Raw genomic sequence first — 57671 nt, 5'->3', positions numbered from 1 at the left:
CCATTTCCAATTCAAAATCCACTCTCGCTGAAGGTTCAAAAACTGGCAAAGTTTCATTTGGTTTTAAAACTTGTCCTTTTGGTCTATGAATATTTTTTCCGCTCACCATAATCGACGAAGCTCTACCGTGATAACCAACAGGAATGTGTTTCCAGTTTGGTAACAAAGCATTTTCAGGGTCTCTAAACATCATTCCAACATTTGTAGCGTGCTCAATGCTCGAATAAAAATCGGTATAATCACCAACTTTAACCGGCAAATGCATTTCAGCTTCATTTTGAAGAATAAAAGCTTCTTTTGAAGATTTTAAAATAGAGTTTTCATTACACAATTCTTGCTGAATTATAGTTCTAACCCTATTAGTTGTCAATTTCCCTAATGAAATAAAATCATTTAAAAAGTCCGACTCAAAAACAGCTTTTGAAAAGTTTAACTCTAAAAATAAGCCCAAATCATAAGCAACAGATAAATCTAAAATAGACTCGCCAATTGCAATTCCAACTCTCTTTTTTGAAGTTGGAGTTGAAAAAATTCCAAATGGAATATTATATATTGTAAAATCTGAATTATCAGATATTTTAAACCACGTTTTCATTGTATTTTTTCTTTTTAAGACAGTAGTTTTAAACCATCTTCAATTAATTTCTTGTTTTTGTCTTCTTGCTTTAGTTCTTCTAATTGTTTTAAAACAACTTCTGAAAAACTGCCTTCATTTTTATGAGTTAGTTCGTACATTTCTAAAAACAACAACCATTCATTATTAAAATTATTTACAACTTCATTAAAAATAGTTTCAATTCTAGCTAAATCTAATTCTTCGGTTTCTCTCATTTTTCTTATTTCAGCATAAAAAGAATGAAGCTTTAATTCATTTTTTGAATAGTTTATCTTATGAGTTTTTTCTGAAGGAACTTCGTAAATATCTTCAAAAGATTCACTTGAAGCAGGTCCAGAAAATGCGGAAACAACATCTTTACCTACCGCCATATCATAAATTCCCCATTCTGGCTTGAAAAGAACTTCATCGCCATAAGTAACCGTACAATTTTTAAAAGAAATCAGCATAATTTTTCCTTGTAAATCTCTAACTCCTGTAATTATTTGTCCGCTAACCTTAACTCCACCTTCAAAAAATAATTCAGTATTTAAACCTTCGTAAATTCCATACACCTCCAAATCTTTTGGCGACATATCTTCAATTGCCAAGTTAATTCCTTCCAACTTTCCAATAGGGCTTCCAAAACCTTCTTTATGGTAGATTACTCCGTGACCGATTAACTCTTTATCTCTAGAAGCTAATGCTGTTTCTCCAGTTGTTTGAATATAAATTGGTTTATTTTCATTACTAATTACATTGGTAAAAACTCCTGAAATTTGTAACCCAGTACTTAACTCAATAGTTCCAATATTTTTTGAAACAATCAACTTCTGAATCCCTTTTAAACCACCTTTTCTAACCGCCATTGTATTTGCAAACTTCTCCAAAACATAACTTAAATGAGCAAAATTTGGAGTTACAAATAATTGAGGTTGTGGTTTAGTAATATCAAAATTTTGTTGAGCAGCTTTAATAGAATACGGAATCTTTTTAACCTCTTCTTTTAAACAAGTTTTACTCTCTCCAATTGAAGAAAGCAAACCAGCTCCGTATATTTTTGGATTTTCGAGTTCTCCAATTAATCCATACTCAACTGTCCACCAATGCAAATTTCTAATTTGAGCCATTTCAGACAATTCACCCATATTATTTTGAAGATTATTAACCACTTCAGTAGCTTTTTCAATTTCATTTTCTGAAGTATTTGGATCTTCTTTTACAATTGATAAATGCCTAACGGCCTCGTACATTTCATAATCTTTATCAGACGAAATTGCTTTGCTTCCAATCTCACCAAAACGTCTTAAATATTCAGCATATTCAGGGTTTGCAATTATAGGTGCGTGTCCAGCCGCTTCGTGAATAATGTCTGGTGCCGGCGTATATTCAATATGTTCCAACGTTCTAATATCTGATGCAATTACCAACACATTATAAGCCTGAAATTCCATAAAAGCATTTGGAGGAATAAATCCATCAACAGCAACTGCTGCCCAGCCAATTTCTTTCAAAATTCTGTTCATTCCTTCCATTTTAGGAATGCTATCTACGGAAATTCCTGTTTTTTCTATGCCATCTAAATAATAACTGTGTGCTGTATTTTTTAGGTAATCAATATTCAATCGCATAACATAGCGCCACACAGCTTGGTTTTGAGCTGTATATTCCTCATAAGGTTGCTTTACAATGAATTTAAGCAAATGCTTTGGCAACCTTTTTGTTACGCTATTTAATTCTATTTTATTTTTAGAATTCACTACTATTTTTTTAAAGTGTTCCTCTGTTTTCTTGTTCCCTTTCAATAGCTTCAAACAATGCTTTAAAGTTTCCTTTTCCAAAAGATTCTGCGCCTTTTCTTTGAATAATTTCAAAAAACATTGTTGGTCTGTCTACCACAGGTTTTGTAAACAATTGCAGTAAATAACCTTCATCGTCTCGGTCTATTAAGATACCGTGTTTTTTTAAAACCTCAATATCCTCATCAATTTCTCCAACACGCTCTAATAAATCATCGTAATAATTTTCAGGCACATATAAAAACTCAACACCTCTATCTCTCATTGCTGAAACTGTTGAAACAATATCATTTGTAGCAACAGCAATATGCTGAACTCCTGGTCCATTGTAAAAATCTATATACTCTTCAATTTGAGATTTCTTTTTCCCTTCCGCAGGTTCATTAATTGGGAATTTAATTCGCCCATTTCCGTTAGACATTACTTTACTCATTAAAGCCGTAAAATCTGTTGAAATATCTTTATCATCAAATGAAATTATTTGCGCAAACCCCATTACTTTTGCATAAAACTCACACCATTTATTCATTTCATCCCAGCCAACATTACCAACCATATGGTCAATAAATTTTAAACCTACTGGTTCTGGATTGTAATGAGAATCCCATTTTTTATAGTTTGGTAAAAACACACCTTTGTAGTTTTTTCTTTCCACAAAAACGTGAACGGTGTCACCGTATGAATGAATTCCAGAACGAACTACATAGCCATTTTCACCATCATCTTCTCGTGTAGGCTCCATATACGATTTTGCTCCTCTTTTTGTGGTTTCTTCCCAAGCTTTTGTTGCGTCTTCAACCCAAAGAGCAACAACTTTTACACCATCTCCGTGCTTATTTATATGCTCGTTTATTTCGCCACCTTCTTCTAAAGAAGTTGTTAAAACCAAACGAATTTTATCTTGCTTTAACACATACGAAACTCGGTCTTTCATTCCAGTTTCTAACCCTGCGTAAGCTTCAGATTGAAAACCAAAAGCGGTTTTATAATAATTTGCCGATTGCTTGGCATTACCTACGTATAATTCTACATAATCTGTTCCTAATAATGGAAGAAAATCTTCCGCATCATCAAACAATTTCTTTAATGAATACTCGGTGTTTTGTAAATCTTTTAAATTTTTAATTTCTGCTGACATTTTTAATTTTTTTAGTTTGTTTTCCAAGATTTATAATAATCTTCAACTTGTAATTTTAAAGCTTTTTCAGTAATAGATAATGGTCTAAAAGGATCAATCATTACAGCTAATTCTTCTGTAGATTTCTTTCCTACACTTCTTTCAATAGCTCCCGGATGTGGTCCGTGTGGAATTCCTCCTGGATGCAATGTTAACTGACCTATTTCAATATTGTTTCTACTCATAAAATCGCCATCTACGTAGTACAACAATTCATCCGAATCTATATTTGAGTGATGGTACGGAGCTGGAATTGATTTTGGGTGATAATCGTACATTCTAGGTACAAAACTACACACCACAAAACCTGCCGACTCCCAAGTTTGATGAACTGGTGGCGGTTGATGAATTCTTCCTGTTATTGGTTCAAAATCGTGAATTGAAAATGCAAACGGATAATGAAATCCGTCCCAGCCAACCACATCAAAAGGATGATTTCCATAGGTGTATTCCCACATATTTCCTTGCTTTTTTACCTTCACCTTAAAATCACCTTTTTCATCAAATGTTTTTAAGTTTTCAGGCAATCTAAAATCGCGCTCACAAAATGGTGAATGTTCTAATAATTGCCCGAAATTATTTCGATATCTTTTTGGTGTAAAAATTGGCTCAAAAGATTCTACATATAAAATTCTATTATCTTCTGAATCAAATTCAATCTGATAAATAATTCCCTTGGGAATAATTACATAATCTCCATATTTAAAAGAAATAGAACCGTAACAAGTATTTAATTTTCCTGAACCTTTATGAATAAATAACATTTCATCGGCATCGGCATTTTTATAAAAATACGTTTTTGAAAAACCTTTGGGAGCAGCCAAACCAATGTGTAAATCGTTATTTACAAACAATGTTTTTCTGCTCTCCAAAAAGTCTTCTTCTGATTGAATTGAAAAACCTTTAAAGCTCAATGCTTTCATATTTTTTTCTATCCCAATTTTTGGTGCAACCGAACCTAAATCTTTAACTTCATTTACAACTGTTGGCGGATAAATATGGTATAAAAGCGATGATATTCCTGAAAAACCAGCAGTACCAAAAAGTTCTTCTTGGTACAAACCTCCTTCAGTTTTTTCAAAGGTAGTATGACGCTTTCTAGGGATACTCCCTAAAGTGTGATAACGTGCCATTATGTGATTTTTTTAGTTTAGTATTTTATATAAGCAATTAATTAAGTGAAATTAATTTCAACTTATTTAATGCTTTAATCAAAGCTATATTTGCTTCTCGTGTTCCAATTGTAATTCTAACTTTCCCTGTCGCTCCAAAATTATCAACAGGTCTTACTGCTATTCCTTCTTCAACCAAAAACTGCACAAACTCATTTGATGGAATTGGTGGTGTTATTAAATAAAAGTTAGCTTGCGTTGGGTAAAATTGAATTCCTAATTTTTCAAATTCTACTTCTAAAAATATTTTTTCAGAATGAATTGTTTCAACTGTTTTTTGAATAAAAACAGCATCTTTTAACGAAGCTATTGCACCTTCCAAAGACAATTTTGTAATTAAAAAAGGTTTACAAATTTGACGTAAATACGCTGCTACATCAACATTCATATAGGCATATCCAACTCTTAACGAAGCCAAACCATAAGTTTTTGAAAAGCTATTAATGGCAATTAAATTAGGATATTTAGCTATATATGATTTTGCTATTGTATAATCTTCTGCATTTGCAAAATGCCAATAAACCTCATCAAAAACAACTACAATATCTTGAGGTAATTCGCTCAACAAATATTTCAATTCTTGTTTTGAAATATAAGATCCTGTTGGATTATTAGGACTTGTTAAAAATACAATTCTTGTTTTTTCTGTTACAGATTTTAAAATTCCCTCTACATTTAAACTATAACCGTTTTCAAATAATGGAACATCAATAACGTTTGCTCCAGACCAACGTGAAAACATTTTATAAGGCACAAAACAAGGTGTTGAAACAATAACCTCATCACCTTCTTTTACAAAAGCCCTAATTGTTAAATCTATTATTTCGGAACCACTTGCTGCACAAATAAATTGATCTTTAGTTAATTCTCTATTGTAATAAACTTCCAAAGCCTCTCGCAAACGAATATCAGTTGTATCTGGGTATAAATGCAAATCTTTTATAGCTTCTTTAATTGCGTTTATTGCTAAAGGAGATGTTCCTATAGGATTTTCATTAGAAGATAATTTATATGTTTTTTGACCTTCTTTTTTTTGAGACACTCCCTTACCTCCTTTATAACCATTTTTTACGGTTAAATAAGGTTTAAAAAGTGATTTTATAGTTTTAGTAGTAATATTCATTATATATTTTTTTAGAAAATAATAAGAGCTTAGACTTCTATCAAATTTAACAACAAACAAACGTTAATGTTATTTTTAACTACTATAATTACTATATTTAGAATATTTATCTATTTATTACATTTTTTATGTATTTTTATTCTTTTATGACATTTATCATATTAATTAAACCAAATAATATTCTGAAATGAAATCTAGACTTGATAAAACAGACTTAAAAATTCTTGAAATACTTCAAAAAGATTGCAGGATTACCACAAAAAAATTAGCCGAAAAATTGAATCTTTCGCCAACTCCTGTTTTCGAAAGAATTAAAAAGCTAGAAAAAGAGGGTTTTATAGATAAATATGTGGCAATTTTAAATGAACGAAAAATTGGTTTAAAACAAACTATTTTTATTGGAGTTAAATTAAAAGGACATACCAGAAGTTATTTACAAAATTTTCAAAATCAAGTAAACAGTTTTAATGAAGTTACTGAATGCTATCAAGTATCGGGAAATTTTGATTTTTTATTAAAAATAGTTTTAGCCGATATTGATGCTTATGAAACCTTTGTTCAAACTAAATTATCTCTCATATCTGAACTTGGAAATGTTCATAGCTATATCGCAATAAAAAATAGTAAAAACACTACTAGTTTAGATTTAACATTTTTAAAAGATTCCATTTAAACATAAAAAAGAGCCTGTATCAAAATACTTTGACACAGACTCTTTTTTGAATATTTAAAATGTGTTATTGATTGATATATTCCAATCGTCTTAATACTTGACTTTCCTCCAGTACTTCTTTATTTATTTTATCTTCTTTAATATTAAAAACATATTTTCTTGCTCCATCTTTCATTAAAACTACAGAATTTAGAATCAATAATGCCTCGGCTCCATCTTTTGAGTCATAAAGTGCATTGGTCATAACTTCAACAGGATTTTGAACTCCTATTAAACCTAAAAACTCAGCGGCCCTAACTCTATTAACTAATTCAGAATCTGATTTTGCAATTTCTTTTGCAATAGCAACAAAATCATTTGCTTTTTCTCCAAAGCTACTGCAAGCAATTAATGCCCAATAACGTTTCCATGCATCTTCTGATTTTAAATTTTCTTGAATTTTAGATTTTGCATCTTCAAAACTTAAATACGTTAAATTTGCAACATCTATATACGCTTCAATATCTTGCTTGTGTTGTTGACCAAACTCTACTGGATTATTAAAACCTTGTTGCTTTAAATAAAACTCTGGATAAAATGCTAAATCTGGCATAGATTTTATACGACTGTTTAAATTTGCTCTTAGATCTTTTAATACTGTTGCAAACTCAGCCTTGTCAGCTAAATTATTTGTTTCAAATGGATCCGTTTCAACATCATATAAAGCTTCTGGTTGCTTTGTTTCGAAAAATTGAGATTGAACTTCGTTAAGTTTACCTTCAGCATACAATTTTGCCCATTCTTGATATGCTAATTGTTTATAACGATAATTATTCATTAAACCATCAAAATTAAATGGTTGGTAATTTCTAATATATTTATACTTTCCTTTTCTTACCGCACGAACCATATCGTATTTTTCATCAAAACGATCTGCATAACTAAATGTTTCATCTCTACTTTCCAAGTCTGCCGAAGTTACACCTTTACCTAAAAATGGATTTCCATCAATTCCTTTAGGCAGTTCAACACCTGCAAGATTTAAAACTGTTGCTCCAAAATCTACAAAACTTACAAATCCATCAGTTTTTGAACCTGGAGTAGCATCCACTAAATGTTGGTATTTAGATGGAATATGCACAACTAATGGAACGTGTACCCCCATTTCATTTATATAACCTTTACTTCCTGGTAATACACCACCGTGATCACCATAATAGAAAATAAATGTACTATCATACAAACCATCTTCTTTTAATTTTACAATTACCTCACCAACTTGTTTATCCATTTGCTGAATTTTATCGTGGTAAAAAGCATTTGTAAATTTAAACAACTCTGTTTGTGGATGATTTGGTTGTACGAAAACAGAATTTGGATCTGTTATTGTTCCTTTTTTCATATCCTCTCGAGAAAAATGTAAACGACCTTCATGTGTTGTTTCAATATTAAACACATGATAAAATGGTTGTCCTGGTTTACGATCTCTCCAAGTTGCTTTTTTTGAAGACATATCCCAAACATTATCGTTTTTAATAATGTTGTAATCTTCTTTAGCATTATTTGTTGTATGATAGCCAGCTTTTTTTAAATAAGCTGGAAACATTTCCACTCCATTTGGCATTGGAACCTGCTGTAACTTCCTATGAAAATGTGTGGCTAAACGCGGCCCATAAGAAGATGAAATTAATGTAGAACGCGCTGCACTACATACAGCTGCATTTGAAAAAGCATGTGTAAATGTTAATCCGTGTTCAGCTAAACTTTCAATATTTGGTGTTTCAGCTCCATGTTCATCAAACATTTTTAAATAATGTTTTGAATTGTCTTCTGAAACTATCCAAACAATATTTGGATGTTCAACCGGTTTTTCTTTCTGGCTACAAGCTGTAAACACTTGTAAAACAACTAAACATACTGCTAACGATAATCTAAATTTCATTTTATTAATTTTATATATAAACTTTATTAGTCTACATGCGTCTCAACAGCTCCTCCGATATTATTTTCTGTATACCCTTCTAATGTAATTTTATACGCGTGTGCATATTGCGAAGGTACAGATTTTGGAGCTTTTATCACTAACCCTCGGCTGTCTCTTTCCCAAGAAATTTTCTCATCACTACCTAACAACTCAATATTTACAATGTTTGAATTCAAAACACCAATATCTGTACTTAAAGTTTTTAAAATAGTTTCACCTTCTGGCTTATCCATTACAATTGCATAAAATTCTTTATCAGATTTCTTTGTATATCGAATGTCTGAATTTTTATACTCAATTTTTAATTTTTCAATTTTGTGCCCTCCTTCTGGTAGACGCGTTGGCCCTTCACCAAATACCGTCCAAGGTCTTGTTTTAAAAATAGCTTCACCATTTATTTTTAACCAACCTCCCATTTCTCTTAATAAGTAGGCCATTTCTTCTGGAATTGACCCATCTGGGTTTGGTGGTACATTTAATAACATTGATCCATTTTTAGCCACAATATCAACTAAAATATCAACCAATTCATTAGGTGTTTTAAATTTTGCTCCAGGACGGTAAAACCATTGTCCTGGTGAAGTATCTGTTAACCAAACTTGTTCTTTTGGTTGATTTGGACGTCCTCTTTCGTAATCTTTAATAGCTGTTTCTTCAGGAAATGTAGTTTCTTTGTAACAAACAACTACATCTTTATTCCATTCAATTCCTTTATTATAGTAATAAGCAAGAAATTTTTGACGACATTCTTCTGTCATATTTTCCAACCACCAATCGAACCAAATTACATCTGGTTGATAAACATCAATAAATTCTTTTAATTTAGCCCACCATTGCTCATAAAAATCGGCATCTGGAGTATCAGACTCTAAACTATGTGGATTTGTGTATAAATCGTAATCCTTTGGGTTAACACCTCCATATTTGTGCGCAGGAGCAAAATATTTCCAAGTAAATGCGTGGTGAAATGACCCCATAAATTTCATTCCCTTAGCTTCAATTTCTTTTTTCAAAGCTGCTGAAGGATCAATTCCTCCGTAGTTCATGGAATTCCAACGTGTAGATTTCGCATCCCACATTGCAAAGTTATCGTGATGCATTGCAACTGGACCAGCAAATTTAGCTCCAGATTCAGCAAATAAATCTGCCCATTCTTTAGCGTTAAAACCCGTAGGTTTAAATTCTTCTATAATTTCAGTATAACCATGTCTTTTTGGATCTCCATATTTCTTTTTATGATGCACAAAATTAGTTGTGGCCTTTCCATTTTTTGTTGGAACTTTTTTACCATCTTCATACATTTTCATACCGTGCCATCCAGCATAATGTGTTTTTGCATCTGCTCCTACAAAGGCATTTGAAACCGGGCCCCAGTGTGCATAAATTCCAAATTTAGCATCTCTAAACCATTCTGGTTGCTCATCAACTTTGCTTAATGATTCCCAATTTTCTTCAAATTTTTCTTGAGCCTTTGTGGTTGTAACTCCTACGACGCTAACCACTGCTACTAATAAAACAAGTTTCCTTAAAAAACTAAATTGCATACTTCTTATTTTTGAATTATTATTTTTTTTCTTTTGTTACAGATTTAACTGATTACTATTTTAGGTTACGAAATAATGAAATATTTACTTGACTAATAACAACTATTGTTGCAAAACAAGTAACAAATGGTTTTTTAACTACTTTTTTGTGATATATAAGTAAAAAGAAGCTAAATCCTCATTGTTATCATTCGTAAAATACGCTTGCATTTGTTGCCTTCCTTTAGATAGAAAAGCATTAAATTTCACTGAATTCTTAGACATATCAACCTCTTGCTCTTGTAAAATCCCTTCAATTTTTAGAGTTGCTTTTTTAAAATTAAGTTGAATTCCCGCAGGACGAATTTCAGTCCATTTTGTTCTAACTCCTTGTTGTGGAACGGTTGCATTCATTGCTAAATTGGCTTCTTTTGGCCATCTTCTCAATTCAATTTCATATTCACCTCGTTGTTGAACATCAATCATCCAATAACCTTGTGGCATTGCGGGTTTTTTCTTATAAAAAGGATCTCGAATATATGATTGATTCCAAGCAAGTGGAGATTCAGAATGTAAATCATGATTAGTAAGAGTCGTTTCTTTTATATGAGAAACTCCAATTTTATAGGCTTCATAGCGTCCAAAATCTTGTGAAACATATTTCCACCATTTTTCATAAGCTGCTTTCATTTCTTCGAACTTCTTAGGAAACTTTTTTGCTACATTTATTTTTTGCCCAACATCACTTTTAATATTATACAATTCTTTACCATCAATCAACCTCCAATTATCATCCATAACAGCAGATTTGTACCATTTTTTGGGGTGTTGTTTTTTATTGCTATCGGTAAATGTATATCTATGCGGCCAAGAATCAACTTCTCTTGTTAGTAACGGCTTTAAGCTTATTCCATCAAATGCTGGCCCATCAATTTTAGACAACGAACATAGGTCAATAAGTGTTGGTAAAATATCATAGTTCATTGCTATGTTATTTATATCAAATCCGCCATTTACATTTCCACCATTCCAACGAATAAAAAATGGTACACGATGCCCTCCATCATATTGAGATGCCTTATGACCACGCATACCGGCATTAAAACCATAAGTTTCTCCTTTTATAACTGTATGCCCAGTTGCTGTACCATTATCGGTCATAAAAATTAAAATAGTATCATCTTGAATACCTAATTGCTTTAATTTTTTTTCTAAAATTCCAATATTATCATCAATATTGGTAATCATTCCATAAAATGCTTTTTGAGCATCGGTAATAGATTTTTCATTTTTATATAAATCGTAATAATCTTTAGGAAGATTCAATGGTCCGTGTGGTGCATTTGTAGATATATAAGCAAAAAATGGCTGATCCTTTTTCTTTTCAATAAATTTAATTGCTTCTTCAAAAAACACATCCGTACAATACCCTTTAAATTTTTCGGGTGTTCCATTTCTAAAATAAGTATCTTCAAAATAATCATTTAACCAATAATCTGGCGTTTGTCCAATCCCTCCAGCTCCATGATACACTGTTTCATCAAAACCTCTGTCTTCCGGTAAATAAGGATATGCATCTCCTAAGTGCCATTTCCCAAACATACCAGTTGCATACCCATTTTCTTTAAAAACCTGTGGCATTGCAACAAACTTTTCACGTAAAATACTACAACCACCTATAGTGTGCCATACACCTGCTCTGTTTCCATAAGCACCACTCATTAAACCAGAACGACTTGGAGCGCAAGTTGGACCTGTATGGTAATTAATTAAACGAACTGCCTGATTATGAAGATTGTCTAAATTTGGTGTTTTTATTACTTTATTGCCATGTGCAGCTATATCTCCGTAACCTTGATCGTCAGTAAGAATAAAAATTACATTGGGCTGTTTTGGTTGATGCTGAGCGTTAATTCTACAGCAATTTATGGCTGCTAATATTAACACTGAATAAAAAATTTTATTTCTCATAATTTGCTACTTCTTCTTTTGAGCTTTTCTTTTTTCAGCTTGATTAATTGCCTGTTGCCTTAAAACCTCTTGATAATCACCTGTTAAATATTGTTTTTTATCTGCAGCCTTTGCATTACGATCAAAAAGAATTCCATATTTTTTATAGTCGTTATAATTTAAAGCTTCACTTTCTATATGTTTTAATTGTTCATCATATAGCTTTCTCATCTTTTTCAGCTGCATATTATATGCTGAATTATTGGCAACATTATTCATTTCTAAACGATCTTTACCAATATTAAAAAGCTCTTCAATAGGTTGCATTTCATCATTTGCAAATTGCCAATAAATATATTTCCAATCTTTTGAAACTACCGACATTGCTTGAATTTCATCATTACCCCACATATTTGTTAAAGCAACTGTTTCACGATTAATTCCATTTTGCTTATTCACTAAAGGAATTAAGTTTTCACCATCCATATTTTTTGGAATTTCAACACCTGCGTAGGTTAAAATTGTTGGAGCCATATCTATATTTGCGGTAACAACTTCTCGTTTAACACCTCTTGAACTCTTTGGGGATCGAGGATCGTAAATAATTAAAGGTGATTTCGAAGCTTCTTCATAAGGCAATACTTTTCCTCCAAAATTATGTGCTCCACAGCTATAACCATTGTCACTTGTAAAAATTATAATAGTATTATCATCAACTCCTTGTTCTTTTAACGATTTACGAATCATTCCTAACGCATAATCTACACCGTGAATTAACTGATTGTATTTGGTAATTGCTTCCTGGTAGTTTTCTTCAGAATCTCTCCAAAAATTATAACTATTGTATTGTCGACCTGATTTTGCTTGAGGAGCTAGGTGTTTTGCATTTTCGGCACCATAGTTTGCAGGTTTTTTGTATTTTTTGTTTTCATACACATAATCGAAATACTTATCTGGTGTAAACGGTAAGTGTGGTGCCTTAAAACTTATGGACATACAAAACGGCTTGCCAGATTTTTTTGCTTCGGAAATAAAATCGTTTGCCCAAGCACCATATGCTCTTGTACTATGCGGATATTGTTTTGCATACTTAGCTATACTTGGATTATTAGCTGTTTTATATTGTGTTTGTCCTGGACCACCACCCCACATATCAAATTCTTCAGATGGAATGACCTTCATATTTTTATCGTCCCAACCATCTTCATTAGAAACTGGAAACCCAAATTTACCTGCAAAACCTGTAAAATAACCTGCTTGTTTTAAAATTACCGGATATGATTTTTGAAATTTCTCCGTACGCAAAGATCCATGCATAAAATTACAACCTGTTTTGTACTCGTACATACCTGTCATAATACTTGCTCTACTTGCCATACAAATTGAAGTTGTATTGTAATGGTTTGCAAATAGGACACCTTCTGCGGCTAAATTATCCATATTAGGAGTAACTACTTGATCGTTTCCGTAGCAACCAGTAGCTATACTAGTTTGATCATCAGATAATAAAAAAATGATATTTGGACGCTCATCTTGTTTTTCTAATTTCTCTTTTTGAGCACAAGAAACTAGCAAGTAAAATGCAAGAATTACAAAACTAAATAACTTAATATTTTTCATATGTTTATTTCAAAAATTAATATAACCAAAGTTAACCAATAGCTAAAGATTATAAATAAACATATGATCTTGATTATAACATAAATGTTCTTTATTAGGACTATTCAATAACAAAGGCAGTATACATTATATATACTGCCTTTTATTTTTAACTAAATTTTAGAGAATACTATTCGAATTCAACCTTAAAAACAGTTGCAATATCATTCATTAAATTTGCATCTGGAGTAGTTAATTCTAGCACTTTATTTTTAATATTTCGTTTAACATTAGTGCCATTTCCAACTAAAGCAACCTTTTTAATTTGCTTTATGGCATTATTTGGGAATATGTGTTTAATTTCAATTTTGCTATTTGCTTTAGGTTTCCCTAAACAAAAAATGTACAATGTTTTTTTATCTTTTGAAGTCGTAAATCTAATATCACTTTCACTATATTTTATAGTTGCAGACTGTCCTCCAAAATGACCTTTTTCAATTTTAGCTACACCATACCCATAAATATCATGAGTTCTTGTTCCGTAAATAGCTTCGGCATGCGTTTTAGTCCAGTTACCAATTTCAGCTAAAATAGCACGTTGTTCGTCTGGAATTACTCCATCGGCTCTTGGTGAAACATTTAACAAAACAATTCCTTTTTTACTCCATACATCAATCATATTTCTTATTAACAGTGGTCCATCCTTATATTTAAGACCGTTTGTAAAACACCAACTACCATCACTAATTGTAATATCTGTTAACCAATAATCTGGAGACATTTCTTTCATTCCTCCTTGTTCAATATCTAATACACCAACATTTCTAGGAATATCTTTTTGCTTATACGCTACTAAATTCTCTTTATTATTCTTAACACCAGCATTAAATTGATGCGCAACCATTTTTTTAAGATAATTTTCAGGAATTTTATCTAACCAAGAGTCGAACCAAATAATATCTGGTTGGTAATTATCAACTACTTCAGTAACTTCGTCTAACCAATATTGATTAAATTCTTCTTCTTCTAAATTACCATACAAATACTTTAGTTTAGGATCTGTTGAAGAGGTTGCATATTCTGGATTATATGGATAATGACTTGCATTACCACCCCAATTTACTGTATCTTTAGTGTATCGTTGTAAAGTACGAGCGTGATGAAATGTAGCTATTGTTTTTAAATTACGTTTTTTTAGTTCTTCATACAAATCTCCAAGAATATCTTTCTTAGGCCCCATATCTTTAGCGTTCCAAGGGTTTACCTTACTTGCCCACATTGCAAAACCATCGTGATGTTGAGCTACTGGTCCAGCAAATTTTGCTCCAGCACTTTCAAATAACGTTGCCCAATCTGCTGCATCAAATTTTTCAGCCTTAAACATTGGAATAAAATCATGGTAGTTAAATTTTGAGGGATGACCAAAATTCTTCTCATGATATTGGAATGTTCCTTTCCCCCACTTTTCTCTATTTTCAACATACATCCAACGAGGATACCATTCACTTCCAAAAGCAGGAACACTATATGGTCCCCAATGGAAATATATTCCTAATTTAGAATCTAAAAACCAATCTGGTTCTTTATTATTTGTTGCTAAAGATTCCCAATTTGGTTGATATTTTTCTATAGCAACATCCGAAGTTACTGCTTCTTTTTTCTCCGACTTACACCCAAACAGCATTGTAACTATTAAAAAAGCTATTAATTTAAAATTTTTCATAATGAGTTCAGTTAGTTTTATTGATTATCAGATTAAATCTCTTTAATTTTAATTGAAGTGTACTCAAAATTAGTTATAAAACTTTCATTTTATAACTACAAACGTCCTATTTCCTACAATATATGGATTTTATTAAACCTCTTTATTTTTCATAAGGCCTAAGGTTTACTCTTAATAATAAATCGTCACAAGTAATAAATAAAAATCTACCATCATCGCTAAAAGCGCAATTTCCTGTATTTTTATTTGTTCTTATGGTGCCTAAATGTTTTCCTGTTGGAGACAAAATTAAAACGCCATCGGGTCCTGCAAGGAATAAATTCCCATCCTTATCAATTTTCATTCCATCAGGACATTGCTTACTAATACTAGCTCTATGTAATTTAGTTGCATCGAAAAAAATTCTTTTGTTTTTTACAACACCTTCTTCAACAATATCGAATGCCCAAACTTTTGGAAAATCTTTATCTGAATCTGCTACGTATAAAATTTTACCATCATTAGAGATTTCAATTCCGTTCGGTAATTTCACATCTTTACTTACTAATTTTACTTTTCCATTTTTATCTAAAAAATACACTCCATTAAATCCAATTTCACTTTTTTTACCTTTACCTAATCCAAATGTTGGGTCAGTGAAATATAAATTTCCATTTGAATCGTAAACTAAATCATTTGGAGAATTAAACTTTTTACCATTGTATTCCGTGGCTATTGGTTCGAAAACCACATCGCTAGAATCTTTTCGAGAAACAAGTCTACTAATAATTCTATCGCCAGTTTGGCATAAAATTAAATTACCTTGGTTATCTAATGTAATACCATTAGAACCTTTTATTTTTTTGTTCGGTAAGTTTGGAGTACTTCCTGAAGGAGACAAATAAACACTTAATCCTGAAATGTCATTCCATTGATATGCCTTGTTTTCTGGAACATCTGAAAAAATTAACTTTTGTCCTTTTGGTTGCCATACTGGACCTTCTGACCAATTAAATCCTTGCGCAACTAAATCTATCCTTGCGTGTTTCGAAATAATTGTATCTAAAGATGTATCTAATCTTTCAATTTCCCCAAATGAAGGGTATTTTTTTAATGAATCAATTATTTTTTCAAACCTTTGTTTTATTGCTATTTCTTTAGTAGAATAGTTTGCTTTTATTAATTGTTTCGTTTCTAATTCGTCCTTATCGAGATTATAGAATCTTCCATCTCCATATAATTTGTAATTCTTATTAAATACAAATTCCGAAGGATAAAAATTTTGTTTACCAACACCAGGCTTTGGATTGTAACTCATGTAAATCCAATCTCTACGATTATTATTTTCGCCTTTTAAAACTGAAACAAAACTTTCTCCATCTGTATGAAAACCTGTCGGAACCTTTTTACCAGCAACCTCTAAAATAGATGGTAAAAAATCAATTGCATCAATGTATTCATCTGTTTCACCAGTTTTAACAAACCCAGGAAAGTTAGCTATAAATGGCACTTTAATTCCTGTTTTAATGGTTAATCCTTTTCCTCCTCTAACAATTTTATTGCCCATTTTGGAATAAATTTGTTGGTTTGTTCCATTATCAGAATAAAATAGTATTAATGTGTTATCCCTTAAACCATTTTTATCTAAATTCTTAACAATATCACCTACAATTTTGTCGGTATACTCAACCATATCTTTAAAATAAACCGGCTTATCTTCAAATCTTTTATTTTCTTCATTCCATTCCTTACTTCGAGGAGTTGGTGAAAACGGATTATGTGTTAAAGCCATTGGATAATAAACAAAGAATGGCTTTTCGCTTTGTCGTGAAACAAATTCATTTAAATAATCAGAAAAAATATCTGGACCATATTTCCCATTCGTATTTTCCAATATTTTTCCGTTTTGTAAAATAGTTGGATTAGCAAAACGAGATCCTTTATCTTCTGTATGTCCTGTATGCCATAAACAATACTCGTCAAAACCTGCTTTATCTGCATCCATTCCAGTACCTCTTCTATACTCTGCTCCAGGATAATCTATGGGGTCATAGCTTTGCAATTGCCATTTACCTACAATGCAGGTTTCATAGCCAGCATCTTGCATTAGATGTCCAAAAGTTTTTTGACTTGGATCTAAAATTCCGAATGAAGTCCAATTTCTATAATTATACTTCCCTGTCATTAATTTCACCCTCGTATTTGTACATAGCGGCTGTGCATAGGCTTGATTAAAAAGAACACCTGTACTTGCTAACTTATCAATATTTGGTGTTTTATATGACGTACCTCCATAGCACCCAATAGATTCATAACCTAAATCATCTACCATTATTAGAATAATATTTGGAGGGTTGTTTTCTTTATTTTTTAACAACGATTTACTTGAAGAATTGCAAGATGTTCCAATAAAAATAAACATCAATACAATTATATAATTTATAAAATTATTTGACGTAGCACTCTTTGATGTTCTCATTTTAGTTTATTTAATATTTTAAAAAAGCTAATTACTTTACTGATTTTAAATTGGTTACCATTCAGCAAAACTACCATCGTTATTTCTCCATATTGGATTGCTCCAATTATGACCAATTTTTGCACCTTCTTTAACCTTTTCTTCGTCTATTTCAATTCCTAAGCCAGGTTTTCTCAATAAATTTATATACCCATCTTTCACATCGAAAACTTCAGGATTCATCATATAATTTAGGAAATCCAAACCTTGGTTGTAGTGGATACCAATACTACTTTCCTGAATTAAAAAGTTAGATGAAACAAAATCAACCTGTATAGCAGATGCCAAAGATATAGGTCCAAGCGGACAATGTGGAGCAATAGCAACATCATATGTTTCTGCCATAGTTGCTAGCCTTCTAAGTTCTGATATTCCACCTGCGTGACTTGCATCTGGTTGAATGATATCTACGGTACCTTCTTGTAAAACATTTTTAAAATCCCAACGAGAAAACATTCTTTCTCCCGTTGCTATTGGAATACTTGTATATGGATAAATGTGTTTTAAAGCTTCGTTATTTTCACTTAAAACGGGCTCTTCAATAAACATTGGATTATATGGTGCTAATTCATCAATAAGACGTTTTACCATTCCTTTGTGAACTCTACCGTGAAAATCAATTCCAATATCTAAATCGTTTCCAAATTCTTGTCTTAAAAGTTTAATGTTATTTGTAGCTTTTTTAACATCATTTAATGAAGCAATCCATTCTAAGCCTCCGGTAGCATTCATTTTTACAGCACTATAACCTTCATTAACTTTTTCTCTTGCTTGTTCTATAATAACATCAGGATTATCTCCACCTATCCAGCAGTACATTTTAATTTTTTTTCTAACTGCACCACCCAACAATTCATAAATTGGGACATTTAAATACTTACCCTTTATATCCCATAGTGCTTGATCTATACCTGAGATAGCGCTCATTAAAATTGGACCACCTCGATAAAATCCTCCGCGATACAATACTTGCCAAATATCTTCAATCTGATTTGCACTTTTTCCAATTAAATATTTTTCAAGTTCTTTTACGCAGGCCAATACGGTATCTGCTTTTCCCTCAATAACTGGCTCACCCCATCCAACAACTCCACATTTTGTAGTAATTTTAACGAATAACCATCTTGGCGGAACTTTAAATAGCTCTATTTTTTCAATTTTTAAGTCATTCGTCATATTTGTTTTATTATTTTGTTAGTCTATAGATCTAAAATAGTTTTTTCGGGTTTCATTAATATGATCAATCATTGATTTAGCCGCTTTTTCTTCATTCTGTTCAATAATTGCATTTAAAATATTGTTATGATGATTAAGCATTATTATTTTATCTTCGGCAACTGTATGCCCTTTTAAAGGCTTAGCGAAAACACTCATTTTAAATTTTGGCATTAAATTAAATATTGGGCTCAATAGTAAACTCAAGACTTTATTATTTACAATTAAAAGTAATGTCCTATGAAAATCATTATCCAACTCTATCTCTCTTTTTTTATTTTCCAAAGAACACTCTTCCATAGCTTTCATATTACTTTTAAGTATTTCTAATTGCTCTTCTGTTCTTGTTTTAGCTACTTGTACCGCTATTTGAGGTTCTAATAATAATCTAGCCTCAATAGTTTGAAGTATAACATCTTCATTAGTTGAAAGTTCAAAAAACATATTTAATATTTCAGATGTATTTTTAATACTCATTTCTGAAACATAAACACCACTTCCTCTTTTCACTTTAACAATTCCAAGGGCGCTTAATCTTTTTACCGCTTCTCTAATTGAAGTTCTACTAACATTAAAAATTTCACAAAGTTCATTTTCAGTTGGAAGTTTTTCACCAGGAAGATAATCACCTCGTCTAATTGCATCTGTCAATTCATCTTCGATTTGTTGCGTAAGTGATTTTTTGTTACCTAATTGATTTAACATAATTTATACTTTAATAATTAGGGTAAAATTAAGAATGAAATACTATAAATTCTAAAATTTTAAATTATATTTTAAAGATTTATTACTTCCTTTTTAAAAATTACCAATTTGTAAAAGAGCCATCGTTTCGTCTTAATCTAGGAATTTCCACCTGCTTAAATTCTTGTTGTCTTACAAATTCTTCATCAACTTCTACTCCTAAACCTGGAATATCTGAAACCGGATATCTGGGCCCATCTAATTTGGGTTGCTTTGGATAAAATTTAGGATCGTTAGTTGTTACATGAGCTCCTGTATTAACTTCTTCCAACCAACTAAAATTAGGACAAGCAGCTGCTAAATGAATTGTTGCTGCTGTACAAATTGGACCTAGTGGATTATGTGGCATTAAATCTATATAATGAGATTCTGCTAATGATGCAACTTTCATTGCTTCAGTAATACCTCCAACATTGCATACATCAATTCGAGCATATTGTGTAATATTTTCTTCTAAAAATGGTAAAAACTGCCATTTACTTGAAAACTCTTCACCTATTGCGAAAGGCACATTTATTAACTTTCTAAGTTCTTTATATGCTCCCGGATTTTCATCTCTTATTGGTTCTTCAATAAAATCAAGTGTTCCTTCCGGCATTCTTTTAATAAATGAATAAGTTTCTGGAATTGTTAACCGCGTATGGTAATCGATACCTATTGTTATTTTAGTACCAACTTCTTTTCGCAATGCTGTTACCCAGTCTGCAATAATGGCGATAGACTCTCTTGGCTCAAATTTATAAGGATTTGTATTTCCTAAGGTTTCAAATTCTGCGGGTGCCAAACGTAACATATCCCATCCATTTTTCACCATTTTTTTTGAGTGCTCCATTAACTCATCCAATGAAGAAAATCTAACAGAGGCAAAACAAGGTACAAAATCTCGTTGCTTCCCACCTAAAAGTTCGTAAACTGGTACGTCAAGTGCTTTACCTTTTAAATCATACAAGGCAATATCTATTGCTGAAATGGCAGCAGTTAAAACCCTACCACCTTCAAAATATTGACCTCTATATAAGTCTTGCCAAATTGCACCAATTTGCATTGGATTTTTTCCAATTAAAAGTGGTTTATAATGTTCAATTGCTCCAACAACTGCTAATTCTCTTCCTGAAAGTCCGGAAGCTCCCCAACCATATAATCCAGAATCTGTTTCAATTTTAACTATTAATTGACTTCCTGAGCCCACATTAATTGGGTATGGTATAATATTGGTAATTTTCATATTTTATTCGTTTGTAACAATGCGTTCAACCTTTCCTACTATAAATGTATAACTAAAAAAACCTAAAAAGGCTATTGCTCCAATAAAAAATAAGGCTGGTTTAAAATCGCCCTCTTGTACTAAATATCCTATAACTGTTGGAATAACAATTCCGGATAAACCTCCAATAAAATTGAAAGTTCCTCCAACTAATCCTAAATGTTTTTTAGGTGCTAATAAGGAAACAAAAACCCAAGCTATACTTGCTAAACCTGTTCCAAAAAATGCTAATGCCAAAAATAGAATTACATAAAAAGTATCATCAGTATAATTTGCTCCGATAATACAAGTAGATAGTAACATTCCAAAAATTATGGGTGCTTTTCTTGAAATTTCTGGTGAATAACCCTTTTTAATTAAAAAATCTGACGTAAAACCAGATAATAAAACTCCAAAAAATGCAGCTAAAAATGGTATTGACGCTAAAAATCCTGACTCTAAAAAGTCTAAACCTCTATACTCAATTAAATAGGTTGGAAACCACGTTAGAAAAAATATTGTTGTTGCTCCAAGACAAAATTGTCCAATATAAATACCCCATAATTTTCGATACTTAAAAGCATATTTTAAATCTGACCAATCAAATTTCTTAGCAGGTTCTTTAACGCTTTTTGACCCAACCAAGCCTCCACCTTTTTCAATATAATCTAATTCAGATTTACTTATAGATTTATGATCTCTTGGGTCTCTGTAAAAATAATACCAGATTCCCGCCCAAACTATTCCAATTATTCCAGAAACTATGAACAATCCTCGCCATCCTAATGAATCTTGAATGGCAACTAAAACAGGTGTTAAAAAAGCAAGACCTAAAAACTGTCCTGAAGTATAAACGGCAATTGCAGAAGCTCTTTCACTTTCGGGAAACCATCTACTTACTACCAAATTATTTATTGGGTATGATGGTGCCTCAAAAATTCCAATACTTGCTCTTAATCCAAGTAAAATAATAAATGAATTAATTAATCCTTGGAACAAAGTTGCAATTGACCAAAATGTTAAAATAAAAGTGTATAAAACACGCGATTTAATCTTATCGGCTATTATTCCTCCTGGAATTTGCAATAACGCATAAGTCCATCCAAAGGCAGAAAAAATATATCCCATTTGGATTGTATCTAATCCTAATTCTTCCCTTAATGCTGGTGCTGCAACAGATATATTGCTTCTATCCAAATAATTTATTACTACTGTAAAAAAAATCATAGAAAGAATATGGTAGCGTTTATTTGTTTTGGGTTTGTTGATCATTATACTTTTATATATTATTTAATTATTAAGATTCTTTCCATTAACCAGAATGAAATTATTTATATTCTATTAATTTTAATTCATTATTATTTATAGCAATTAAAAAACACTTTGAATTTTTTGAGGCCAATTTTATAGGTTTAATCGCTTTTATTTCTCCTTCAATAAAAAGTTTATTTTCTTTTGATGGAACTGCTGTAAAACCTTTTGAGCTTCCAGTTAGAACAAGCCCTAAACCCGCGTCGTTTCTAGGAGTTTCTACTTCTGAACCGTAAAGATTTCCACCTACCAAAACATCTGGGTATTTATCGCCATTATAATCGAACACTTGAAATTGATTGATTGACGAAAATTGAGCTTCATTAGGTAATTGATGCATCTTCATTTTTCCATTCTCATCATTTTCTATCCAAAAATGAGCAAATGTATTTGATTTATAATTTAAAGACTCATTTAACATTCTTTCACCATAAATATCTTCTAATTCTGCATTGGCAAACGCTTCATATGTTTTAAATCTTTGCTTAATTGCTGAAACTTGTTGAGAAGAACACTCTCGCCCTCTTAAAGGTAATTTAACACCTTTCTTTTGGTAACTTAAAACTATATCCGAATTTCCATTTTCATCAAAATCATTTGCATAAACTTCAAATAAATTACTAGAACTTGTATGATATTTATAGTTAAGCCCTAAATTTCCGGCCAAATAATCTAAATCACCATCTAAATCTACATCTATTTTTTGTAATCCATACCACCAACCAACACTGTTTTTTAATCCTAAAAAATTTGTTACTTCTTCAAACTTATTTCCTGTATTTTTAAAAAATCGAATTGGCATCCACTCACCAGTAACAATTAAATCTAATTTACCGTCAGCGTCAAAATCATCCCATAAAGCCGAAGTTACTAATCCAGGTTCATTTAATTCTGGGGCAATTTGGCTTGTAACATTGGTAAATCTAAGCTGATCATCTTTTTTACCGTTATTTTGTAATATAAAGCTTTGTGCCGGAAAAGGATACTTGCCCGGAACTATTCTTCCTCCTACAAATAAATCTAAATCTCCATCTCCATCATAATCACCTTTAATTATTTGTTGACCACTTGACAATATATTAGGTAAAACATTGGCCGATTTAATAAATCCAGTACCCGTATTTAAATACAACCTATCCTGATAAAAATTATCACTTTCTGTAACTGAGTTACCTCCACTAACTACATACAAGTCTAAATCCGAATCATTATCTGCATCAAAAAATAGAGCTCCCGTATCTTCAAATTGGGCATCTTGCTGCCAAGGTCCATTTATAACATTAAATTCTGAATTTTCATTTTGCATATATAATTGTCCAGATGTACCAGCTGCATTCCCTACAAAAAAGTCATCTAAACCATCATTGTTAACGTCTCCTACTGTCAATCCTGGTCCAATTTTAGAGTAAATATGAGGAAGTAAAGGTTCATATTTAAAATCGTCGTATTCATCTTCAATATGCTGTACATTTAAACCTACTTCATTTGTAATATCTTTAAATTCTTTATTTTTACTAGTAATTTTATTTTCTTCAATTGAATTACTTTTATATTTTACTTCAACCAATTGATTTAACTCAACATCATTCAAAATCTGAACATTTCCATTAGGCCAACTAATTTTAATTTCTTCAATTTTTTCAACTGTACCAAGTCCGAAATGTAATATTGGATCAACACTAGATTGGTATCCTCGTGTTAGAGTAAGTTCTTGTGTTTGCTGAGAATTAGAGGTATTTACACTTACTTTTGCTCCAATTCCCCATTTATTTTCTTCTTTACCAAGCAATTTTATTTTAATATAGTTATTGTTACTTTTACTCGAATTATTTACATAAACGGAAGCGAAATCATCCATATTATTTATTACTATATCTAAATCGCCATCGTTATCTAAATCCGAATAGGCAAACCCATTTGAAAATCCTTTTTTATCTAATCCCCAATCTTTGGTTTTGTTAGAAAAAGTATAATCTCCATTATTAGAAAATGCATAATTAGCAATTGGAGTACTTGGCATTAAGGTATAATCTCGTTTTTTATTTCCTCCAAAAACACTTGCTAATTTATATTCTGCATTTACGTCGTTGTTATTTACATCGCGTTTTACACCATTGGTTATAAATGCATCTTTAAAACCATCATTATCAAAATCGGCAAATAATGCTCCCCAGCTCCAATCGGTTGTTGCCAATCCTGCAAATCTTGATATTTCACTAAATATCGGAAGTCCTTTTTCATTAATTCCTTGATTTAATTGAAGTGAATTTTGCATATACTGGTAATTAAACCCTAAATCTATTGCTTCATAAAAAGTTGCCGGACTCATACTTGCCATATTTGTTTTTGATCGCTTATAATCTTCGGCTGTCATATCAACTTGAAGAATGTCGGTAAAACCATCATTATTAAAATCTGAAGCATCTATTCCCATACCAAACATAGAGGTGTGTCGTGCAGTTTCTTTTGAAATTTCAGAAAATGTTCCATCTCCATTATTTTGATAAAAATAATCTGGCACATTAAAATCGTTTGAAAGGTATAAATCTTTAAACCCATCATTATTAAAATCAGATGCTACTAAACCTAATGTTAGACCAAAATTATGAACTCCAGCTTCAACCGTAACATCTGTAAAACTTCCATTCCCATTATTTTTATATAAATGACCAGAATCTTCAATCCTATTTAAATCCATTAAACGTTTATAGTATTGATTTCCACCAGTAACTTTTACAATTGGATAATTCGCCACAAACAAATCTAAATCTCCATCATTATCATAGTCGAAAAATGTTGATTGAATTGAGACACCTGAGTCATCAATTCCATATTCATTTGCCCTTTCAGTAAATGTATTATCTCCATTATTTATAAATAATTGATTATTTGTAGCCCCAAACTTTCCAGAAACAGATACATATATATCTAAATACCCATCATTATTAACATCGGCCATTGTAGTCCCAGAATACCATCTATTATCACCTGAAACTCCAGCTGATTTAGAAATATCCTCAAATTTCATATTTCCTTTATTAAGATATAATTTATTTGGAACAAGGTTACCTGTAAAATAAATATCAGGCAAACCATCGTTATTTATATCTCCTACTGAAACACCAGAACCTAAATATAAAAATGGAAAACTAAAGTAATTTAATGTATCATTCTCAATAATATTATTTGAAAACTTAACACCAGAAACATCGGGCGATAAATCACTAAAATTTAATTTATGTAACGCTGATTTTTCTTGGTTACAACTTATTATTAAAATAGATAAAACAATTAAAAAAAGACTTTTTCGCATAGTAACTTAAATAAATTTGAAAGGAACCATTGAATTAATGGTTCCTTTCATAAACTCAATCAAAAAAAATTATTATTATTCAACTCAAATATATTCTTAATATCCTGGGTTTTGCTCAAAATTTGGATTAGAATCAATCTCATTTTGTGGAATAGCAATGTATTCTCGTCCAGGTTTATATGCTGTTGTACCAGCACTTTCCGATTTAAATTGTGGATTATCAACAATTCTAGATTTTACTTTACCCCAACGTAATAAATCGAAATAACGCGTACGCTCAAGGCTTAATTCCTTAACACGTTCATCTTCTATATCTTGCATAGTTATACTGGTGTGTGGTGGCATATCGGCTCTTTCACGTACATCATTAATTGCTTTCAAAGCAGCAACAGTAGATCCATTTAACTGAAATTCCGCTTCAGCAAACATTAAAAGTACATCGGCATATCTTAATATTCTAAGATTATTACCGGATCCATGCCAAGCTCCAGGATTTTGAGAATCTGTGTGCCCATTAAATTTCCAATCAAGAAATTTATTTGCAAAAACATCATTAGCTGTTGACGGATAACCTGCATCTGTATAGCTTTGATTTTTATAGGTTCTAGATTCTAAAACCTCGCCTTCATAGTTTGTTGTTTCCGTTCCGTTCCAAAATAATGTAGCATATGCTCTAGGATCCATTTCATTATTTATAGTTTGCTCATCTTTATACAGATCTAACACCCAATTGTTAATTCTCATTCCATTTTGATTGGTAAATCCTCTTGGCGCAATATCCGGTTGAAAAGCAGCACCTTTTCCTCTTCCCGGCCCATCGCCTCCCCAACCACCGTTACCGTCGGCGATTAATTGAATTTCAAATAAAGATTCTGCGTTATTTTCAAACTCTTCACTAAAATTAGCTGCATAATTATCCATTAATTGGTAACGACCATCCATAATTTTTAGAAATTCTGCCTTAGCTTCTGCATATTTTCCTTGATATAGATATACTTTACCCAACATTCCCGTAGCAGCACCTGAGGTAACTCTACCAGCTTCACTGTCTGGCCAACTCGTTGGCAACAAACTTTGTGCTTCTTTTAAATCTGACTCAATTTGAGCCCAAACGTCGGCAGGATTAGCTTGTTCTATTAAACTTGGGTTTTCTATCTCTCCTATTGGAGTAGTAATTAGTGGTATATTAAGCCAGTTATTAACAAGGTTAAAATAGTTAAAGGCTCTAATAAAATAACCTTCTCCTGTAATATTATCTCTTAAAGTAGTATCCATATCTATTTTGGGAACATTTGCAATTACTTCATTTGCTCTTGTTACTCCTTGATACATTGCTTGCCAACACCAAAATGTAGCATTACTATCAGATGTTCCGCTAAAATATCCAACGGCTGTTCTTTCTGAAGTGTTATACCCATTCACAACATCATCTCTATAATCTGAAATAAAGACTTCGAATCTAGTGTAATACCAAATATGTGTAAATGGACTATATGCTCCATAAATTCCTTTATTGGCATCATCTGCTGTATTCCAAAATGATGCCGGTGTAATTACATTTGGATTGACTTGATCTAATATATCCTCTGAGCAATTTGTACTCAGGGCTAATATTGCAAATAATGCAATACCCTTTTTTATTGATTTTATATGTTTTTTCATATTATACATTATTATTTTTTAAAATGAAACTTGTAAACCTAATTGAAAATTTCTAGGTGTAGGATATGCTCCTTCATCTACACCTGAATTAAATATTCTTCTTGAACCACCTCTACTGTTTCTTCCTACTTCTGGATAATACCCAGTATAATCTGTAATAGTAAATAGATTGGTTGCAGACACATAAAGTCTAATTTTCTCAATTTTTATTTTTTCTAATAATTCATTTGGAAGTGTATAACCTACTTGAGCATTTCTCAATCTAAAATAGGCTCCATCCTCTAAATAATAAGAAGACATTCTACGGTTAAATCCTCCATCTGTTCTTGTATTTCTTGGTATGTCTGTATTTGTATTTGTAGGTGTCCAAGAATTTAATCTTTCAGCAAAATAATTACCATTAAAATCAAATATACCTCTATATTTAGTACCATTTAAAATTTTATTTCCAGAAACTCCATTAAAGAATAAACTCATATCAAAGTTTTTGTACTCTGCAGATAAGTTAATACCAAACTCAAAATTTGGTGTAGGATTACCAATATAAGTTCTATCGTCATTATCTATATCTCCATCTCCATCAATATCTTTAAATTTTAAATCTCCTGCTTGTGGACTACCTAGTTGATCATTAGCTGCAATTGCCTCTGCGTCTGATTGGTAAATTCCATCTAACACCCATCCAAAAAAGGAAGATATTGGTTGACCTACATCTGTTTTTGTACTATTAATAGTATTTGACGTAAATGATCCTTGAATAATTGCAGTTGCTTGCCCCAATGATGTAACCTCATTATTTACTATTGTAAAGTTTGTAGAAGCATTGAATGACAAATCGCCAATATTATCAGAGTAACTAGCCAAAAATTCAAATCCATTATTATCAATACTCGCTGTATTAAATGGTATGTCGTTTCCAAAACCAGTATATAATGGCAATCTTAACCCAACAAGTACATCTTCAGATTTCTTATTGAAATAATCCATACTTACATTTAACTTATCATTTAAAGTTCTAAATTCCAACCCAATATCAGTTGTTTTTGTAGTTTCCCAAGTAATATTTCTATTTACACCATTTGTAATAGAATATCCGGTAACTCTATTGTCTCCAACAATATATTCACTATTTAAATTAAGCGAAGGATCGGTTGCATAAACAGGAACGTTATTTGAACCTATTTCCCCATAACTAACTCTCAGTTTTATATTAGATACATCTTCAAAATTTTCCATAAATGGCTCGTTACTTATATTCCAACCAACGGCTACAGAAGGAAATGTTCCCCATCTTAAATCCTCGGTAAATAATGATGATCCATCTCGCCTTAAAGTTGCTGTTAATAAGTACCTTTCATCAAATGTATAATTTAATCTACCAAAATAAGATTGTATTGCCGATGTATTATCTGCTGAAGGTGCACTTGCAAGTTCTTCTGCAGCCGAAGCTACACGTACTTCATTTGAAGGAAATCTTCTTGCTTCAATTCCTAAAAATCTTGAATTTGTGCTTTGCTCTGTGAAACCAGCTAAAACATCAACAGAATGCTGATCAAATTCCTTTTTATAATTAAGAGTATGCTCAACTAAAGTTGAAAGGTACGTAGTATTTCTTTCCGAAAGCTCCGCAAATCCGCTACCTCCTGTTGCATCAAAAAGTGGGTCTGTAGGTCTAAATTTATAATTATTATCATTATAATATTCCATTCCTAAATTTAATTTATATTTAAGACCTTCCATAATTTCAAAAGTAGCACCAATATTACCTAAAACTGTATTTCTTGTAATAGTTCTATCCTCTAAAGCAGCCATTCCAAGCTCATTATAAATTGTTCCTTGACCATAGAATTGACCTAGTCCTTGTCCATTTGGAGCATCATTAATGTTCCAGTTTCCATTTTCATCCTTCAAATTAATTGTTGGCAACAAATTTCTTTCCTTATTAAAATATGGATTTGGATTATTCACTGTTCTTGTTAAACCAATGGTGGTTTGAACATCAAACCTACCTTTATTAACACCTGCATTTGCTCTAATTGTAGTTCTTTCAAAATCAGAATACTTTACAATTCCTTCATCTTCAAATTGATTTAAGGATAAACTAAAGGTAGTTGACTCACCACCTCCAGCAATTCTAATATTGGTATTTTGAATTGATGAAGTTCTCAACGAGGAATCATATAAATTACTACCATTATTTGGATTAAAATCGGTATCATTTGCAGGAATTCTTGGAACCCCATCGTTATCATTTGCTTGATTTACAATGTCTGCATATTGTCTATTATTTGCCCAATTAAAAGTGTTAATTGCTTTTTGAGTTCCAATATTAGTATCAATATCTACCGTAACTCTTCCTTTTTTACCCTTTTTAGTGGTAATTATAACAACTCCATTGGCTGCTCTAGAACCATAAATTGCACTAGCAGAAGCATCTTTCAATACAGAAACGGACTCAATATCTCCAGGGTTAACTGAACTCATATTACCTGTTAACATTCCGTCTATTACAAATAAAGGACCAGCATCGGATAAAGTACCAAGACCTCTAATTGATATTACTGCATTAGCCCCTGGTGCACCACCTTGAGCCTGAACACTTACCCCAGACATTTTACCTTGCAATGCCTGCGCTGGATCACTAAATGTAAATTTATCCAAATCTTTAGAACTCACAGAAGAAACGGCACCTGTTAAGTCAGATTTTTTCTGAGTACCATAACCTACAATAACTACTTCCTCCAATTTGCTAGCGTCCTCTTCTAACGTTACATTTATTTTTGTTCTTCCATTTACCGCAATTTCTTGTTGTTTAAAACCTATAAAACTAAAAATTAAAATAGCATCTTTTGATGCTGTAATTGTAAAATCTCCATCAAATCCTGTTTGTGTTCCAACTGTGGCTCCTTTAACTAATACATTAGCACCTGGTAATGGTTGATTTTGAGTGTCAGACACAACACCACTTATAGTAATGTTTTGCGAGTACACACTATGTGCACATAATGTTGTAAAAAGCAGTAAAACAATACTGCATTTACCAAATAATTTTAATTGTAATTTCTTCATAAAATTGTTGATTAGATAATGTTAAGTTTTTATTAGTAGTACATAATACATCATACAAATTTAAAATAATTATTAAATCTCGCAAAAATACTTGACCTTTTTACACTTAAACTTTAAGCTATCAACCAATTAAAAGAGTATTTAACCTTAAATAAAAAAACAAGCGAGCCCCTAATTTATTGATGTTCTTTCCTTTTAAATCACAAAAAAGAGCATCAAAAAAATTGATGCTCTTTTTACTTATTTATAAATACTTTTTTATCTAATTATAACCTTCCCCTCCAAAATTAAAGGATTTTGTCTACTTTGATTAATTGTTACTCGCATATTTGCAACTTCTCCAATTTCAGCAAACTTTTTAGCGTGCATTTGAATAATTGTTTTTTCGAAAGGTTTTAAAGTTGGAGCTTCGCCTTTAGCAAGCTCAATCCATTTCCCTTCCTTTTTAAATTCAATTTTAACTGGTGAATCTATAGATGAAACTTGACCAAAATTCTGAATTTCAAGGCTAACTTTTAAATGGCGGCCATTTAATTCTAAAACTGGGTATTTACTTGACAATGCTCGCTCTAAATAATTAACTTCAGGTAATCGTGCAAAGCCAAATAACAACTTTCCTTTTCTTGTTTTACCTAATAATTTACCGGCAAAATTATCTTCTGTAAAACCATTACCTTTTCCTTCAAAGGTTAAAATTAAATCATCACCGGCTTTTTCCTTTTTAAGAACTTTACAACCTCCTCCAAAATTAACAACTTCAGAAGCTCCAAAACGTAATGACTTTATGTTTATATCCTTATGTGGATTAAACCCTTCTTCTGCTTGAATTTTCAAACGAATTGTTTTAGTATTAGCATCAAGCTTTTTAGTGTTTAACACCATAATAAGCTTACCAACAGTTAATGGAATTCCAATATTTTTAGAACTATGATTATCGCTTCCTTTATCTTGCTTTTTTATGGTGTCGGCCACCGCAAAATTAGCTTGTATTGCACGACCGTATTTATCTTGAAATACTTTCATACGCTCAAACTTATACCAACCTTCAAGCGTTTTATCTTGGTATTTTGCAATTCCTGGCATATAAGCCTCACCAGCATCTAATTTCCAATGAATACCATCTTTTGAACGTTGATGATAAGCAATTCTACCCAACCAATCATTCACAATCATATGATATTGAACATTAGTTCTCCAAATTACTGGATCTTCATATCTTCCATCGTAAGGAGGATAATTGCTTTCACTTGTTACCATATAAAATGGTGGCAACCCGGTTTCACTAAAAAAAACTTCACCTCCACGACTCACCATTAAATATGAGCCATCTTCACGTTGAGCAAAAGTATTATTGGTAAAATGATCTAAAATTGGCTTTTCTCGTTGATCAAATTCAAACTTATCATATTTCCATGGGCCATTTAAACTTTCGGAAATATAGCACCCACCATTTACAGAAATTAAATACCCATTATTTTTTAATTTATAAATTTCAGGATTATGCCCTTTACCAATAGTTTCAACATATTTAAAAGGACCAATTAAATTATCTGAAATTGCATGAATAACCTCAGACCTTGGCCATTCCATATGACCTTTTTCCGAATCTTCTCGCCAACGACATATAAATTGATGGTACTTTCCATCATCACCTTGAACAATATTTCCGCCCCAATAAGACCATTCTTTATCTTCAATTCCATTATCGGCATAACGAGGAATTACTTCTTTAGCACCCCAAGTATCTGAAACTTTTTTTCCAATTATAGGTATTGGTAAAAAACGATCTATAAATCTACTTCCTTCAACTAAACCATTCCATTCTTTAGGTCTTGTTCTTTCAATATCCTGAGCATAATTAATAGTAAACACTAACAAAAATGCAACAATAAATAATCTTTTAAGTGAATTCATTTTAAAGGATTTAATCATTCCAATGTTTATTAACAATTTTTTGAATATGAGGATACTTATTGTCTGTTTCATTTAATTCCTCTCGTTGTCTTTTCAACTCTTTTTTCAACTCTTCAATAATTTCTTTAAAAGCAGGATCGTTGTATCTGTTATGTAATTCTTTTGGATCATTTCTTAAATCATAAAATTCCCAAGTTGCAGGAGTTTGAACATCATGACCTAGTTTATTTTTTATCCAATACTGATTTTTAAAATCTTTTTCAGTTAAATAATGCGAACCGTAGTAAAAAATTAATTTATAATCTTTAGTTCTAACACCAAAGTGAGCAGGAACTGCGTGATGAATCATATGCATCCAATAACGGTAATAAGTTGCTGTTCTCCAGTTATTTTCACTTTTCCCTTTTAAGGTATTTAAAAAACTTTTCCCTTGCATATATTCAGGTGTTTTACCTCCTGCAAGCTCAATCATAGTTGGCGCATAATCTGTATTGTTTATTAACAAATCTGTAGTTTTTCCTTCTTTAATCATTTTAGGGTAATGCACAATAAAAGGCATTTGCATAGCTTCTTCGTACATCCAACGTTTATCAATTAAATCGTGTGCTCCTAACATCATTCCTTGGTCACCTGTGTAAATAATAACTGTATTTTTCCAAAGCCCTTCTTTCTTCAAGTATTCAAATAAACGACCTAAATTATCATCAACACCTTTTACGCAACGTAAATAATCTTTTAAATACTTTTGATATGCTAAATGAGTTCCTAATTTTGGCTCGATTTCTTCCCCAAAAAAGCGTGTTGTATAATCTGATGCTTTTAAAGGATTTCTATGTCTTGGTGAAACTGAAGTTCCTATATAATTAATTAACCTATCGTTTTCGCCTTTTGTACCTGCTGACCCCCAATATGGTTGATTGTATAAACTTGCCGGCTCCGGTATCTCGGTGTTTTTTAAATAATCTTCATAACGTGGTGCATATTCAAACATATCATGCGGCGCTTTGTAATGATGCATTAAAAAGAAAGGTTTAGATTTATCTAAATTTTCTAAATAATTAATAGCCAAATCGGTAATAACATCTGATGAATGTCCAGTTGTTTTTACAATATTCTTTGGCCAGGTTCCTTTCCCTTTTTCTCTAAAACTTGGGTTAAAATACTTTCCTTGGCTTGGAAGCACCTTATAATAATCGAAATTCACCGGTTCATTCTTTAAATGCCATTTCCCAATCATAGCAGTTGTATACCCTAATTTTTTCATTTCAATTGGTAAATACTGCTTTTCGGTCTCTAAATCCATATCTAAATCAAGTACTCCATTGGTTTGGGGATATTGTCCACTGATAATACTTGCCCTACTTGGTGTACAAATTGAATTATTACAAAAGGCATTTTTAAATAGCATTCCTTCCGAAGCCAACTTATCAATATTTGGCGTTGGGTTTAAACTTGATAAATCGCCACCATATGCACCAATTGCCTGTGCCGCGTGATCATCGGACATTATGTAAATAATATTTGGTTGTTTTTTTTGAGCAAACAAAACAGTTGCTATAAAGAAAACACTAACTTTTAAAAATTTGTTTACGTAATTCATAATTTTTTATATGTTCTTTTTTATTAAATCAACTTTTTATTTTTTAACAAATATCAATTTAGACTTATCGGTTACTTTTAAAATATAAATACCTGCAGTTATATAATTTGGAAGAGATAATTTAGTTACTCCTATTATTTCGTTAAAACTAATTTCGGAGAAACTCAATATTTTTCCATTTAAATCATACAAACTGAAATTATCTAATGCTGTTGTATTGGAAACATAAACTGTTCCCTCCACCGAAGGGTTTGGATAAACAACAATTTCACTTAATTCTGTAATATTGTCGATTGAATTAAAATAAGGTATTGCAAAATTATAGGCGTCAATACCTATCTTTTCACCTATCAATCTACCTGGTAAATCATCTACGGGAGGGTGAATACCTCCCCAAATACGTGACAAACTTGATTGATCAGATGCGTCTCTATAAGTAGCCCATTGAAGTTTCACATCTACTGAGGGTCCTTTTTCAAAAACCAAAAAATCATTTTTCTTAGCTACAAACTCACCCATTCCGCCTGGAAAAAATTCATCTCCAGTAATTAATGTCATAACTTCTGCCGCCGCTCTAGAGAAAGTAGAATGTCCAGAAACAAATCCTGCAAAAGGCGGTGTTACAAATGAAGGACGCTGATAAGGCCACCAATTTTGACCTAAAATCCAACCAACTCCAGCCACATCGGTATTTGAATCGTTAATAAAATCATGTCCTTTCCAAGCATATACTTTTATTCTCCCTACATTTTCATTATTTGTTCCACTCAAGTCATCACCATTTTCAATTATTTCTACAAAACCATCAACTAAAGGAATTCCTGCTACATGGTAATTATCTAGAGAAGGATTAGAGCTTTGCCCCAATTCACACATATAGCGTATTGCCGAAATTGGTCTCAAATAATCGTGCCAACCTTTTATTCCCCAAGCTGTAACAGCAGCATCGTGCATTGCTCCAGAAAGTATAAAATAACTTTTAACATCCCACTCTAAAGGAGAAAGCATATCTCCTTTTCCGTTAAATTTTCTTTCAAAGGAGTCGTGATCACTCACATAATTTAAAATGGTGAACCAATGTCCCGGTGGTGTTTCAGAATCTGGTCCATCTGCCCAAAATTCGGCTAAAACCCTTGCATAATCCGCTCTTGGAACAAGTTGTTCTTTATATGCTTTTTGGGTTGAAGGGTTTAAATTATGCCCTTTGCTAATATCTCCTCCTTCAAATTCATTATAAAAACTTGCATAATTAGAATATGATTTTGGAATCAAATTTATATCAATATTACCAATTGTTTTTGGCGAAATATCCCAAATTACACCATCACTTGGATCTAAATGCGAACTCCAAATTCCAACCAAAGAAAAATTCCATTTATATAAGTCACTTGAATTATTTGCTGAATTTAGATTTAATTGCGGTGGTGATTCGGGATTATGATAAACTTCAAAAGCGTTTCCATCTCTATTAAAAATATTCTTATCATTTTCAGATAATGCAAAAGGAAGTACTTTACCCCATTCTGGACTTAAAAAACTTGGTGTTGCACCTGGAATTAAATTTCCACTTTGATCTATAAAAGTATTAAAACTTAAAGGCTGCCAACGGTTTGGATTTTCAAGCCCAGTTTCTTCATTTCTTAAACTTAAATTTATTGGAGGATTTACAGTTTCATAAAATGTATTTTGATAGTCATTGGCTTCATTAGAACCATCGAGAGCTCCGTAATTAATCATTGTTTCAGCAATATAATTCCCTAAAGCTGCTGCATTGCCAGATTCATAATTAACTGATGTATCAGAAGTGTTATAATCCAATTGATTCATAATTAACTCAAACCTCGCCAAACTTTGTTCAGCTCCAGGAGAATCTTTAAATCGGTGTACTAACAGTCTATAAGCGGCAAAGCTCATTGTTTTTTTTCTTGCTTCATCAATATTTTCATTTGGAGTAAATTCGTTCAAAGTACTTTCAAAATTATTCACTGTATTACCCATTAAATAAGGTTTAGCTTTTGAATCGTAAATAGCCCAACTATCATATAATACAACCGATGTATGAAATAGATTTCTTGCGTGAACCGTTGGTCTTGCAAAATCTTTTCTAATGGCTTCTAAAAGTGCTTCGTTCCAAATTCTGGCTATAGATACATTTTCAGGTATTTCACTAACTCTTAACGCCACATCAATGGAGGTAACTTCACTTTGACATTTTGAATCTTTTTCTAAAACTTTAATTGTTCCTAATTCATTTACTCCCCATTTTACTTTAATAGTTGAGGTTCCTTGTCCGTTAACAATATGGCCACCTTCAACTGTCCAAATGGCTGAGGCATTTTCATTTAACGGATATGAATAACTATCAACTTTATTGAAACCTGAAATAGTTGGCCCAATAATATTTTTTGAAGGAAGGTATTGGCAGCTATTATCACTAAAAGTTGCTAACGGATTGTAATTACATGAATTTGGATCTATGCAACCTTTTATTTTCACACTTGGCTCCATGTTTAAAATTTCAATTCCGTTACCCTCAATTGCTTTTATAGTTACATTTGCATCAATATTATTGTGTTTTTCTATTAAACCCGAAGGCCAAATTATTTTTAATTCATCAATTATAGATGCTGAATTTAAACCAAAATGAACAGGCTTTAAACTTTGAGATAAATAGCCTACTCCTGAATAATATTTTGTAAAAACCCCTTTGTTGGTAGTAATAGAAACTGTAGCTCCAATTGCATCTCGATTGGAAACAGTTCCTTGTAATGAAATCTTAACCCAATTAAATTCGCTAATTTCATTAGAGTTAATGATTTTGTTTTCATAAAAAAAAGAATTCTGATCGGCATTTGAAACAAAAAGATCTAAATCACCGTCGTTATCATAATCAAAATCTAGCGGCTCAACACTTCTAGTCATTTCACTAAAACCAAGATGATCTGTATTGTTTAAAAATCTGTTTTCACCTTCAATTAATAAATTTTTAAAATATGCATTTTGTTCTGGCAAACCCAATTTGAAACCATTTACAACAAACAAGTCTTCATCACCATCTAAATCAAAATCAGCAAATTTACTACCCCAACCCCAACCAGTTTCAGTTATAGCATATTGACTAGAATTTTCAAAAAACTGATTGGAACCGTCATTTTCTAATATAGCATTCTCACTAATTCCAGTTATAAATAAATCGAAATCACCGTCATTATCAAAGTCACTCCTTGAAATTCCCATATCATCCATTTTACTATCAAGCCCAAAATCTGCAGCCTGCTCTATAAATCCACTACCATTTTGATTGATAAAGAGACTATTGGGTTTTGTAAAATCATTGGTAACATATAAATCCAACCAGCCATCATTATTAACATCAAAAGGCAACATTGCAAAACTGGCAATTGTTGTATCCGCTAAAGAAATAATTTCTGATACGTTTTGAAAAGTTCCGTTCCCATTATTTTTATAAAGTATGTTTCCATTGCAATTACCCCAATTACAAATAAAAACATCTAAAAAACTATCATTATTATAATCTACCCAAGTAGCTCCTGTATTGAAACAACCATTTTCTGAATTAATTCCAACAGCCTCAGTAACTTCGGTAAAAGTTCCATCACCTAGATTTTGAAAAAGTTGAATTTTATTAACATACGTAAAGAAAATATCCGGAAAACCATCATTGTTAAAATCGCCCCACGAAACATTCATTTTAAAACCATCAACGCCATTACTCTCTATAACATCTTCATCTCCAATAAATAAATCCACTAGTCCGGCTTCAACAGTTACATCGGTAAAGGAACCGTTGTTATTATTTCTAAAAAGTTTACTGTAGGATTTTTCTAGGCCTATTTTTTCTTTTCCTTTGGCAACAACAAAAACGTCTAAATCTAAATCTCCATCATAATCAGCTACTGCAACTCCATTATTTTCTTCCAAAACACCAAATCCTGCTATTGTTTCTATACGCTCAAAACTTTGAGCATATATCACATTTGAAATCAGAATTATACAGCTGATAAACAGATATTTAAAATGGAAGTATATTGATTTTAAATTCATTGTTTAATTTTTCTTAATAAAAAGAATTAATTCTAAATTTATTAAGTAATTCAAAATTCGCCTATTTTTTTAACTTTAGAAAAAAAGATCTAAAAAATACTTTCTGATGTTCCTACTTCAAGTTCCGTTATTATTGTATTTGGACCGTTTGCTTCTAAAATTTCTAGTTTAATATAACGAGCTTTACTTTTTTCGAAAGATATGTTTCTATATTTATTATTAGCTTGCCAAGTGTATTCACCTACTTCAGAAAAGGTTTTATTATCAGCACTCACATAAACCTTACATTTTGTAATGTTCCCTTCTGATAATGATGTTTCTGGAGCCGGTTTACAGCGATGATGAGGAACAATTGTTAATACATCTACATTTTCTTTTACTTCTCCTAGATCCAAAATTATATTTTGAGGAAAACTCTCATCAGAATACCAAGTATAATAATTCTTCCCAGCAATTTTAGTTCCATCAATAAGGTATTCTGAATTACCACTTGAAGCCTTGATTTCCTTAACAAGATAAGTTGTAATAATTTGTTTCCCTTGATTTGGAAGCTCCGGCCTGTTTGTGTTTGGTTTCCATTTTTCACCTATTTCTGAAAGCATATCAATAAAAATAGGATCCATTAAACCATCACGGTTAGGCATACAGTTCAACATAAAAGTACAATAACGATCTTCACATTCTGTTAGTTTTTTAACTACTACATCTACACCATCATCTCCTTTTAGTCCATTTGGAGTTTTTTCATCCCAAAACCAACCATTTCCTTTTACACTACAATGTCCTAAAGCCGAGGCCATTGTGTTATCTGTTGACGGATATGCCCCGAATGGACCTTCAAAATAAGGAATATCCATATGATATGGAGCTTGCATATGCGTATGATCCGTAATTAAACAATCTGGTTGTAATTTACGAATTAGTGATCTTATTTCATTATATGGAACCTCTTTATGTCCCATTCTCCAAAACCAACCATCCATCACAAAATAATCAACTTTACCATAATTACTCAATAATTCTGTTATTTGACCTTTTATAAATTTCAGCTTTTCTGGAGTTACACTTCCTTTGTCTATTCCTTCAGTACTATCCCAAATAGAATAATACAATCCAACTCCTAAACCTTTTTTTCTAAATGCATTAGCATATTGTTCAACAATATCCTTTTTATAAGGTGTAGAAGCAACATCATAGTCTGTAAACTTACTATCCCACAAACAAAAACCTTCGTGATGTTTTGTTGTTAACAATCCAAATTTCATTCCTGCAGAAATCGCTGCATCAGCCCATTGATTACAATCTAATTTTTGAGGATTAAATGATTCTATTGGATAGTTAGCTTCACCCCATTTTGCTCCATAAGACATTATATTATAGCAAATAAACATTCCAAAACGTTTATTTATAAATTCTCTTTTAGCAATTTCTATACTATTCAGTTTCTCTTCAACCTTAGTTGAACATTGAATATTACTAAAAAGAAGTATAACCACAAAGCCAATTATTGAACTAAATTTCAACTTATTTAAATACATAACTTAATTATTTTCAGAGAAAAATATGGATCTACCGTTTTTTAATACTTTTCTTGTCCCTTGTAAATTCAAGTCGCTTTTTAATCTTATATCTGTTGAAGAAGCTCCTATTAAAAATTCAAATTTTTCAGGTTCAATAATCCATTCGTCATTTATATATTGAGTAAATTGCTGTGGAGAAACTTTAAATGTTACGGTTTTTTCTTCTCCTGCTTTTAATTCCACTCTTTTAAATCCTTCTAATTGAATTTTATTTAAGGTTGAAGTTTCACTTTTTGGAGAAACATATAACTGAACAATTTCAGTTCCATCAAATTCACCAACATTTTTCACTTTAAATGTAAATGGAATTCTTTCATCTTCAACGTTTGCTGAAGTTTCCATTTTTAAATCGCTATACTCGTAATTTGTGTACGATAATCCAAAACCAAACGGATATTGAGGTTGATTATCTTCAGCATAACCATTTTTGTAATTAATTTCTTGTTTATCTTCAGTTTTAGGATATGTAACACATAATTTAGCTGTTGGGTTTACATTACCTACTAAAATATCAGCAATTGCATTTCCACCTTCTTCTCCTGGAAACCAAGCTTGTACAATTGCAGCGCATTTATCTTCAAACTTACTTACCAATTGTTGTCTTCCTCCCATAATAACCAAAACTACAGGTTTACCCGTTGCTATTAGTTTTTCAACAAAAGCTTCTTGCTCTCCCGGAAGTCTGATTCCTTTACGCTTTCTACCTTCGCCAACTAAATAAATATTTTCGCCAACAGCAGCGATAATAACATCACTCTCTTTGGAAATTTTCAACGCATTTTCTAAATCTGGTTGAGGAACACCCTTAATGCTCATCATTTTTAATTTACTCAACCTATCATCACCTAATTCAGCTTGTATTACAGACTCTAACGGTGCGCTCCAATCGCAACCTCTTTCGTGTTGAATAGTAACATTTTCTCCTAATTTAGCTGCTAAACCTTCGCTTAATGGAACCAATTTAGGATTGTTAGCATCAAAAGGTGTACTCCACCAAAATGAAATCATAGATTGATACGTATAATCTCCTAACATACCATAAACACTTGCTGCATTTGGACCAACTAAAGCTACTTTTTTTATATCTTTTTTTAATGGTAAAATTCCATTATTCTTTAACAAAACTATAGACTGACAAGCAGATTCGTAGGCCAATTCTCTGTTTATAGGTGGATCAAAATCTAAATCGCCATCAACACCAATTTGTGGGTTTTCATCTAACAAACCAAGTCTTGCTTTCATAATTAATGAACGTCTTACAGCATCGTCAATTTTTTCTATAGTAATTAATCCTTGTTCTATAGCTTGTGGTAATTTTGGAAAACATCTTCCTTCTGAAAGTTCAATATCAGTTCCTGCATTTAAAGCCATTGCGCCAGCTTCTGTTTGATTTTTAGCCTCTTTATGTCCACCTACAAGTAAGTTTATTGAGCTGTAATCACTAACAACTACACCATTAAATCCAACAATATCTCGTAACATAGTTGTTAGCATTTCTTTATTTGCAACAACTGCTTTTCCTTTGTATTTTCCGTAAGAAGGCATTACACTTTTTACACCTCCTAATTTAATTGCTACTTCGTGCGGCATTAAATATTCTTCGTATAATTCTTTAGCATTGTTATTTTGAGAACCATAACCTGCAAAGTGTTTTGTTGTACAAGCAACACCGCTTCTTAAATCTTTTCCTTGTAAACCTTTTACAAAAGCTAAACCTAATGCTGAAGTTAAATAAGCATCTTCACCATAACTTTCTTCAATACGCTCCCAATGCGCAGTTCTACTAATATCTAACATTGGAGAAAGTGCATAAGTTGCTCCTGCAGCGCGCATATTAAGTCTGGTAGAATTTGTGTTTTTCGAAATTAATTCTTCATTCCACGAGCATCCCATTCCTAATTGTTGAGGAAAAGTTGTTGCTCCTTGTGTTGCAAAACCCGTTATAGCTTCCTCGTGAAAAATTGCAGGAATTTTAGAGTTAGTTTCAGTCATTAAATAATTTTGAACAGATCGTACAAAATCACGTAATTCTTCAGGTTCCATAGTTAAACCCGATGAAAATTGTGAAAAATGACCAATTCCATATGGAATTTTCTCTCTACATTTTTCTAATGAAATTTTTCCATCTTCCATTATTTCCTTTGGACGAATACCTTGAATTTGGGCTAGCTTTTCGTCTAACGTCATTTTACTCATTATAGCTTCCACTTTGGAATCAATTTCTGAAGTTGAAAAATCTGAAACTAGTTGAATTGGTTGTTCTTGTTTTGTTGAGCAAGAAAAAAGAAATAAGTTGATTAACAAAAGTGATAGAATTCTCATATAATAAATTAAAATTTTGGTTTCATTAAATCCTATCAAATATATTAATTATTTAAGTTTTATTTTTAGACTTCAACCCTACTGCTTCAATTATGCATTAGAAATAACCAATAGTACAACAGTTATAACCAAAAGTGATAATTATAATACTAAAAATTAGTTTTTTGAATGTATTCTAATAACAAAAAAGCTCAAACCAATAGGTTTGAGCTTTTTCTGTTAACATTTTCATGTTAACTATTAATAGATAATTAGTTTATTATTTAGTATAATTCCTCATAATATTGAGTTGCCATTCTCTGACTAGTAAATTCTGGAATTGTATCATCCATTCCTTTAAATACTATTTCTTGCCATTTTTTTGGCTTATCATAATAGGTTGGCAATACTTCATTTTCAAGAATATCGAATAGGTTTGCACAATCTTTTTCGTCTTGTTCCCATACAGGTAACTTGTAATCTAATTCAGGAAGTACAAAACAGTTTTCGCCATGTTTTTCAAATTCTGGAATCCAACCATCGTTAATTGAAACATTTACCGAACCGTTAAATGCAGCTGTCATACCACTTGTTCCAGAAGCTTCGCGAGTAATTCTTGGAGTGTTTAACCAAATATCAGAACCACATTTTAACTTTTTTGATAAATCTATTTCGTAACCAACTAAAACTGCTAAATTTTTAGAATTTTTAGAATAGTTTACAAGATGATTAAAAATATCAATTGCGTAATAATCTTTTGGGTAAGGCTTACCTGCCCAAATTATTTGTACTGGATACTTTTCATTAGATAATAATTTTTCAAAACGCTGTAAATCATATAAAAACATATCTGCTCTTTTGTAACCTGCAAATCGTCTTGCCCAAACAATTGTAATAATATTTGGATCAAAAATTTTCTCAGTTTGATTTAAAACTACACTAAACAACTCATTCTTTAGCGCTGTTTTTCTCTCTCTAAATTTTTTAGCACTTTTCTTTTTCCAAGCTTTTTTAATTTCTTCATCTTGCCAAAAAGATTGATTTTGAGCGTTTGTAATTGGAATTATTTCACTAATTCCATCAAAACCTTTCCACATATCATTAGAAACTACAGCGTGTAATTTGGAAACTGCATTGGATTTTTTTGCAAATCTTAATGCCGATACAGTATAATTAATCATTCCGTCATTTACCATTTCCTTTCTTAATTCCTCCTCAGAAAGTTTTCTTCCAAAAAATCCACATCTGTTTAGATGTCGCGCGTCACGTTCTTCATTACCTGCTTTTTCAGGTGTATGTGTTGTAAAGGCCATTTGGTCTTTAGTTACTCCTTGATCTCTTAAATAATAGAAAGCTGGTAATGCATGACCTTCATTTAAATGATAAACATCAGCACCACCTAAAGCTTCAACAACCTTTGCTCCTCCAATACCTAAAATAATACTTTGAGAAACTCTTGTTAATTCATTAGAATCGTATAGATGGTTTGTAATTGTTCTAGATAAATGATCATTTCCTTCAACATCTGTACTTAATAAATACATTGGAACACAACCAAAAATTTCTGGTTTTAAAATGTATGCTCTTACTTTAACCGATGGGTTATCATGTAAAGGAACCTCAACTTCAATTCCAGTATCTTCAAGAAAATTGTAAGTTTTTTCAATAAAATCTGTACGAAGTGTTTGATCTTCATTTCTTGCTTGATCGTAATATCCATACTTCCAAAGCATTCCTATACCAATCATATTTTGCTTAAGCTCAAAAGCCGATCTCATATGTGAACCTGCTAAAAATCCAAGTCCTCCAGAATATATTTTTAATGCTTGATGAATTCCAAACTCCATACTAAAGTATGCAACTTTTTTTTCAAACTTTTTGTTAATTTTATAAGGATGATGCCATTTACTGTACGTATTCTCCATCTAAATTCGATATTTTAAAATTATTTCCAAATTTATAGGATTACACGCCTAATATTATGTGCTATTTTACCATATTGCAGTTTACAAATAACCCTTAAACAAGTTATTTGCGTTTTATTATTAAAATAGAACATTTATATAGCTCTTTTACTATTATTCGTAAAAATAAAAACCCCAAAAATTGTTTCCCACAATTTTCGGAGTTTAAACTTAACCAAACTCAAACTATTTTATTTTTTATTTTTCTTCTTTAACCAAGATTTTTCTTTCTTTTTTGGTAATACAGCTCCAGGCTCTAATGGTCCATGTGGTGCTGTTGCAAACAAATCAAATTTCGGTAAAATAGCATTTAATTCATTTTTTTCTTTTTTAAGATCTTTGGAAACTGTTTTCCAATCTTTAATCACAGGAAAGCTAATTAAATCTGTAGGGGTTTTACTTACATCAAACCATTTATTTGTTCCATCTTTTAATACATTTTTACCTCTAATTAATTGTGTACCTGCCTTATAAGCATAAATCCATTTTCTATGCTCTTTTTTATCAGTTGTTAAATAAGGCCAGAAGCTTTCTCCATTAATTTCATAATCTTCAGGAATATCAACTCCAACAATGTCTGCAATAGTTGGTAATACATCTGAAATGTTTAACAAAATATCTTGTTCTCCTTTTTTTGTAAAATTAAATCCTGGTGCATACATAATAAAAGGAACATGCACACCTTTTTGAACTGCATTGCTATTTTTACCATATCCGCTAGTACCATTATCTGCGCAGAAAATAAGAATGGTATTATTATCTATTTTAAGCTCTTTCATTTTTTCTAAATACAAAGAAACTTGATAATCTAAATAATTTATGTGGTTGTGAATACCAGGTTTTGTAACTGTACCGTTTAAATTAAACTTTCCGTTACTACCTTTAATATTTGGCTCTGTTCTTTTATATTTTCCATTTTTAAATGTAACCATTGGCGTTCCGGGCCATTTATTTTTTTCTGTAGGGTTTAAAAAATCAAATGCATCATGACCTAAATGTGAGGTATGATATAAAAAGAAAGGCTCATTTTTTTTGACCTTGCGCTCCATAAACTCTAAAGCAAAATTAAGTTCAACATCTGGTCCATAAGTATTAACACTGTATTCTTTTTTAGATTTCGAAGTATTTGGCCACCATTCATATTTTTTTGTTGAACTTGGATGATTCATTAACATAACTTGAGGTTGCCAATACCAACTAGATTGCGGATAAGTAACAACTTCTTCTCCACTGTCATTGTTCAAAACTATTTTTTTTCCATCTTTTTTAATTTGATCAACTTGAAAAGTTGTATATGGATTTTCGCCCGCCAATTTAACATTACCGGCTGTAAAAACTCCTTCTTCAAAACCATATTGGTCTATATCATCATTTCGCATTTGAGTTTTCCCTACCCAAAATGTTTTGTAACCACCTTCTTGTGCAATGTGTCCAATTAATTTTGGAGAACTCTTAAATAAAGGATATGTTGCCGTTTTCTTTTTCCCTATAGAATACCTTCCAATATCACTATTTGCCCACCATTTATGTATGTGTGCATACCTACCAGTCATCATCATTGCTCTACTTGGAGAACATACTACTGCAGCCCAAGCCGTTTTAACATAAATACCTTCGTTTGCTAAATTATCTAGCACTGGTGTTTTTGCTCTGTATTGGAGATCTTGTGTGTCTCCTCCTTTTGGAGGACTCCAAGTATCTGATTTATATATAGGTAACTCGCGAGCACTAATATCATCGGCAAATATTAAAATGATATTTGGTTTTTTATTTTTCTGCGCTAAAACTGACACAGAAATTGCAAATATTAGAATGAATTGAATGTATTTAAACATAAACTTATGATTTTATTTTTTGTTGAATTTTAATTTGTTTTACTGGAATAATCTTACTTGGAATATTTATTTTTTTATCATCTGATCCTTTCGCAAAATTTGAAATATTGTAATCATTTTGTTTTGACCAGTTACTCTCAACACGACCATCACCTAATACTATATTTCCTAATTTTTGTCTAAACCAGTCTGCCAATTTAATATACTCTTTATCGTTGGCTACATTATTTCTTTCTTTAGGATCAACACGTAAATCATACATTGCCATTTCAACGGCATCTCTTTCTGCTTCAACTCCCCATTTTACATTTGTATTAGGTCTATACTTATTACTTGCTTTTGAATTTTTCTCTCTTGTTCTCATAGAAAAAGAAAAGTGTTTAGTGCGTATATATGCTCTTGGACCAATTACGTGGTTCATTTCAGCAATAACATAATCTCTTTTTAATTTTTTATTCTCTAACACTTCAGCCAAATCATAACCATCTAAAAAATCGAATTCATTTTTTGAAATATCTGAACCTCCAGCGGAAATTATTGTTGGAAAAATATCTACATATTCTGTAAATCCTTTATAAACTTTACCTGCAGGAAATTTCTTTTTTTCTGAAGAAACAATAATTGCAGAAGTATGGTTTGATAATTCCCAAGGTGAAAACTTAGTTTCAATTCCTTGTTCTCCTAGTTGCCATCCGTGATCTCCGCACACATAAAAAATCATGTATTCTTGGTTATTTCTTTTGCTATATGCTTTAAACTCATTTATTGCTTTTCCTATTTCCGAATCTCCATAAGCACAAAATGCATAGTAATCTCTAATAGTTTGTTGCTTTTCTTCTTCGGTTAAACCATCTATTTGACCTTTATCATATAGCTTTTTTAACTGGGGAGGTAATTTTTTTAATTCAGACTTACTAAACTCAGGTATGTTGTATAATTTTCCTTTAAAACGATCTCTAAATTCTTTTGGAGGCATAACTGGTGTATGTGGAAAATGATAACTTAAACTTGTAAAAATTGGTTTTGAAGTATCAGCTCCATTCAACTTTCTTCCCATTGGAGACTCATAACTTTTATTTGCATTTTTTAAATAATCTAAAAATTCTCTTGTAATATTTCCATCTAAAGTTTTACCTGCTGGCATCGAATTTACACCTCCAACAATTAAATCGGAACTGCTTCTTGTATACGCATATAATATATCTAACTCCTTCTCTACCTCAGCTTTAACTTTCTTTTCTTCTTTTGAAATACTTTCTAATCTGGAGAAAGACTTATGAGTTCCATCTGGATAGTAGAAATTTACTCTAGAATCAGTTTTTTTACTTTTTCCATTTACTTTTCCCCAAACTGAATTGTTATCCCAATCGGTTGTTTTAGAATTTCTTCGTAAATCATTTGCATACACATATTGCTCATAAAATTCAGGATCTCCATTTATTCCTTTTGACGTTAAATTAAAAATATAATATCCTTTTTTACCAAACATTGTGGTTTGGTAACCATTATCAACCATAACTTCAGGCAATGTTTTATTGAAAAAATCATTTTTATTATGAGTTTTTTCAAAACCATAAATACCTGCATGATGTGGATATTTACCCGTTACAATACTACCTCGTGAAGGCGCACAAGCCGGAGAATTACAATGAAAATTGGTATAAACCGTTCCTTCTTTTGCTAAAGCGTCTAAATTTGGAGACTCCACATAACCTAACGGGCTTTCTTTTTTACCTGTTGTAATTTCATTAAAATAACCGTTAGAGTCCATTCTCTGGTCATCGGTCATAATCCAAAGAATATTTGGTTTATTTTCTTGTGCAGATAGTTTTAAACTTAAAACTAAAAGGAATAAAAATTTTAATATGGTCTTCATTTAATATTGGTTTGATAAAACTAACTTAAAAAGCAGATTTCAATTACAATACCAAAAGAACAAAATTAAAGACACAAACCACTGTTCATATGATTTTAAAACCGATACAAATGTCTAATTAAATAAAGAAGATTAAACATCATAAAACAGCCTTATGTATATAAAAAGTATATATACATTATTCTACATAACTCCCCTATAAAATACTATTTACCAGTAATTTATTTTTTAGAAAATATAAATTTTGCTGACTTAGCACCTATTAAAATTTCAAATTCTCCGTCTTCCGTAACTCGCTCTAAATTGGCATTTACAAACGATAAATCATCTTTATTTAATGTAAATTCTACTACTTTAGATTCAGCTGAACTCAAATAAACTCTATCAAACTTTCTTAATTTTTTCATTGGTGGAATTACTGAAGCAACCAAATCTTTTACAAATAAATCGATAACCAAATCGCCATCAACTTTACCAGTATTGGTAACTTTTATTTTTACACTTAACGCCTCATTCTCATTCAACCTTTTAGTACTCAATTCAATTTCATCATATTCAAATGAAGTATAACTTAAACCTTCACCAAAAGCCCATTGAGGTTTGTATGTTTTTATATTACGCATAGGAGCATCATAATTTAATAAATTGCCCGAATATTTAGGATATGAAAACGGTAATTTTCCACTTGGGTTATAATCTCCAAACAGCACATTTGCAATTGCATTTGCTCCTTCACTTCCTGGTCGGTATGCCATTAAAACACCATCTATTCCTTCAATAAATTCATTTACAATTCTTGGTCTTCCTTCTGTTAAAACTAAAATTACAGGTTTATTAGTTGCAATTGCAGCCTTTGCTAGTGCAATTTGATCTTTAGATAATTCTAAATCATCTATATTTCCTTTAGTTTCTGCATAGCTTATTTCACCCAAACACAAAATAATACAATCTGCATTTTTAGCTTTTTGAGTTACACTTTTTATTTCTGAAGTAGTTATTTTTTGAAATTTATTTGGCGCAACACAAATAACGTTTTCTTTTCCTATTTTGTTTTCTATAGCTTCTTTAATTGTTAAAGTAGATTCAGCATATAAATGTTCTCTATCTCCTTGCCAAGTGTACGACCAACTACCGTGTAATGTTGCTAAAGAATTTGCTGCAGGACCCGCAATTAACACTTTTGAATTTTTACTTAATGGTAAAATTGGTTTATTATTTATTGAATTATTTTTCAGCAAAGTCATACTTTGTTCTGCCGTTTTTAAAGCTGTTTCTTTGTAGGAAGCTAATCCAAAATTAGCAACAGCCTCTTTTTCAGGATATGGATTATCAAATAACTCTAAATCGAATTTTACTTTTAAAATTCTCCTTACTGCATCATCTACTCGGTTCATTGAAACCTCGCCTTCATTAACCAACTCAATTAAATCGTGATAAAAATCTAATTTATTAGGAACCATACTCATATCAATCCCTGCATTTACAGCCATTTTTACAGCATCTTTATTGTTTATAGCTACTTTATGCTCCTTGTGCAAATACATAATATCTTCCCAATCGGTAACCACAAACCCTTTAAAACCCCACTCGTTTTTCAACAAATCAGTTAATAAATACTTATTTATATGCACTGGAATTCCATTTATAGAACCCGAATTAATCATTATTGTTGAAGAACCTGATTCTACGGCTTTTTTAAATGGTGGAATAAATGTTTCTCTTAATACAATTTCAGGAATATACGCAGGTGTTCTATCTTTTCCCGATTGTGGAACTGAGTAACCTAAAAAATGTTTCATACAAGATGCTACATTTGTATTGCTTTTTAAATTGTCCTTTTGATAACCTTTAATTGCTTGTGTTCCAAATTCAGAAACTAACAACACATCTTCTCCAAAAGTTTCTTCAAAACGAGGCCATAATGGTTGCTTTCCAACTCCCAAAACTGGGTCAAAATTCCAACGAATACCACTTGCTCTCACTTCTTTAGCTGTAATTTCAGCAATTTCAAAAGCTAATTTAGGATTTCGAGAAGCTGCCAATCCAATATTATGAGGAAACAATGTTGCATTTTTTGTATAAGTTGCACCGTGAATGGCATCAATTCCATATAAAACAGGTATTTGTAACCTACTTTCTTTTGCGTAATCTTGAATTTTTGTAATTAATGCATGCCATTCTTCAACAGATAAAGGTTCAGACTCATTTACATTTAAAATTGAACCAATACCGTTTGAAACAATATATTTTTTTAGTTTTTCTTCTTGAAGAACTCCTTTTTTATAAAAAACACTCAACGTAATTTGAGTCATTTGTCCAACTTTTTCTTCAAGAGTCATTTTGCTAATCAAAGAATCAACCTTTGTGTTTTTTGGTTTATTCTCTTTTTGATTACACGCTACCAACAAAACAAAAGCCACCAATAGTAATTGATAGCTTTTTTTAAATATATATGTCATTTTTTAATTTTATTCAAGTGTGATAAACTTACTAATAATAATCCCAAAAATCGAAATCTACCGCATCGATTTTATCCTTATCATCGCCTAATTCAATCGCATTTGCTTTCATTTCTTTACGCATTTCATCAACTTTTTCTTTGTACTCCGGAAAAAATGAAAGGTCTGTAGTTTCCCAAGGATCTTTAACAATATTAAATAATTGTGTTACTCTAGAACCTGCAACAAACTCACCCGTTTTACGATGTTTTCCATCTGCTCTTACATATTCAATTAATTTATAATCGCCTTTTCTATAAGCTCTTTGAAATTGTTTATAAGCAAAATACATAGAATTTCGAACTTGCTTAGTTTCATTATTAATTACAGGCACTAAACTTTTACCATCAATTGAAGAAGGTTTTTCAATTTTCGCTAAATCACAAACTGTTGGAAAAATATCGTGTATATACGTTAACGCGTCAATTCTTCTACCTTTATCTTCAATTAAATTTCCTGAAATAATAAAAGGTACGTGAATTCCATCTTCATTATAAACACTTTGTTTCCCCATTAAACCGTGGTTTCCAACTGCCAATCCACTATCACCTGCCAATACAATAATTGTATTTTCGTAAACACCAGTTTCTTTTAAGGTTTTAATTACTTTACCAATTTGGGCATCTAAATGTGTAATAATTGCATAATAACTCGCCAAATGTTCTTTTGCTACATTTTCAGTTCTAGGCCAAGGTGCTAAAGCTTCATCTCTTAATACCATATCTCCATTATCAAATGGGTGTTGCTCCATATACGATGGCGGTAAATTAATATCTTTTACAGGATACATTTCCATATATTCTTTTGGTGCCTGACGCGGATCGTGGGGAGCGTGAAAAGCTAGATACATAAAAAATGGTTTTTTCTTATCTGTTTCCTGAATGTATTTTGAAGCCTTTTCTGCAAAAACTTCCGAAGTATGAGGTCCAAAAGCTTCCGTTGCGGTTGGTCCGCGTTTATCATCTTTGGTTAAACCTCTTCTTTTTCTATTTCCATCCTTATCATAAATTAACAAAAATGCTTCATCTCTTGTATAATTACTATTTTTATTGAAATCCCAATAAGGCATTCTAAAATGGTCGGTTAGGTAAGCGCTTCGCCCCATAATATTATCACCTGTATCAAATGAACGGTTTAATGAAGGATTTCCTTGATGCCATTTACCAACAATATGAGAATTATATCCAGCTTGTTGAAAAGCTTCCCCCATTGTTGTATCTGTAGTTGGAATTAAACGACCTTGTTCTTTTAAATTAAATAATTGTCTACCAGTGTGCAACATAGCTCTACTTGGCATACAAGTTGCTCCAGAAAAAGAACCCATTAGATATGCATTTGTAAATGAAATACCATCGTGTGCCAATGCATCTATATTAGGTGTTTTTACAGCCATACCACCTAAAGCGTGCACACCTGTAAACCTATGATCATCGGTATAAATCACCAAAACATTTGGCTTTTTCCCTTTTTTCTTTCTTTTACTTTGAGCAAAATTTGGTACTACGGTAAGAATTCCAATAGCTAGTACCACAATTTTTTTTATGAAATTACTTTTCATGATTCTATATACTTTTCTAAATTATTATTTTTTACTTTTTTTTAGCTTCTTTTTATCAATATAGCCTGGTGCATCGTGAGCAATAGCATGCAAATCATATTTTGGTAAAATTGCGTTTAATTGATCTCTTTCATCTAAATGTACTTTAGACATTTTAGACCAATCTTTTATTTTTGGAAAGCTTACTAAATCATCAGCATCTTCAGCTACATTGTACCAAGTACCTTCTCCATCTTTCATTACATTGAAACCTCTAATTAACTGCATTCCTTTTTTATAAGAATAAATCCACTCTCTATGTTTTTTTGTTGAAGTTGTTAAATATGGCCATAAACTTACACCATCAATCTCATAATCTTTTTCTATTTTCACTCCAACAATATCAGCTATAGTTGGCATAACATCGGCTATATTTACTAAAATATCTTGTTCTCCTTTTTTTGTTAAATGCATTCCAGGAGCATAAACTATAAATGGTACATGTGTTCCTTTTTGACTTACCGGACTTCCTTTTCCATAATAATGAGTTCCATTATCTGCACAGAAAATAAAAATAGTATTGTTTTCAATTCCCATTTGTTTAAACTTATTTATATATAACCAGGCTTGGTAATCTAAATAGTTTACATGATTTCTAATTCCAGGTTCAGATAATGAATTATGTGTATTATAAACTCCTTTATCTCCTGTTACATTAGGTTCAAATCTAATATACTCATTACCTGTCCATTTTATTTTTGGTGTTTGCGGGTAATTATTATCTGGATGCTGATTGAAAAAATCTACAGAACCGTGACCTAAATGGGTTGTATGATACACAAAAAATGGCTTCCTTTCTTTTTGTTTACGCTCCATAAAATCGAAAATTAACTCCAATTCTATATCGGGCCCAAAAGTATTTAAACCATACTTTTCTTTAGACTCTTTAGTATTTGGCCACCAATCTAATTTTTTATTAGAGCTTGGATGGTTCATTAAACGCACATGTGGCTGCCAGTACCAACCATACTGTTGATAGGTATTCATTTCTTTTCCCGTATCTGCGTTTATATATACCTTCTTTCCATTCACTTTTTTTGGAATAATTTTAAAATCTGTCATTGGGTTGTTTGGAGCACCTTGTTCTCCAGGTGTAAATGCGCCTTCATCAAAACCAAATTTTAATAAATCTGATCCTTTCATTTGTGTTTTACCCGACCACATAGTAGCGTAGCCAGCTTTTTGAGCAATATGTCCAATTAAAGTTGAACTTTCATACAAAGGCCATGGCCTTCTTTTTCCTTCTTTACTTATAGACATTCCCAAATCACCATTATGCCACCACTTATGCTTATCTGCATAACGACCAGTCATCATCATTGCTCTACTTGGAGAACATATGGTTGCCGCCCAAGCTGTTTTAATAAAAACACCTTCTTCAGCTAAACGACTTAAAACTGGAGTCTTAGCCCTCATTTTTAAATCTGTAGATTCTCCTTTAAAATCTGCATTCCAAACTGTTGAATTATAAACTGGAAATTCTCTAGCACTAATATCATCAGCAAAAACTACTACTATATTTGGCTTTTGCTTGTTTTGCTTTTGAGCATAAATATTACCAGCCAATATGATAATAGCTATTGAAACTATAAATTTATTTAATTTCATTTTTACTTATGTATTGATTCATTTAGAACTAAATCAAATTTATAATTTTATCAACACAATTAACTCTTTTAAGCTTCCTTATAATACTACATTTCAAAAAATTACTAGTACATATGTTTTTTTCAGTTTATAATTCCTACAATTATTATTAAAAAGTAATATGTACTAATCTTAAAATCATATGTACAAGCACTGTAATAACTTTATTCTCAAATTTGTAATCTAAAACCAAATATTATTATGAAACACCTTAAATTATTAGTATCGTTACTTTTTGTAGTTGCAATTTCATTTTCATCAGTTGCTCAAGATAAATCTGCAATGGCAGCTGCTAAAGGTTTAGATAAATTAAATAAAGAAATAGTTACAGCTGATGCTTCTTTAAAGTTATCTAAAAAACAAGAAAAACAATTCACGGTTGCATTTATTGAAAATCAAAAAGCAATAAAAGAAGTTAAAAAAACTGTTACTGATAAAACTGAGAAACAAGCTCAAGTAAAAGAACTTTATAGAACATTTAGTGTTAAACTAAAAAAAGAAATCTTAACGGAAGCTCAAAATACAGCAAGACAAAAAGGAAAAAAACTTTTGAAAAAATAGTTTTTAAAAGTAATTCCTAAAAAAACTCCTTTGAAAATTTCAAAGGAGTTTTTTTTAATGAACTTATAACAGGAATGCTCTAATTCTTCAACAATTTCTCTTCCCACTTTTGTAGAATCTCTTCATCTGAAGCGTCCGGTTTCAACCCTTTTTTCTTAAAACCATTAACTAAAAACGCATGCGAACCTTGTTTTGCTCTTTCAATAGCTTCCGGGCTTTCAACAAACATATTTTTTTCAACTTCATTTAACATAGAACTTAATTCACCATATAACCTTTTTTGAATTTTAGTATGCTCTTTAGATTCAGCTAAATTTATAAACTCATTTGGATCATTTTTTAAATCATACAATTCAAATTCTGGACGTGTCTCAGCCATAAATTGGTTGTAAGGTGCTTTTAACTCTCCTTTTTTATCTAAAACTTTATACAAAGTAAAAGCTGGATATTGTAATTTTTTATAAGACGTTAATTGCATATATGGCAATTCAGGCATTCTGTTCCAAATTAATTTGTAGCGACCATCAGTTATAGAACGAATATTATCTACAGCATCTCCACAACGCTGACGGAAACCAAACATATATTCTCTTTTTTCACCGTTTAACACATCTTTTCCGTGCATATATTCTTGAACTTTAATTCCAGCAAATTTCAATGAACTGGCAGTAACATCAACCAAACTTACTAAACCTTCATATACAGATCCTGCATTCATTTTTTTAGGATAACGAACAATTAATGGAATTGCTAATCCACCTTCATATAACCATTGCTTATCGCGTAAATGTGGACGACCGTGATCTCCAAATAAAATAACAATCGTATTATCTGCCAATCCTTCCTTTTCCAATCTATCTAAAATATAACCAACTCTTTTATCAGCAGTTTGAACACTTTCTAAATACAGCTTCCAATCTGCTCTTATTATAGGGTGATCTGGATAAACTTCAGGAATTGTAATTTCATCTGCATCTAAAGGATGCTCTTTATCTTCAACAAAAACTCTATGTGGCTCGTGTATTTGAACTTGTGCAAAAAATGGTTGCCCTTCTGCTCGTTGATTCCAATCGGTACCATCAAAAAAGTTTTTACCCGAGAAGTTGTAATCTTCTTTTCCGTTTTTAGTCATTTTATGTGCCCAACCATTGGTACAGAAATATCCTTCTTTTCTAAATAATTCCATAATTGGAACAACTCCTTCTTCTAAAGGAACTCTATCCATTGTTCGGTGGTTTAGTAAATTATAAGCACTAGGATAAGTTCCCGTAATTTGTGATGAACGACTTGCAGAACAAACTGGTGCATTAGCATAAGCATTTACATATTTTACACCTTGTTTTGCCAATTTATCCATATTTGGCGTATATACATCTGTATTTCCGTAACAAGCCAATTCTCTACCTAAATCATCACAATTTATCCAAAGAATGTTTGGTTGAACTTTAACTTCTTTTTTTGAAGTACAAGAAACCGCTACAGTAACTAAAAATATAGCTACAACAAATTTTAAAATATTATCCATTATTAATTTTTTTTGATGAAATTCTTTTATCTACCTTCAGGATTTTTTCCAATACTTCCCATTCCTTGTGCAAAATAAACCTCTGGTCTATGCCATACACCTGTTTTTTTTAACATTGGTTCATTATAATCTAGGCTTAAATCACAATCAAAACGAGCCATTATAGAATATCCTTTTTTAGGTTTTCCCGCATTTACAAAATGACATAATCCCCAAGTAAAACCTCTACCATCAGTTGTATTTGTAAAAGCATCAGCAATAAAAGGTGCAGCTGCGGTTGGAGTTAATGAAACTACTGAAGCAATTTTAAAATTTACACCATCTTCAGAATATTGAATAGTTTCACGTTCATTACCATCTTTAATTGCTAAAGTGGCAATACCACCTTTAAACGGCCAATAAGTAGTTTCGTGCCCAGATTGCATTACTGGATTTAATGGATGTTTTTTAAAAGGACCTAATGGATCTTCACCGATTGCCAATCCGTGACCCACAGCATAATTATTTCTGTTATCAGGCCATTTGTTATATGCAGCTTTATAATAAATATAAATTTTTCCTTTGTAAACAATTGGATGCGGATCGTGTGTTGCATTTCTATCCCAATCAGTCTCTTTTCCAAAAGGAATCACTTTATCTCCTCCGTGAGTCCAAGGTCCATTTGGAGAATCGGCATATGAAACCGAAACTGGACATAAATCTCCTCTTAATCCACTTGGTTCATCAAATGCTTGATAATATAAGTAGTACTTACCTTTCCAAACCAAAATATCTGGTGTTGCAACCGAACGCCATCCAGATTTAGGTTTTTCTGGTCTTGTTACTGCCGCACCTTGCTCTTCCCAAGTTGTTCCATCTTTACTTGTCGCGTACCAAATATCACATAAATCCCAATCTGTTGAAGGGATTTCATCGGTAGCTTCTTTTGCTCTATTCCATCCAATTGGTGGTACTTTTGTATGTCGTTTTGTATACCAAATGTAATACGTTCCATCAACCAAAATTGGTCGTGAAGGATCTCTTCTTGAAATAGTTCCATCACCGTTATTGTAATCAAACCCTTTTAAACGTGTATATTTAAACTGGCTAAACAACTCATTATCTTGTACTCTTGGAGTTGAATATTCAAACATTCTTTCTGAAGCGGTACTCATTTCAATGTTTGGCTTTTCAGAAGGCATTTTAAAAGGAAACATTGTTTTGGCTTTTGCTTCATTTTTATCAATAGCTTCTGATTTTACTCTATTTTCTGAACAAGAAAAAAGAGTTCCAATAACTAATACAAGAAATCCTATTTTTTGAAGTTTATTTATTCTTTTCATTTTTATATTTTATTTTTTTATTAAACCTTAGCCTTTAAAACACCTATTTGCTTGTGTTAAAAATTCGCTCCTTTTGTTTTTTACTTAATCCTTGCTCAAAATAATGATCCATATCGTAATGAGTTCTGGTTTCTTTCATTTCGTGATCATCAATAGTTCTACTTAAATCACAATCAAATCTAGCTAAAATGGAATGTGGATACACTTTTGGTTTTCCTGCATTTATAAAATGACATAAGCCCCAAGAAATTCCTTGTCCATCTTTTGTATCCGTAAATGCATCAGGCACATAAGGTGCTGATGCAGCAGGAACCAATGATAAAATTGAAGCAATTTCAAAATTTACCCAATCTTTAGCATATTGAATGGTAAAATGTTCGTTTCCATCTTTGGCAACAATAGCAGCTACACCTTCTTTAAAAGGAAACAATGTTAATTCATGTCCTGAATTTAATACTGGATTCAGTTCATATTTTGTGAATGGTCCTAAAGGATTATCGGCAATGGCTAAACCACCAGCTACCCAAACATTACCAGGCCTGTTGAATGCCGATTTATAATATAAATATATTTTTCCATCATGAATAATTGGATAAGGATCGTGAATTGCGTATTGATCCCAAGCTCCTTTTGGACCAGTAGGAATAACAATTTCATTTGTTGGAGTCCAAGGGCCATCAGGTGAATCTGCATACGACACTGCAACAGGGCAATAATCTCCTTTTTTACCACTAGCTTCCATAAAACCTTGATAGTATAAATAATACTTGTCTTTCCATTTTAAAATATCGGTAGTTGCAACTGCTCTCCAACCTACGTTAGGTTTAGGTGGTCTTGGTACAGCAACTCCTTGTTCTTCCCAAGTTAAACCATCTTTACTAGTTGCATACCAAATTTCAGCTAAATCCCAATCTGTAGAAGGGATAGTATCGTTACATTTTTTAGGCCCCATTGGAATAGTTGGAGTATTACGATAGGTGTACCACACATAATATTTCCCATTTTCAAAAATTACTTTTGAAGGATCTCTTCTAC

Annotated in this window: 34 protein-coding genes (2 of these 34 cut by a window edge); 2 read left to right on the top strand and 32 right to left on the bottom strand. The window is 31.6% G+C overall.

Features of this window, described 5'->3' with window-relative positions:
* The 5 genes in view from fahA to hisC are tightly spaced (at most 37 nt apart) and all read right to left on the bottom strand, a layout consistent with a single transcriptional unit that may run on beyond the window.
* On the bottom strand, nucleotides 1-595 hold the 5' portion of the coding sequence (gene fahA, locus Q0776_RS14260) for a fumarylacetoacetase (RefSeq protein WP_298369628.1). 641 nt of this gene lie to the left of the window's left edge; the window shows 595 of its 1236 coding nt (coding positions 1-595); the start codon lies at nucleotides 593-595; its stop codon lies off the left edge, out of view.
* A gap of 14 nt (nucleotides 596-609) precedes the next feature.
* Nucleotides 610-2355 (bottom strand): aromatic amino acid hydroxylase, encoded by a 1746-nt coding sequence (locus tag Q0776_RS14255; RefSeq protein ID WP_298369627.1) that lies wholly within the window; start codon nucleotides 2353-2355, stop codon nucleotides 610-612.
* Between the two features lie 10 nt (nucleotides 2356-2365).
* Complete coding sequence (gene hppD / locus Q0776_RS14250; protein ID WP_298369625.1) at nucleotides 2366-3532, bottom strand: 4-hydroxyphenylpyruvate dioxygenase; 1167 nt, start codon at nucleotides 3530-3532, stop codon at nucleotides 2366-2368.
* An 11-nt stretch (nucleotides 3533-3543) separates the two neighbouring features.
* Nucleotides 3544-4704, bottom strand: a complete 1161-nt coding sequence (locus tag Q0776_RS14245; protein ID WP_298369622.1) for a homogentisate 1,2-dioxygenase — start codon at nucleotides 4702-4704, stop codon at nucleotides 3544-3546.
* 37 nt (nucleotides 4705-4741) lie between these two features.
* Nucleotides 4742-5866 carry a histidinol-phosphate transaminase gene (gene hisC, locus Q0776_RS14240; protein WP_298369620.1) on the bottom strand — a complete coding sequence of 375 codons (1125 nt, stop codon included), beginning with the start codon at nucleotides 5864-5866 and terminating at the stop codon, nucleotides 4742-4744.
* A gap of 187 nt (nucleotides 5867-6053) precedes the next feature.
* Here hisC and Q0776_RS14235 point away from each other — a divergent pair, with 187 nt between their 5' ends.
* Nucleotides 6054-6539, top strand: coding sequence for an Lrp/AsnC family transcriptional regulator (locus tag Q0776_RS14235; RefSeq protein ID WP_298369617.1), 486 nt, complete (start codon nucleotides 6054-6056; stop codon nucleotides 6537-6539).
* Nucleotides 6540-6603: 64 nt separating this feature from the next.
* On the opposite strand, the gene Q0776_RS14230 is transcribed toward Q0776_RS14235, so the two are convergent.
* The 24 genes from Q0776_RS14230 to Q0776_RS14115 all read right to left on the bottom strand — a co-directional run bounded on the left by Q0776_RS14230 (nucleotide 6604) and on the right by Q0776_RS14115 (nucleotide 53189).
* Nucleotides 6604-8460 (bottom strand): sulfatase, encoded by a 1857-nt coding sequence (locus tag Q0776_RS14230; protein ID WP_298369614.1) that lies wholly within the window; start codon nucleotides 8458-8460, stop codon nucleotides 6604-6606.
* 26 nt (nucleotides 8461-8486) lie between these two features.
* A complete protein-coding gene (locus tag Q0776_RS14225) occupies nucleotides 8487-10046 on the bottom strand; it encodes an alpha-L-fucosidase (RefSeq protein ID WP_298369610.1) in 1560 nt (519 codons plus the stop codon).
* Between the two features lie 138 nt (nucleotides 10047-10184).
* Nucleotides 10185-11996 carry an arylsulfatase gene (locus tag Q0776_RS14220; RefSeq protein ID WP_298369608.1) on the bottom strand — a complete coding sequence of 604 codons (1812 nt, stop codon included), beginning with the start codon at nucleotides 11994-11996 and terminating at the stop codon, nucleotides 10185-10187.
* A 6-nt stretch (nucleotides 11997-12002) separates the two neighbouring features.
* The gene (locus tag Q0776_RS14215; RefSeq protein ID WP_298369606.1) at nucleotides 12003-13595 is read right to left on the bottom strand and encodes a sulfatase; all 1593 of its coding nucleotides are present in this window, start codon (nucleotides 13593-13595) and stop codon (nucleotides 12003-12005) included.
* Nucleotides 13596-13764: 169 nt separating this feature from the next.
* Nucleotides 13765-15297: an alpha-L-fucosidase gene (locus Q0776_RS14210; RefSeq protein WP_298369604.1), complete on the bottom strand. Its 1533-nt coding sequence runs from the start codon at nucleotides 15295-15297 to the stop codon at nucleotides 13765-13767.
* A gap of 142 nt (nucleotides 15298-15439) precedes the next feature.
* Nucleotides 15440-17755, bottom strand: coding sequence for a sulfatase-like hydrolase/transferase (locus Q0776_RS14205; RefSeq protein WP_298369602.1), 2316 nt, complete (start codon nucleotides 17753-17755; stop codon nucleotides 15440-15442).
* A 54-nt stretch (nucleotides 17756-17809) separates the two neighbouring features.
* The gene (gene dgoD / locus Q0776_RS14200; protein WP_298369600.1) at nucleotides 17810-18970 is read right to left on the bottom strand and encodes a galactonate dehydratase; all 1161 of its coding nucleotides are present in this window, start codon (nucleotides 18968-18970) and stop codon (nucleotides 17810-17812) included.
* Nucleotides 18971-18988: 18 nt separating this feature from the next.
* The gene (locus Q0776_RS14195; RefSeq protein WP_298369598.1) at nucleotides 18989-19714 is read right to left on the bottom strand and encodes a FadR/GntR family transcriptional regulator; all 726 of its coding nucleotides are present in this window, start codon (nucleotides 19712-19714) and stop codon (nucleotides 18989-18991) included.
* 100 nt (nucleotides 19715-19814) lie between these two features.
* On the bottom strand, nucleotides 19815-20978 hold the full coding sequence (locus tag Q0776_RS14190; protein WP_298369596.1) for a mandelate racemase/muconate lactonizing enzyme family protein: 1164 nt from the start codon (nucleotides 20976-20978) through the stop codon (nucleotides 19815-19817).
* 3 nt (nucleotides 20979-20981) lie between these two features.
* On the bottom strand, nucleotides 20982-22268 hold the full coding sequence (locus Q0776_RS14185; protein WP_366139408.1) for an MFS transporter: 1287 nt from the start codon (nucleotides 22266-22268) through the stop codon (nucleotides 20982-20984).
* A gap of 55 nt (nucleotides 22269-22323) precedes the next feature.
* On the bottom strand, nucleotides 22324-25620 hold the full coding sequence (locus tag Q0776_RS14180) for a VCBS repeat-containing protein (protein ID WP_298369592.1): 3297 nt from the start codon (nucleotides 25618-25620) through the stop codon (nucleotides 22324-22326).
* Between the two features lie 96 nt (nucleotides 25621-25716).
* Complete coding sequence (locus Q0776_RS14175) at nucleotides 25717-27282, bottom strand: RagB/SusD family nutrient uptake outer membrane protein (RefSeq protein ID WP_298369590.1); 1566 nt, start codon at nucleotides 27280-27282, stop codon at nucleotides 25717-25719.
* A gap of 18 nt (nucleotides 27283-27300) precedes the next feature.
* Nucleotides 27301-30351, bottom strand: coding sequence for a TonB-dependent receptor (locus tag Q0776_RS14170; RefSeq protein WP_298369588.1), 3051 nt, complete (start codon nucleotides 30349-30351; stop codon nucleotides 27301-27303).
* Nucleotides 30352-30609: 258 nt separating this feature from the next.
* Nucleotides 30610-32265 (bottom strand): glycoside hydrolase family protein, encoded by a 1656-nt coding sequence (locus Q0776_RS14165; protein ID WP_298369586.1) that lies wholly within the window; start codon nucleotides 32263-32265, stop codon nucleotides 30610-30612.
* A gap of 10 nt (nucleotides 32266-32275) precedes the next feature.
* A complete protein-coding gene (locus Q0776_RS14160) occupies nucleotides 32276-33865 on the bottom strand; it encodes a sulfatase (RefSeq protein WP_298369584.1) in 1590 nt (529 codons plus the stop codon).
* 36 nt (nucleotides 33866-33901) lie between these two features.
* Nucleotides 33902-37930: an FG-GAP-like repeat-containing protein gene (locus Q0776_RS14155; protein WP_298369582.1), complete on the bottom strand. Its 4029-nt coding sequence runs from the start codon at nucleotides 37928-37930 to the stop codon at nucleotides 33902-33904.
* Nucleotides 37931-38019: 89 nt separating this feature from the next.
* Nucleotides 38020-39468: an alpha-L-fucosidase gene (locus Q0776_RS14150; protein ID WP_298369580.1), complete on the bottom strand. Its 1449-nt coding sequence runs from the start codon at nucleotides 39466-39468 to the stop codon at nucleotides 38020-38022.
* A 3-nt stretch (nucleotides 39469-39471) separates the two neighbouring features.
* Nucleotides 39472-41832, bottom strand: coding sequence for a glycoside hydrolase family 3 N-terminal domain-containing protein (locus Q0776_RS14145; RefSeq protein ID WP_298369578.1), 2361 nt, complete (start codon nucleotides 41830-41832; stop codon nucleotides 39472-39474).
* 263 nt (nucleotides 41833-42095) lie between these two features.
* Nucleotides 42096-43736: an alpha-glucan family phosphorylase gene (glgP, locus tag Q0776_RS14140; RefSeq protein WP_298369576.1), complete on the bottom strand. Its 1641-nt coding sequence runs from the start codon at nucleotides 43734-43736 to the stop codon at nucleotides 42096-42098.
* 230 nt (nucleotides 43737-43966) lie between these two features.
* Nucleotides 43967-45610, bottom strand: a complete 1644-nt coding sequence (locus tag Q0776_RS14135; RefSeq protein WP_298369575.1) for a sulfatase-like hydrolase/transferase — start codon at nucleotides 45608-45610, stop codon at nucleotides 43967-43969.
* Between the two features lie 4 nt (nucleotides 45611-45614).
* A complete protein-coding gene (locus Q0776_RS14130; RefSeq protein ID WP_298369574.1) occupies nucleotides 45615-47486 on the bottom strand; it encodes a sulfatase-like hydrolase/transferase in 1872 nt (623 codons plus the stop codon).
* A gap of 221 nt (nucleotides 47487-47707) precedes the next feature.
* A complete protein-coding gene (locus Q0776_RS14125; RefSeq protein WP_298369572.1) occupies nucleotides 47708-49945 on the bottom strand; it encodes a glycoside hydrolase family 3 N-terminal domain-containing protein in 2238 nt (745 codons plus the stop codon).
* 31 nt (nucleotides 49946-49976) lie between these two features.
* Nucleotides 49977-51542 carry a sulfatase-like hydrolase/transferase gene (locus tag Q0776_RS14120; RefSeq protein WP_298369571.1) on the bottom strand — a complete coding sequence of 522 codons (1566 nt, stop codon included), beginning with the start codon at nucleotides 51540-51542 and terminating at the stop codon, nucleotides 49977-49979.
* 24 nt (nucleotides 51543-51566) lie between these two features.
* Nucleotides 51567-53189: a sulfatase-like hydrolase/transferase gene (locus Q0776_RS14115; protein ID WP_298369569.1), complete on the bottom strand. Its 1623-nt coding sequence runs from the start codon at nucleotides 53187-53189 to the stop codon at nucleotides 51567-51569.
* Nucleotides 53190-53429: 240 nt separating this feature from the next.
* On the opposite strand from Q0776_RS14115, the gene Q0776_RS14110 reads away from it, so the two are divergent.
* Nucleotides 53430-53789, top strand: coding sequence for a hypothetical protein (locus Q0776_RS14110; RefSeq protein WP_298369568.1), 360 nt, complete (start codon nucleotides 53430-53432; stop codon nucleotides 53787-53789).
* A 79-nt stretch (nucleotides 53790-53868) separates the two neighbouring features.
* Here Q0776_RS14110 and Q0776_RS14105 read toward each other — a convergent pair whose 3' ends face one another.
* The 3 genes in view from Q0776_RS14105 to Q0776_RS14095 are tightly spaced (at most 43 nt apart) and all read right to left on the bottom strand, a layout consistent with a single transcriptional unit that may run on beyond the window.
* Nucleotides 53869-55314 carry a sulfatase gene (locus Q0776_RS14105; protein WP_298369566.1) on the bottom strand — a complete coding sequence of 482 codons (1446 nt, stop codon included), beginning with the start codon at nucleotides 55312-55314 and terminating at the stop codon, nucleotides 53869-53871.
* 26 nt (nucleotides 55315-55340) lie between these two features.
* Nucleotides 55341-56636 (bottom strand): family 43 glycosylhydrolase, encoded by a 1296-nt coding sequence (locus Q0776_RS14100; protein ID WP_298369565.1) that lies wholly within the window; start codon nucleotides 56634-56636, stop codon nucleotides 55341-55343.
* A gap of 43 nt (nucleotides 56637-56679) precedes the next feature.
* Nucleotides 56680-57671, bottom strand: partial view of a glycoside hydrolase gene (locus Q0776_RS14095; RefSeq protein ID WP_298369563.1) — the 3' portion only. Its footprint extends 265 nt past the window's final position; the window shows 992 of its 1257 coding nt (coding positions 266-1257); the start codon falls outside the window, past its right edge — the gene reads right to left on this strand; the stop codon is at nucleotides 56680-56682.

This window comes from uncultured Lutibacter sp. (assembly GCF_947495725.1).
Taxonomy (GTDB): domain Bacteria; phylum Bacteroidota; class Bacteroidia; order Flavobacteriales; family Flavobacteriaceae; genus Lutibacter.
Note: the sequence above shows the minus strand (reverse complement) of the source record. Positions and strands in the feature narration are given on the sequence as shown.

Bases quoted from the DNA above. Each gene is read 5' to 3' on its own strand.
- dgoD (WP_298369600.1), bottom strand. From the start codon at position 18,970: ATGACGAATGACTTAAAAATTGAAAAAATAGAGCTATTTAAAGTTCCG.
- Q0776_RS14185 (WP_366139408.1), bottom strand. From the start codon at position 22,268: ATGATCAACAAACCCAAAACAAATAAACGCTACCATATTCTTTCTATG.
- glgP (WP_298369576.1), bottom strand. From the start codon at position 43,736: ATGGAGAATACGTACAGTAAATGGCATCATCCTTATAAAATTAACAAA.
- Q0776_RS14165 (WP_298369586.1), bottom strand. From the start codon at position 32,265: ATGAATTCACTTAAAAGATTATTTATTGTTGCATTTTTGTTAGTGTTT.
- Q0776_RS14210 (WP_298369604.1), bottom strand. From the start codon at position 15,297: ATGAAAAATTTTAAATTAATAGCTTTTTTAATAGTTACAATGCTGTTT.
- Q0776_RS14220 (WP_298369608.1), bottom strand. From the start codon at position 11,996: ATGAGAAATAAAATTTTTTATTCAGTGTTAATATTAGCAGCCATAAAT.
- Q0776_RS14100 (WP_298369565.1), bottom strand. From the start codon at position 56,636: ATGAAAAGAATAAATAAACTTCAAAAAATAGGATTTCTTGTATTAGTT.
- Q0776_RS14115 (WP_298369569.1), bottom strand. From the start codon at position 53,189: ATGAAATTAAATAAATTTATAGTTTCAATAGCTATTATCATATTGGCT.
- Q0776_RS14245 (WP_298369622.1), bottom strand. From the start codon at position 4,704: ATGGCACGTTATCACACTTTAGGGAGTATCCCTAGAAAGCGTCATACT.
- Q0776_RS14225 (WP_298369610.1), bottom strand. From the start codon at position 10,046: ATGCAATTTAGTTTTTTAAGGAAACTTGTTTTATTAGTAGCAGTGGTT.
- Q0776_RS14130 (WP_298369574.1), bottom strand. From the start codon at position 47,486: ATGAAGACCATATTAAAATTTTTATTCCTTTTAGTTTTAAGTTTAAAA.
- Q0776_RS14110 (WP_298369568.1), top strand. From the start codon at position 53,430: ATGAAACACCTTAAATTATTAGTATCGTTACTTTTTGTAGTTGCAATT.
- Q0776_RS14180 (WP_298369592.1), bottom strand. From the start codon at position 25,620: ATGCGAAAAAGTCTTTTTTTAATTGTTTTATCTATTTTAATAATAAGT.
- Q0776_RS14150 (WP_298369580.1), bottom strand. From the start codon at position 39,468: ATGTATTTAAATAAGTTGAAATTTAGTTCAATAATTGGCTTTGTGGTT.
- Q0776_RS14190 (WP_298369596.1), bottom strand. From the start codon at position 20,978: ATGAAAATTACCAATATTATACCATACCCAATTAATGTGGGCTCAGGA.
- hppD (WP_298369625.1), bottom strand. From the start codon at position 3,532: ATGTCAGCAGAAATTAAAAATTTAAAAGATTTACAAAACACCGAGTAT.
- Q0776_RS14215 (WP_298369606.1), bottom strand. From the start codon at position 13,595: ATGAAAAATATTAAGTTATTTAGTTTTGTAATTCTTGCATTTTACTTG.
- Q0776_RS14230 (WP_298369614.1), bottom strand. From the start codon at position 8,460: ATGAAATTTAGATTATCGTTAGCAGTATGTTTAGTTGTTTTACAAGTG.
- Q0776_RS14125 (WP_298369572.1), bottom strand. From the start codon at position 49,945: ATGACATATATATTTAAAAAAAGCTATCAATTACTATTGGTGGCTTTT.
- Q0776_RS14195 (WP_298369598.1), bottom strand. From the start codon at position 19,714: ATGTTAAATCAATTAGGTAACAAAAAATCACTTACGCAACAAATCGAA.
- Q0776_RS14235 (WP_298369617.1), top strand. From the start codon at position 6,054: ATGAAATCTAGACTTGATAAAACAGACTTAAAAATTCTTGAAATACTT.
- Q0776_RS14175 (WP_298369590.1), bottom strand. From the start codon at position 27,282: ATGAAAAAACATATAAAATCAATAAAAAAGGGTATTGCATTATTTGCA.
- hisC (WP_298369620.1), bottom strand. From the start codon at position 5,866: ATGAATATTACTACTAAAACTATAAAATCACTTTTTAAACCTTATTTA.
- Q0776_RS14155 (WP_298369582.1), bottom strand. From the start codon at position 37,930: ATGAATTTAAAATCAATATACTTCCATTTTAAATATCTGTTTATCAGC.
- Q0776_RS14160 (WP_298369584.1), bottom strand. From the start codon at position 33,865: ATGAATTACGTAAACAAATTTTTAAAAGTTAGTGTTTTCTTTATAGCA.
- Q0776_RS14170 (WP_298369588.1), bottom strand. From the start codon at position 30,351: ATGAAGAAATTACAATTAAAATTATTTGGTAAATGCAGTATTGTTTTA.
- Q0776_RS14120 (WP_298369571.1), bottom strand. From the start codon at position 51,542: ATGAAAAGTAATTTCATAAAAAAAATTGTGGTACTAGCTATTGGAATT.
- Q0776_RS14145 (WP_298369578.1), bottom strand. From the start codon at position 41,832: ATGAGAATTCTATCACTTTTGTTAATCAACTTATTTCTTTTTTCTTGC.
- Q0776_RS14135 (WP_298369575.1), bottom strand. From the start codon at position 45,610: ATGTTTAAATACATTCAATTCATTCTAATATTTGCAATTTCTGTGTCA.
- Q0776_RS14205 (WP_298369602.1), bottom strand. From the start codon at position 17,755: ATGAGAACATCAAAGAGTGCTACGTCAAATAATTTTATAAATTATATA.
- Q0776_RS14105 (WP_298369566.1), bottom strand. From the start codon at position 55,314: ATGGATAATATTTTAAAATTTGTTGTAGCTATATTTTTAGTTACTGTA.